This window comes from Niallia sp. M35, from assembly GCF_050971705.1.
GTDB classification, from domain to species: domain Bacteria; phylum Bacillota; class Bacilli; order Bacillales; family Cytobacillaceae; genus Niallia; species Niallia circulans_A.
This window is the reverse complement of sequence record NZ_JBPCEP010000016.1, coordinates 57,672-115,342: the sequence shown is the minus strand read 5'-3', so window position 1 is coordinate 115,342 and position 57,671 is coordinate 57,672. Positions and strand designations below refer to the sequence as shown.

Genomic DNA, 57,671 nt, shown 5'->3' with positions numbered 1-57,671 from the left:
TTAAGGAGGAAAATATGGAAAAAATATCAATAAAAGAAGAATTTGATAAAAAAGGTTATATTGTGTTAGAAAATATTTTTAATTTAGAAGAAATGCAAACCGCAAGAGAAGAGGCAAAACGACTTATAAAAGAAAAAAAAATGAAATCTAGAATCAAGGTTGATGAAGAAAAATTAAGAAATGAAGGAGTTTTTATTGGGTTATCTAAGATAAGTCCTCTCTTTGAAAAAATAACAAAAAATATAAAATTAATAAGAATATTAAAGAAATTATATGATAAAAATCTAATTTTTATTGATGATAAATTGGTTTATAAAAACTCTGACATACGGTTTGGCACACCTTGGCATCAAGATTGGGAATATCTTAAAGGAAGTCATAAAGTATCAGTTTGGATTGCACTTGATGATGCAAATAAAGAGAATGGTTGTCTTCAAGTTATTCCTGGAACACACAAAAACAAAGTGATTCACAAAGGCGATTCGACAGATGGCTTTTCAAAATCAGTGATAGTTAATATGCATCCTGAAAATATTATAAATATCGAAGTAAAAGCTGGAGATGTAATTATTCTTCACGACTTAATCCTACATGCTTCCTGCGAAAATATTAGTGGGGGTGAGCGATATTCTTTTATACCTACTTACAGTAATATCGATTGGAATCTAAATAAGTTATTGTTAAACACTACAAAGAAATAATTCACTATTTTAGTTGTACTTTCATATTAATTGCCATAGGTACTTTAGAAAACACTGATAATTATAGGTATTCAATTTTGAGTTAAAAATCAAGAATTACAATACTTGGAGAGAAGTAACCTGATGAAATCAAACATCTTATAAATCATACTTAGATTGCAGACAGCGAGGAATCTAAGCCTAGTTAAAAAGCTCATATCCAGATTAGAATAAAAGTTCAAAGCTATAAACTCCCATATTATAAATTAGTGCTCTTAAATGTTATTAAAGTTTGGGGAAAATATATACTAAACACTGATATAATAAGATTAAAAAAATGAAATTTAATATTGAATCACAAATTTCACTTAATCCAAATTAAATTTAAATGAAGTGAATAAATTCTATTTAACAAATTACATTTCAACCAAAAAATATTTCAGATAAACATAATTGTAAAAACCTCTCTAGGAGAGGTCGGCTTGTAGAAAAACCCCCTATTTTTAAAAGTATGATTTTGAAAAAGGGGGTTTTGGATATCTTAATTGATCACGACCCCAACATATGGTTTTTAAGACATTATCGAACCACTGGTGTATAGTGAAATTGTGAAAAAAGCTATCGAGACTTTCTCGACAGCTTGACCTCTCTTAGGAGAGGTTTTTTTAGACTATAAACTGAGGAATACTCCAAAGCAACATTCCTATTCAAAAGAAGACTAATAAATATACCATATATACCTCTATTATTAAATCTAGTTTTTAGAGATACAAGAAACTAGGAAGTTATTGACCAAGGGTAGCCAATCCAACGATCGATTTTCTCATATCCAAACTTCCTTTTGCTGCTCAACATTCACTTCATTCAACATGCTCTTTCAGTTCCTTTATCACCTCTGTGAGAATTTATTTAATTAAAAGCCTGAATTCACTTCTATGAAAACAGAGCCATCTTTGATTAGTAGAGAATCACATTGCGCTGTTTTAAGTTCCTCTATGATTACTGGAACCCAAGAATTGTTTGTTTTCTCGGTACTTTGATCTTTAAGAATTTTCTTCTAGTATCCAAATTGATGACTAACCCCATTGTCCTCGCACCATTTAGCTTGGGATTGACCGCTCGCTTTGTAGTCAGAAATTCGCAGTTCCAATTCTTTTCATAGTTCTAAATTATGGCTTCTGGTCATGAAAAATCCTCCTCAAAATACATTTGTAGAGATTATCTCAAAATTTATGGCGCATGTACATATGGGAAGAGTTTTACTCTTATCATCTAGCAATATGAATAGTGTTATTAGGGAACAGCATATGTTTCTATTTTCCTAACTACAAATCCTCCTCTTCAAATGAGATATTTGTATAATATTACTATTAATTATTTAAGTCCTGTAAAGTTGTTAGGAGTGTAATTATTTATATATATACTCTTGAAGAGTTTGTTGTATATTCCCTATCTTTACAACGCTATACTGATCAAACTTTTTCATTAAGTTAACTTGTAAATTTTCCTATACTTACTAAGTGCCAAATTAGTGGCAATATAGCTCGATAGTCAATTTTTCCAGAGAAACTTTTTGCTAATTCTATAACTGTTATTTCATCTAAATATGTAATTTTTTCTTCTAGTTCCCTTAACCATGACTCTGTGTTTTTCCTAGGCTTTAAAAAATTTCATAGAAAAAGAATATTGGATTTTATAATATCAGGTAGATTCTCTTTAGGTGTTACAATGGAATATTCCCAATTATTTTTTCTCACATAACTAAGGCGTGCTCTCGTGATGTACGAGAATTGTTTAAAATCTTTACTTCACTGAATTTGATAAAGAATAGGTACTGGGTTATCTTTAAAGACTAAGTAATCTGGAATATGATTCCATTCTACATTTTTTCAATTCTATATTAAAGAACTTAATTGGTATTTCAACAGGCTGATCATAATACCTAACTGTGTTCAATTCAAGTTCTAAAATATAGTAAAATAGACACTCACCCCATAATGATTCATACCAACAGCTCTTTTCATTTTTGGACTGTATAAGTATCCACTCATATGATTGATATACTTGCTTTGCACATTGTTCACCATTCTCTTTGACCATATTTGGCATACTTAATACTCCAATCTTTATTCGACCAATTCATAGTACATAATCCAATAAATGGATTTTTTAATGACAAACTAAAAATAATAACAAAATATTCTATTTTTTTAATGGTCTAGTTTACATAAGATTTAATGACAATTCTCATTAAAAACAAAAAAACCAGTATTAACAAGCAATAGTTAACACTGATCTTGTGACAAGATATTATATAACTTTATGACAAATTAAAATATGTATTTGGCAAGCAAAAAATGCATAAAACGGCAATCAAAAATGTAACCACTTGCCAACGAAATTTAATTCTGAATAATTGACTCCTTATAACGATAACTATCGCCTTTAAATACAATCAAATGCGAATGATGGATGAGTCGATCAATTACTGCCTCCGTTAATATTGGATCCCCAAAAACGTGATTCCATTGACCGAATTGAAGGTTTGTCGTGATTATGATGCTTTTGGTTTCATAACACATCGAAATAACCTGAAACAATAATTCAGCCCCTTGTTTGTGAAGAGGAATGTAACCTAACTCATCCAAAATCAAAAGATCCAATTTCTCTATTTGCTTAAAAAGCTTATTGAGATTACCTTTTTCATTTGCTTCTAATAATCGATTAACTAATGATGCCGCTGTATAGAATTTAACAGCTTTGCCATACCTTTGTATGGCATTCAATCCAATTAACGTAGCTAAATAGGTTTTACCTGCACCTACACCCCCATAGAAAATTAGATTTTCTTGCTGCTCCATGAATACTCCATTTAATAGGTCTTCACTACTTAGTCCTGCTGTTAGGACAATGTCCTTCCAATCAAAAGGTTTCCCATTGACTTTAGGTAAGCTTGCTTGTGTAAGTAAAAGATTTGTTTTTCGTTCTTCTCGTTGCTCAATTTCTTTTTCAAAAAGCTTCAGTAAATACTCTTCATTTGATGTGGCTTCTATCTCTTGATAATGTTCTCTAATCCAACTTAATTTCAATCGTTTAGCGAATTCTTGAATCTGCGTACTCAATTTATTTCAGCTCCTTTTAGAAGCTGATTATAATGCTGTAGACCTCTAGTAGCCTCCGGCATAATAGGCAATGACTTTTGGAGATGTACTTCTTCGCGTATCCCTCGACCATTAATTAGTTGGTAGAATACTTGTTTAATTGATTCAACCGAAGGATGACCATGCTCTGATGCAATCTTCAGCGCTTCAGTAATTTTACTAAAATCATAATCTTTCATCACTGTACCTAATAACTTCAGGGCTTCTGATTTTTCAGAGGAAGTACATGAATTAAAATATGTTTGCCATTCTTGTGGTAACTGCTCATAGAAACTAGTATATTTAAGTGCCATAGGACGTTTGGCCATTAGATTTAAGTATGGCTGCCAATTAATCGATTTTCTATATTGACCATAGAGTCGAGGATGGCTAACGACTAGTTGATAATCATCTGTAAGAATATCAATTGAATTATATGAAATACGAATTAGAACCTTATTTAAAGCGTATCTTGGTGAAGTAGAATATAGATTTTTTTCTACTTTAATATAACCGTACTTATCGGCTTTCACTGTTTCGTATCTGATGCATTGGTATTCCTTACTTGGTAAAACCAAAAAGGCTTTCCGATCCTCTTCAAACAGCTGGGATATGAAAGATTCCTTTTCATAATGTTTTCTCTCACGATCTTTCTCAGCTTTTTCCCACAACGTCTTATTAAGTTCGTCTAAATTCAGTACGTGGAGACCAGGCAATAAATAATTGTTTCTCACATATTTCACCATTGCTTCCACATGACCCTTTTCATTCCCACTATTAGGATTACAAAATTCACTTTCGAACCCATAGTGTAGAACGAAGTTCTGAAATTCCTCTGTTAACTGCCGTTCGCCATTTGGCAATACCTTCTTTACGGCAGCTGAAAGATTATCGAATCTAATTGTTCTTGGAACACCACCCATATGGTGAAAAATACGCTTTAATCCTTCTAAAAAACACTCTTTGTTTTGAGCGGGGAATACCTGAAAATAAAATGAATTACTATATGGATAAGAAAGAACCAGATAGGGTAGAGTTATCTGTTCCCCTTGATATTTAAACGGAGCTTCTCCAAAATCCACTTGAGCTGACCCAGGTTTGCTCTCTAGTGATAACGCTGCTTGATTCGTTTCATTTAATAGTTCTTTTTTTCGATGGGATATGTAGTTTCTTACTGTTCGATCAGAACCCTTAAAATCAAACTCCTCTTTTAATTGCTCCCAAATTCTCTTTGCAGTTCTACGGAATTTTCTCTTTTGTTTAAAATCTTCTATTAACCATTCATCTACTATATGTTTAATAGGATCCATCACTGGAGATGGTCTGTCTTGTTTGATATTTTCTACAGGACTAAAATCATCCTGTTCTGCATACTTCTTAACAGTTCTACGATCTCTTCCTATTCTTTGTGCAATCTCCGAATAGTTACTGTCTTTTATGTTTACCTCATGTCTGATATAATTAATTTCGGCCACTGCCAACATCTCCTTAATACCTCCTGCGCTTGTTTGTCCCAACAGGAAGTGTATGTGTATTTTGGAATGTTGACAAGTGGTTTTTTAATTTGTGCAGGGCCTACGGCCCTATTGCACAAATTTAATGCCATACCCTACATTTTTATGATGCCATAAACACCCATATATATATATTGTATCGTATTTGTTCTAGACACTCTCAAACTTACAAAATAGCTGTTATTTGCGCTTCTGTTAAAAGAGGAAGATTCTTTATCTAAAATGTATAATAAGTGTTCTAAAGGGATTTTCTGCCCTCTAATATAATCCTTTTAGTTTACCAGTTTATAATATCAAGTATGATTTTTTTAATACCTTCTGCGTCCACTTTAAAGCATATAATTTCTTGATTCCCTAAAATAAATCTAATGTTTCCATTTTTTTTCATTGTATAATCCCATCCACGTTTTTTTAGTATTTTAATTAAATCTTCAAATCTATTCATAAAACTTTTCCTCCGTTTTTCTTATCAATATTAAATGAAGCATCATTAAATATTTTCATTAAGAAACCACTACTATTGATAATAGTAGTGGTTTCTCCCTTTTCCTTATTGGAAGTTATTGAATAACCTAACGATGTTCACATTCTTAACATTTATATTTAAAATATGAAACATACTATAGTTGACCTTGATAATTCTCTTTGCATGGTCCTCATTAGCAGCCAAAATATCTGTAGTTATATATCTTTCTTGCTCATTAAATTTAAGTAGAACCGACACGAGAAAATGTTTCTTAATTGTTTTTTGGCCATGATAAATTTCTGATGAATTATCAACGAATAATACATCTTCTGTTTTTATTATTTTTGGTATATTGCCTTTTTGAGATATTTTAATAAAAGCGGGTTCATCTTTTATAAGATGATATACAGAAATATTGCCCTTTTCTTCTATTTTTCCGTCAATCAATAATATATTTTCACGAATTTGATAGAAATGTTTACTAGTATAAAAATCAACCATTATGCTAATTCCTCCTCAAATGAAAAAAGATCGTAAGTGGTTGGAATAATATATTCAACCAATTCTTCGATCCTTTTTAACCCGCTTATTAATTTTAAGCTTGTATTCTTTTTACTTCTCAATTGGAACACTACAGTATTATTAGTAACAATTATATTTATACTGTTTTTTTGATAGAAACCCCTTGTGTCAATAGTAATTATAGAGGGACTATTATCTAAAAGTGATAGCCAATCATTAGAGTTTTTCCCTTCCTCCCTTAACATATACTCAATACAGGTAATTGTAGTATTTAAAGTTCCTAATGAAAGGTCAAACATATAAGAAAAGCTCATAGTATTTTTACCATTAAAATACACTCTATATCCCTTTTCTCTTTGATTAGAATGTCCTTTAAATGGTTCAATACGAAAAACTATATCTTCAAAATACCATTCCAATCCATCTTTTTTACTTGAAAATCCTATACCCTTTAATAAGCTTTCTAACTTTGTAGGTTCTAGAGAACAAAAGCATGTGATTTTATACATATGCAATCCTCCTACAGACATTAGAATCAAATAATTTAGTCGTCGTCAAAACCTTTCCCTCCTAGTATTTTGTTTCATTTCTATTAATTTTCTTTTTTGTCATTTACTTTTTTCATAAAAAAAAGCCTTCAGGACAGTTAATAGCACAGCTGCTATTAAAACTGAACCCAAAGGCTCTACATTTACTAAGTAAAAGAAAAATCCAAAATAGAAAAATAATCTGATTTAAGTTTAACTTTTTATCCTATTATTTTCAATAGTTTCAGAAGTTATCAAAAAAGTGAAATATACTATCTTATACTTGAAGGTACTTCACAGTCATAAATTCCATATCTATAATCTTTTACAAAGTTCTATTGGCTTTATTCATTGCTTCAACTAAATTATCTTTAAAAAACAATGGTGCTGTAGGATGGTTTCCATAATTTCCAGATACAAAAGTCATAACTAACTTTCCAGCAGCATCTATTTTAAATTTCGACTCTAAAATCATTTTATTCGAATTAGATCTAAACTTGAACACTAATTCACTGTCGTCAATAAATGCTTTCACACCTTTATAAGTATTTGTTGCTATCTCATTGAGCGTGCTCTCTTTAAGGCCACCAAACGATTTCTCTTCATTAAGTACTGTATCAGAAGCAACTTTAGATAGGTCAACTATCTTAGATGAAATAAAAGGAATTTTCCCCTTCTTTGCACCATAGCCAATAATTATCGTTGCAGCTGCTGTAACAAGAGACCAACCTATCTTTGAAAATTTCATATTGTTCTTTCTCCAATTCTGATTTAAGTAGTTTTCCTTATCTAATTAGGATATTGGTAATTATATCAAAAATCTGAATTCTTTGTTTCACCTATTACAAATGAGAAGAAGTTTAAAAATATTTAGATTCGCTAACATCCGCTCCAAATTTCAGGGGATTACATTGATTAACACTACTACTTGTCAGAAGAAATTGAGTGGTGGTTTATTATAAAAAACATTTCTCTACTAAGAAAATTATTGATATAATTACCATTAATTACAAATGAGAGTGTTTTAAAAATTATAATATTTTATAGGAGCATTGACATTTGCTATAGAAAGTACTCGGAATGGCTTCTATAATGTTGATCTCCATAATTAGTACTTTTTATAATTGAATATACCAGCAAGGAGGTCAATTCATTGAATACACTAGTTAATGAATTTAAAAAAAATAAAACTAAATTTGGTACATTGCAAAAATGTGAAATACACTTACATACTCCTGCTTCCCATGATTATAAACTCACCAAAGGAAAAACGTATAAAGAATTAGAAGTTGAAGATATCTTAGAGATATGCGAAAGGGAATTATTATTTAATAAGGAACAAATACAAACTTTTTCAGAACAAATAACAAAAGGAAATTTTGAGGGTAATGGATACTATAAGTTACTTGAAGAAAAGAACATACCCTATGAAAACTTTAAAGAGTATCTAACCTACATGTTAATTGCACATAAATTATATAGTGAAAACATTCAATTAGTTGTGATTACAGATCACAACACAATCGGAGGATATGATAAACTCAAATTTGCCTTAAATGAGTATTTTAAAACAAGAATAAAATCAAGTGCAACATACCGGAAATCAATTTTCTTACTGTTAGGGTTAGAAATATCCTGTTCTGATAAAAACCATGTAGTAGGAATATTTGATGAAAGTAGCATTTCTGAAGTACAGAAGTTAGTAAATAACCATATTTACTCTACTGTAGATGGAACAATAGATACTAGCCTAACTATTATTAAAAAAATTCAAAAGATTGGTGGAATAGGTTATATAGCCCACATTAACTCTTCTGATTTCTTAGGTACTGGTTTATATAAAAAGGAACTCTTTGCTACTAGTCATCTTTTAGGATTTACAAGTTTAAATAATATAGATAACCTGTTTGAAAAAAAAATTTTACAATACTCAAACAAAAGAAAAGAAGACTTCTGTATAATATATGAAGGTGATTCTCACTATCTAGAAGATATAGGTATAAGAAATACATGGATTAAGATAAACGAATTATCTTTCAACAGTTTTAGAAAAGCATTAACTGATTATAAGTTTTCTATTTACACTGAGAAACCACAAGTAACTGATAAATTCATTAAAAATATCCATGTAAAACCCTCTGATAAGGGTTTTTTAGGGAATATAAGTATTGGTGATAACGGTTTCTATGTAGATTTTTCAAAAGATTTGAATTGTATTATTGGTGGCAGAGGTACTGGAAAGTCTACATTACTAAATTTAATAGATACTATTTTTTCACGTACATCTGCTAATCAGCAACAGCTTAAGTTTCTCGCAGAACATAGAGTTATAGAAATTGAGTTTACCTATAATAACGATGACTATATGCTAAAATTTATTTCACAGCTAGACCCCCACAAGGAGTATTATACTTCTGAATTTTTCTTAGAAAAGGCATTTAAGGAAGAAAGAAATGATATGCATAAATTAATTTTAGCAGATCACTGGATAGATTTATATAAGATTAGCGGTGAGCAAATTGGACCAGTAACTGGATATCTCAAGAATGATATCTTAAATAATGTTTTTCGCCAAAGCTATTCTATAAATAATATTGTACATAGAATAGAAAAAGGTGAGATTGGTGACTTTGTAAAAGAGGTTATTTTCGACGGTATAAGGTTTGATGAAATAGATTCTTTTCTTATGGAGCTTCGAAATACTAATAGGAATACAGAAAATATTTAAAAGAACAAATACCTTCTTTAAAGATTTCTATGAATGAACGAAAAAAGATAGTATCAGAAAAAATAAGCAGCTTTAATGAAAATAATAAAAAAATTTTGCAAATATACTATGGTCACGGTAATAAACCACAACATGATTTCTTAGAAGAGCTACTATTTAATATAAATAGAGAACGTCATATAAAAGGTTTGTTATTAACCTGGGGAGATGTTGAAAGATATCTATACCAAATCATAGAAAAAATTGATTTTTTAGATTTTCTTGAATTACTACTTTGGCAAAGATTCAGTAAGTTAGAAGCGATAGTTAGCTTATCTAGTGTTATGAAAAGTAATGCTAACAAGTCTTTATACGATGTAAATGAAGGTTACGAAGCAATTACAGGTCAAAATTTAAACTCAATTTATAGAGAAATAATTAAAGGATTATTTATAAATCAAAATAATATTGATGCATGTCTAAGAAAGTATTTTGCTGCTAAAGATGATTTTGATATTTATTTTAATATTAATTCTAAAGAATCCACTAAATCACAAGGAGTTTTATTACTTCCAATTGAAACTTTATCTCTTGGACAAAAAGTCGCTGCAATTCTCACATTTATTTTTAATTTTGGCCTACATACCAACGATAATACACCACTTCTTATCGATCAGCCGGAAGATAATTTGGATAGCCAATATATATATAAAAATTTAGTTGAAAGTTTAAAAAAAATAAAAAACAAAAGGCAAGTAATTATAGTTACTCATAACCCCAGCATAGTAACTAATGCAGGTGCAGAGCAAGTTATTGTCCTAGCTTCAAATAATGGAAAAGGGTGGGTTGAAGCTCAAGGATATCATGGCAATGCCAAGATAACTAAACATATATTGCAATATCTTGAAGGTGGTGAAGAATCTTTTCTCCACAAGATGGAGACATATAAAACAATATTAGGTTTAGGTAACTAATTTAAATCTTACGATAGAATTTATATTAAAGAGATGAGCGGAAGTTTCATTTATTAATTTGACTTCAAAGAAAAAAGCGTATTCATCTTTAATAGATTAATTAGCATTCGTTTGGAAAATAAACAAAATGACTTCACCTTTTTTCGTAGACCTAGGTATAATTCAGCAAAAATATATAGTGAAATAGTTAAAGCTTCGCAACTTTCTTTATTTATGTATGGCGACATATTTTTACTAATTGGTTAATTCATCAACAAATTTGCTGAATTAAGCTAGGTGAATTGTTTTTTGGAGAATTAACATCACTTGAAACTTCAAAAGCTTCCATTTGTTCAAAGTCAAAGGGAACAAGTAATTTACTTAACGAGTTAGTATCTGTATTTGTTGGATTTAGCCAGAATTGTTCATCTTCAGGTTTTAATATTACTGGCATTCTATCATGTATTTCAGTCATTAACTTATTTGGTTGAGTGGTAATTACAGAACAAGAATATATCATTTCTCCTTCTGGGGATTTCCAAGATTCCCATAAACCAGCCATACCAAATGGTTGATCATTTTTCAGTTTAATACGCATAGGAATTTTACGTTCATCTGTACGTTTCCATTCATAGAACGAATCAGCAAGGATTAAACAGCGTTTCTTTTTATAGGCATTTCGAAAACTTGGTTTTTCGGCAATTGTTTCTGAACGAGCGTTAATCATTTTATAACCGATTTTCATATCTTTAGACCAGGGAGGAATCAATCCCCAACGTAAATATCCAAGACGATTCTTTTCCCCATCATTAATCACAGAAAGTACGGATTGAGAGGGAGCTACATTATAATTTGGATTATAAAGGGATTCTTCAATTGCTGAGTCGATATTAAAGCGGTCAATAATTGTTCCAAAGTCAGTAAATAAAGTAAAGCGACCACACATGCTATCACCTGCTTTTTAGGTTAAGTGTAGCAAAGTAGAATACGGAAAACAAACGAGTAGTAACTTATCGTCAAGTACGATAACTACTACTACTTATTATTATATTATTAATAATACGAAATCAGCCTTAAAAAAAATAACGCGCTACCTTCAGGCTGCGCGTTTATAAATATAACTACTATCCCTACTATTTTTCTCTTTATATTTTTTTCTTGTTCCCTTTTAATAACTAAACGCAATTAAAAATTTCTACCCGACTTTTTTGAAATAACTTTAAATTTTTCTTTCAGTCTTCTATTTGATAACCTATGAGATATTTTTTGATAACGGCAGTTCTTTTATATTTGACCATAAAACTTCAATTGTTTTTTTTCCATTAGCAGCATTAAAGGTGATTTTATTTATATAAGTAAGTTTAACTAGATGCTTCTCAGTATAAAAGGTAGATGTTTTGTAAACAAGAGAGTGTTTATTATTTTTAGATTTTTTTATTAGCAAAATTATCATCCTTTATTTTTTTCTTAATTTTATTAAGAAAAGTGAGGTTGAAATGATAATTTTGACAATGAATTTTTCATTTTCTTTTTCTCCAATTGTATAGAGATAATAAATACGTTTTTTTGACATAAAAAACAAGAACCATCCTACGATATATTGTAGGATGGATTATTTAAAGTTGTTAATTTTGTATCACTATAATTATTCTTATCTTCGAATTTGATAATAAAGTTGTTTGATTTTTAATTAACTAACGCCCCCTATAGTTTAAGTGCATTTGTTCACAAACTTAAAAAGTATGGCAAACCTTCTTTTTATTTTTTCGATTGAGCACAAGAAAAAATAGAAATAACAATCGTGTCAACAAAACCATCCTTACTTCCTACATATTGACAATTGTTCTGTTTTTTGTTTTTTAATCCAGCAAGGTAACTAAAAACAAAATTATAGATACAACACCTACCGAGATACTAATAAGGAAAAAGCGTTCCTGTTATTTCAGAAACGCCACCGATTGCGGAATATTGGTAATTGTAAAAAAAGTAACTATTTTATTCCATTTGAAATACGTTCAGTTAATAATATCGCCCTTGTTTTTGTCTAAATTTTTGCGCCATTTACTTCGCTCCGTAGTTGTCAGTTTCGCCCACTCAGTTTCTTCACCAATAATTCTTAAAGGATCTTGAGAACGATAAGATCGTGTTAAGTTACCCGGGAACTTTTTGTCAGTAACATTTGGGTCGTTTTCAAATTCACCTGTTGGTTCTATTTTAAAAACGCGTTCTCTTCCTTCTCCTTTTGCTAATGCTGCTGCAAGTCCTGCACCATTAGCATTAGCAGTGAAATAAATGTGGTTCATTTTAAGCCCAGGTTTGTAATTTGAATTTCCACCCGCTGTCAGCAAATCACCAACCTGTAAATCTGCCTTTGTCCCATGATAAAAAGGTCCTTCATCAGTAGGTACACCGTTATATGAGTTTGACAATTCATAATTTCTTTTTGCATTATCAGAATCACATAACTCCTCATAGCATTTGGCAATGTTTAAATATAACGTTGAGTATGCACTCTTAACATTATCATCATTTATATTTAGTGCACACTGTAAAGAGGTTTCCATCCATTTCAATTTGTCTGTAATACTCTTTTGTATACGAGCCAAATGATAAGCTGCAATAAACCTTTCATAGTCGTCTTTTGCTTCCTGCCATGCTTGATGAAACATTGTCGTTGCACCTTCAACATTTCCGCCATCTTCCATGTTCATCCCACTCATACAGAGTTTAATAACGGCGTTGTTTGGGTCAAATTTTATATTCATCTAATCTTACCTCCAAATTAATGAAATCACATTTTTGAACTACATTTCTTCAAAACCCTTTATCTAAAAGACCATGCCTTCCCTGTGAAATTTTTAAAAAATAAATTTATTCCGCTAAATGTCTTAAGCATTTCTATAATAAGACATACAATAGCCTTGTTACTTTATATATTATTTTATTATTTAAAAAAGTTTGTTTAGGAATTCTATATATTCCTCTTCTTTCATTGTAATATCTATTCTGTCAACCCTATCTGAATTAGCAAATAATATCGGTGTTTGGCTGAATTTGGTCCTTGTTGGTCCAATAGCACTCAAAATGAAATTAAGTACCTTAAAGCAATTTGTATCTAATCCACTTTCCGCCTCATTCTTTATACTAATAGTTACAAATCCCTCAACTCTTGAAAATCTCTTTCTTTGTGGTGATATACCTTGCCTTCTACAGTATCCTTTTAATGCCTCTTTAAAATAATCCATCTTATTATCCATTTTTCTGTAATCACCTCATTCTGATTTAATATACTAAACCTAACTTTAGTTCGATGAGTGTTTTACCGATTCCTTCTTGCGCTATCCTGCCCCTATAGCGACAAAAGAAGCATCTTATTTATTATAGGAATGTAGCACGATCTTTCTAAAGAATTTTTCATTAGGTTTTATTGATAAATGTTAAAAACACCACTAGAGCAAAAATAATAAACTTAGGGAAACACTATTTAGGACTTGCTACTCAAGATTTATTCTAAGAATGGTTTAATTAATTCCTGAATTTCGTCGTCATCCAATCTCTCGGACATTTCTTCGAAGAACTCTCCAACCGGTAATAATTCCACTGAAAAATCCTTATATAGCTCTTTAGAAACATGCTTTAAAACTTTATAGTACTCTGCAGCTAGTTGATATAAATCATTCTCTTTGGTATCCCTTTCTGGTAGTAACCTATTAAATATATATAACCTTTCAATAGTCATCTCATAGTTATTTAGCAGGGCAGTTATTGGGTCTGGAATTGAAAGTGTTTTTATTTCAGTCATGTATATCCTCCTTCGCATATATCTACATAATTTCTAAAAAGCGAAATTTTCATTATAAATCTGATTTACTAGCCATATGGATTACATCATCTTCTGTTAAATTTAGTAAGTTCATTCAAATATTCACCAAAAAATATGTAAATCCTTCTTTAACTCTCCTGCCCCGTTAGTTCTAGAAGAACTGGCAAGATTACGATGAATACTATTCGTTTTTAAATAACTTTATTGTTTATTAAACAACTATATAGTTGTTTAAAGGGACATTATTATTCGTGAACACCAATATAAATAAAAAAACCAGTATTAACAATAGTTTGTTAATACTGGTATTATGACAAGCCATACTATAATTGACCACATTAATTAAAATTTGCGATGATATCTAGATGAGTTAAATGCGTTATCAATTATATTTATTTTAACGGTATCCTTTTTAATTACTCCATTCTTATACTTTACTTCAAATTCAAATTTAGCTTCTCCTACTTTCAACATAGTTGGATAGTACTGATGTTTTTCTTCATAAAGCGAACCATTATACAATATATTAGTTACTTTATTTAAATCAACAGGAGAGGTAGTATTTTTGTTATCCATTTGAACCGCGGATAAAGTACTCTTTACATAAATAGTTTCATAAGGTGAAGTATCTGCTTCAAGTAAAAACTTTTCACCACTAAAAAATTTATCTAGTGTATTTCCAAGTTTCTCATGCTTTTTCTTCCAATCGGCTGTATGATTTACATGTCCTTTTATGATTAGTGGTTTAGCATAAAAGGATATATCTACAGTCGTTTTATCATGGCCATCATCCACTTCGGTAGTAAAATCATAATTCCCTACGTCTGGAACAAAAACATAACAAACCTCTTCACCAGAGTTAATATTTGATTTTGTTAAAACGGTTTGTTTATTCCCATAATCCTTTTCTAAAAATAATTTAACTGTCATTGGTTGTTTATCTAAATCAATTACTTTTATACAAACATTTACGGTATCACCTTCATATACATCCTTTGGTGTATATGTAAGAGTAACTTGTGGTGGTCTATTGGTAATCTTTAGAGTTTTCTCTTTTGTACCTGTAGCTCCATCATCATCTGTAACAGTTAATTTTATTTTATAATCTCCCACCTTAGTGAAAATATTTTTAGGATTTTTTTCAGTCGAGAATTTGGTCCAAGTCGTTTTATTTGGTTCCTGATATTCCCATATATTTGTTAATGGATCACCGTCTGTATCAAATGACTTGTTAGTGAAAGAGACAGTGGTATCATTATAAATGGTTGTTGGGTTCCAAGTAAAATCCGCAACAGGAGCTCGATTTTTAACAGTAACATTTTTAGTCACGTTGTGACTAGCTTCTCCGTCTGAAACCGTTAATCGGACTTTCCAAACCCCTTTCTTATTTAAAGTGTAAGAAGGGTCCTTAGAAGTAGAAATAGTACTCCAGGTAGATTCATTTGGCTTCTGAGCTTCCCACTTATACGTTAAAGAATCTTTATCAGCATCGGTAGACTTATTAGTAAAAGAAACGGACGTATCATTATAGATGGTACTAGGATTCCAAGTGAAATCTGCTACAGGTATCCTGTTTTGAACAGTAATGTTTTTAATCACATTATGACTAGCTTCTCCGTCTGAAACTGTTAATCGGACTTTCCAAACCCCTTTCTTATTTAAAGTGTAAGAAGGGTCCTTAGAAGTAGAAATAGTACTCCAGGTAGATTCATTTGGCTTCTGAGCTTCCCATTTAAACGTTAGAGAATCTTTATCAGCATCCGTAGATTTATTAGTAAAAGAAACGGACGTATCATTATAGATAGTACTAGGACTCCAAGTGAAATCTGCTACAGGTATCCTGTTTTGAACGGTAATGTTTTTAGTCACATTATGACTAGCTTCTCCGTCTGAAACCGTTAATCGGACTTTCCAAACCCCTTTCTTATTTAAAGTGTAAGAAGGGTCCTTAGAAGAAGAGATGGTACTCCAAGTAGACTCATTTGGCTTCTGAGCTTCCCATTTAAACGTTAGAGAATCTTTATCAGCATCCGTAGATTTATTAGTAAAAGAAACGGACGTATCATTATAGATGGTACTAGGATTCCATATAAAGTCAGCAACCGGAGTTCTATTCTGCACAGTAACATTTTTAGTTACGTTGTGACTAGCTTCCCCATCTGAGACAGTTAAACGAACTTTCCAAACGCCCTTTTTATTTAGAGTATAAGAAGGTTCTTTTGAAGTGGAAATGCTACTCCAAGTAGTCTCATTAGGTTTCTGAGTTTCCCACTTATACCTTAGAGAGTCACCGTCAGCATCTGAAGATTTATTACTGAAGGAAACAGAAGTATCATTGTAAATGGTACTAGGACTCCAGGTGAAATCAGCATTCGGCGCTCTGTTTTTTACAATAATATTTTTAGTCACATTATTGCTTGCTTCCCCATCGGAAACAGTTAGACGAACTTTCCAAATCCCCTTTTTATTTAGGGTATAAGAGGGATTTTTAGAAGTCGAAATCGTACTCCAATTAGTGTCATCAGGCTTTTGAGTTTCCCACTTATACGTTAGAGAGTCACCGTCAGCATCTGAAGATTTATTACTGAAGGAAACAGAAGTATCATTGTAAATGGTACTAGGACTCCAAGAAAAATCGGCAGCTGGTGCTCTATTCTGTACAGTAATATTTTTAGTTACATTATGGCTGGCCTCTCCATCTGAGACAGTTAAACGAACTTTCCAAACGCCCTTTTTATTCAAAGTATAAGGAGGGTCTTTAGAAGTAGAAAATGTACTCCAGGTAGTCTCATTAGGCTTTTGAGTTTCCCACTTATACGTTAATGAGTCACCGTCGACATCTGAAGATTTATTACTGAAAGAAACAGAAGTATCATTGTAAATGGTACTAGGATTCCAAGTGAAATCAGCTATTGGAGGTCTATTAATAACATATAAGGCATGACCGACAACACTTTCATCTTCTCCATCAGAAACAGTGAGTTTAAAGGTGTAGTCTCCCTTTCCTATAGTGAAACTTGACGGCGTTTTTGCAGTAGACACAGTCACATAATTACTATCTGCGCTGCCATATGGTTTTCTTACCCAGCGATATGTTAAAGAATCTCCGTCAGGATCTGAAGAACTATTAACCATCTTGATTGGTGTATCATTATAAATAGTATTGGAAGGATCCCATTCCCATTTTGCAACAGGAGGCCTGTTATTTACATATAAAGCATGTCCAGCTTCTGCCTCTTCTTTTCCATCAGAAACTACTAATTTAAAGGTATACTTTCCTTTTGCAATCTTAAAGCTAGATGGCGTTTTAGCAGTTGATATTTGAACATAATTACTATCAGCTGATCCATATGGTTTCCTGTACCATTTGTAAGTTAAAGGGTCGCCATCGGGATCAGACGAATTGTTTATCATTTTGACAGTTGTATCATTATAGACGTTATTGGAAGGATCCCATTCCCATTTTGCAATAGGAGGTCTATTTGGTTGAAATGATAATTTAGCTTGATCTCCTTTAAAAGTAAAATATGCGGTATTTGCCCATTTGGTTTTATTACTATCATGTGGACTTCTAACTCCATACCAAACAGCTGTTTGTGATTCTTCAAAATCGACTTTTGTATAAGTTTTCCCTTGAGTGAAGTATCTGTTATTACCTAATTCATCAATGACAGAGGGTGCACTTTCTCTGGGCGTTTTCCTTCGTAATACACCTTCTGCATTCATTTCTAAGGTATTAGTATTGGTACCACTTGAAAGCGATAACTTTCCTCCCTCATATGCTTTATTACTAAATTCGAAAGGAAGAATAAGTGGCGTATACACAATTTGATTTTGCACTTTTTTAACGATAAATAAATCCCAATTAGCTTTTTCTTTTTTATTGAAAAGCTCTTCTAAGGGTAAATAAGCATTAAAACTTACATCTTGATATTTCATATTGCAATCATCGTTCCATCTATTTGTTGCACTAGATGGACATTGGTTCCATATGCCAGCCCCTTGATTATTATATTCTAGATCCTCAGTTGCATCTAAACTTCCTTGAACTGTTTTATAAATTTTTACTGTGCCGATACCACTATCACCAGATGATTTTCTAGCAACTATATACGTATCTTGGTTAGAAGAGGTATGTTCACGATGTCCAAATAATACTGACCAACCCGAAAATCTAATATATTTTTGACTACCTTTCCCAAAATTTTTTGTTGTAACTTGATAACCATTTGTAACAAACTTGTCTGAATATACATCGTAAACTATTTTTCTTCCACTAGTCATAGTGAAATCTTTTGATCCCATTAGGTTATTCCAATTATTCTTAACCGTTGATGAAACATTATATATATCTTCATCACCAGTACTTGCGTGAGCATGATGCTCTTGAATAAAAAGTAAAAATAAAAAAAATAAAATAGGAATCAGAAAAAAAATCTTTGCATTTCTCATTTAAATCCCGCTTTCTATTCTTTGTAAAAAAATTAACATTTCACCTCCTAATAATAAAAAACGACCCAAAACTAAAGCAGTTTATTAAACTACTTCGTCTTGGGTCGTTCCCATTTAATATAAAAGTTTATATTAAATATTTTAAAGCAAATTAAATGGGGAATCAATAAATAACAATTTTAAATTTTTAATTTTTTCTTTCTAATAATGAAGATTACTGCAGCTCCGATAATTAGTACTCCTACTACCGAAATAATTATTGGGAGTTTACTAGATTTAGACTCATCTTCATCTAGAATTGAAGAACGAGTTGCTTCTTCTTTAATATTATCATTGTTTTCATTTGTAATATTGGTATCCATGTTATCTTCCTTGTTTTCAGTAGAAGGGTCGTTTTTATCAGAACTTTCTTTTTTCTGCTCAGTTTCCATTGTGCTTTCTTTTGTTTTATTATCATTTTTATCAGTAGATGTATTACTTCCTTCCTTTATCTTTGTTACAGAGGCAACAACTTTATTTTCCTCGTTATTGCTTCTATCGGAAGAACTACTTTGACTTGATTTTGATGAACTATTGGAAGAAGAACTGCTGTTTGTTTTTTTACTTTCTGAATTATTGCTTGTTCCACTTGATTTTGATAGATTAGTTGAGTTGCTTTTACTAGAACTCGATTTTGAAGTATTAGTTGAGTTATTTTTACTAGTATTGGTATTGCTTGAATTTTTACTACCTGTAGAAGTAGAAGGTTTTGTTGCTTTATTATCAGAATTCGGTTGTGTAACCGGTTTGGACTCTGGTTTAGGCTTTGGTGCAGGTTTAGGGTCTGGTTTAGGCTCAGGCTTTGGTGTAGGTTTAGGTTCGGGCTTTGGCTCAGGCTTCGGTGTAGGTTTAGGAGTTGGCTTAGTAGCAACCCTGTTAATATAAACCGTTAATTCTGCATGAGTGTGTTTATCTGAAAAAACGGGTACTATAAACTTTTGACCACTTTTTGTTACAGATTGATGAACCCCACCAAAAATATTAAAAGTATCTGCAGCCTTTGCATAATATCCATACACTATATCTCTGCATAATCCACTTGCATTTGCTGGGTTAGCTTGTGTAGCCTTATCTGAATTAATTGTCATGCTACAGGATGCTAAAGGTAACTCATCTGCAAGCAAATGCACTGGTTTTAATACTCCTAAAATTAGTATTAATGTTAATAACGTTATTACTCTTTTCATATAAATTTCCCCTCTCAATTTTTTTACTTTATTTTTTGTCCTTTATAAACGAAAAAAAGCGATCCAATGGGACGTTTTAATGGATCAGAGTATAATCACCCTAATCAACTTCTAAAACATAGTCCCAAAGAACCGCATCTTTTTTCATTAATCGAATAGCCATTGATGGCACAAAAAATAAAAAATAGTATTGATATGCCTTAATTATACCCGGTTCTTAAGATAATTTCATTATAAAAGTAAAAAAAATTGGTTGTTTTAACCATGTTCACTGTTTATATCGGATAATTTTGGAATATTAAAAGAAAAAACCATACAATTAGCATGGTTCTTTTATCCTGTTATTTATTTTTATACTCATAAACCGCTGCTTGTCGTATCATTGCAAGATCTCCTTTGAACCAGCGGGGGCTTTCAGTAGTTACAATGGCAATTACACAAGGACCTTCTACGTTTTCGAATACCTGGTAGTTATCGTTATAATATACAAACGGATAGGTCCTGGATATACTATCATCAATAAATTCTAGATGAACTAAGTACAATTCTTTCTGAAAAAAAGAGTTTGCGGTAGGTGTATAAACATAGCCCTGAGAACTTTTAAGTTTTAAATTATTATTTAAACTATTTTTAAGATTTTCTAATGATTTTTCTTTATCAAAGATTATCTTTCCTTCAGATAATGCAGCTGGATTAATCGCAAGACCAGCATCATGAACTGCTAATTCTAAAGAGTTCTTTAATTGTCTAGAAGCGGTTTTGTCTGTATCTAAATTAAGCTGTAATTGCATAATTAATGCAAAAAGTAGTGCAAATAATAAAGTTCTTAATGTTGTACTCATTATATACTCCTAATATTCGCTTAAGATTTTGGTGCTTTTTGAAATAGTTCTAGGACCTTGGTTGAATATATTAAGAATAAATATAAAAGTTCGTGGCACTTCAATAGTAGCTTCTATATATTCGTTTCGAGGGGTTAATTTAGATGTTCCTGTGATGATAATTTTAGATTCGTCAAAGTTATAACCCTCTACTAGAGTTTTTTTCATTTCCTTAATAATTTCTGGTGTTAATCTGCCTTCAATAGATGCTTTTTTTGCTCCTTCAGTTAAAGTAACTTCAATTGCTTCACGATGCATACTATCAATTGATGCTAATATTGGTGTGAATATAAGGTTTACTGTGATAAACAATACCATCCATTCGGCTAACGTTCTTGCCATTTAGAACACCCCTTTGAAAAAATCAAAGGAGCGGTAAACTCCTTTGACTGTAAATGTTGATCTTTTAATTATTACTAGATACACCAGCACCAGTAGGAAGGTTGCTTTGTGCTCCGTTAATTTTTGCGGAATAAGTAGTAGTATTTGAACCTACTAGATTGTATCCGATGAAGAATAAGAATGCGCTAATTGTTACTACTGTAAGTCCGATTTTCAAGAATTGAGCTAAAGTTGTGTTCATTTTTAAAATTCCCCTTTTACAATTTGATTTTTATTTGATGTTCATTTTGTAGCATATCTTGATACTGATTGTTTTTTGCTTTATAAGCATTAAATGAGGTTCCTAAAATTAAATAAGTCATAATGGATACAATTGCTGCCATCATCATAAATGTTAATAGTGATTTATTCATAATAATATCCCCTCGTTATCCACCGCTTTTTGCAGTATATAGAGCCATAGAATCAGAGAAACCAGATAATTCCTGATACAAAGCTACAAAAATAAATGTACTTATCACAATGGCTGTAATGGCGACTTTCATGAAAGTACTTAGCGACGTATTTATTGTTGGTCACCTCCTTAAAAGAATAATAGATTCCACCTTTACATTTGTGATTTATCTAATATAGCTATTACCATCATTACTACTACAAGTACAAAGTTTAATATATGAATAAAATGTGTAGCTTTGATAGGAATTTTTAATAGATCTGTTGTTATTTTTCTTTTTCTTCTGTAATTTTCAACTTGTTTTTTTGCAAATGTTCCATGCATTCCATTTAACTGTTCAAGTGCGGTCTCTCTTTTCATACTGTCTAGATTTTGTAAAACTCCGATTAGCGCCTCGCTGGGTTTAGAATCTAAGTGTTTAGAAAATTGTTCTAATGCTTTACTTGGTCCATCACTAGTCCATGAACTTAGTAATTCCGTTAACGGTTTTTGTAGCAAATAGAAAAATGGCTTTATATTTTGCAAAATACTATAAGTATTAAGACGATGGACAGTCATCATTTCTATTTCGTTAATGATTAAATCATAGAGCATAAAAATCTCTGAATGTAATTTCGATGTTTGATAGTCAATGGTTCTTTTCATGATATAAACAAATAACGAAATAGGATTACTAGGAAGAGCGAAAACAAATAGAAGTAATATAACATCAGCCTTTGGTGCAAGATAATCCATATTCCCTAATAAAACCGGAAAAACTATGTAATAAAGAACTAAAAATGCTGTTACTGAATATAGAATTAAATAGTATTTAATACCATTTAGTCCTAATGGATACTTTGCTTGTTTAAACCATTCCTCGGCTTTAGAATTTTTAGCAAGTCCTAAAATAGAGTTCTTATTTTTTTGTAAATTGCTTTTGAACCGTAAACGGTGTTGCATTCGTTCAGATGTTGAGTTCATTCCCAAATACACTAAATATCCTGAAGTAAAAGACAGAACAATCACAACTAAGTATTTAAATACATCTATGTATTTAAATAATAGAACTTCTGATTCCATAAAAATTTTACTCCTTTCCTTGTTATAGGTCGTTTTTAGGATGTTTTAAATAAATTGAAATTATAAGTGAAAAAACAGTCCCTACTACGGAAAGGCAAAAGGTAAATAATGTCCATTTTTCTCCAAATTGAAGCTTAAACCAATCCTGTGCTCCACTTGTAAAATAACCTAATAATAGTGAGCCAATAAACAATGGAACCGTTAGGAATCCATCATAAATAGATTCAACAGTTAGAGATTGTTCTTCTTCTAACATTTCTTCTGTATCCTCTATTTGTTTTGTTAGAACTAAGAGGGAATGTAATACGTTTTCTTTATACTTATAGCCTTTTAAAATAATACTTCCTAATCTTTTTGACCAATTGGTTCCAGTTGTATAAGTGAAAACTTGAATGCTATCTCTCAATTCTTGTTCATTTCGAGATAACTGAAGATCAGTAATTAAGCGAACTGTTACTTTTCTTAAACTTTTATTCTGTATTTCGTTTTGCATGGCACTTAAAGCGTAATAAATATCATATTTATTAACACTATAGGCTTGGGTTAGTTTCTGAACCATACTTAGAAATTCTGTACTCATGACATATCTCAATTTGTTTAATTTTATCCTTAACATTAAATATGGTACGGTCATCAGAAGTAACCCGAATAGTAGGGCGATAACAAAATCTTTTATTAAATAATAGATAAAAGCGAAACTAGTCAAACCAAGTAATGAGGTGAATAGGAGAAATACTCCAGTATCATTGTCACTACGATGATTACTTGTAGTTCTTATTAATAAGCTTATGTGTTTAAAAAAAGGGTGCTTATAAGTATGCGATTCAGGTGAAGCATTACCACTTTTGATTCTTCTTATTCGATACTTATAATTAACTTCTTGATACTTTATTTTGACTGAATCCATCATAATCTGATAGGAAATATAAAGCCCAGAAACGATTACGATGGAATAGAGAACGTAATTGATACCAGATTGCCAAAGCCATTGAAAATTATTCATTTAAAGCACCATCTAATAAATCATTAAGAATATTATCCTTTTGTCTCTCGTATTCGCTCATTGGAAAAAGTTTTTCTTTCTTCTTTAGATGATTTAATAGAATTTTAGTATCCTCTACACTTTCTTCAGCCATTAGATATAAAAGTTCCTTACTTATGTTAGAAGAATAATAGTATTGTCTGCTTATTGGGTGGTAGCGAACGAGATCTTGTTCTTTTGGTTTTTTTTCGATTTCATCCCATATAATTTCTGTTACACCGATAACCCTTTTCTTTCTTCTATCTCTTTCCGCGCTCAGGGAAATGACCAAGTCAATATTTCTCGCTACCCTCTCTTGTTCGTTATCAAATTTCCGATTGGGAAATTCATCTAATAAATGTCGGGTAATCTGAGCAACGATATTTTTAACGGCTGTTAAATGGTAAGTAGAAAATGCACCGCGTTCTCCTCTTTCACAAGCTTGTAAGTACCCCTCAGTTTCTAGAGAACGAATTTCCCCAACAGTAATATAGTCATGTTCCATACGAAGAAGTCTTGGTACGGCATGATGTAGGTCTCCTTCTGTGGCCTGAACTTCATAAATTAAACGATCTTTTAAATCCTCGGTTAGATTTAATTCAAAATGTTTTTCTAATACTGCAATTGTGTATTCAGGTGGTCTTTCGCGTATCATAGACTTCATAAAAGTTGTTTTTGCAGATCGAACTCTTCCAGCAAAAATGGTGTTAGCCATGCTTCTTGATAAGGCTCGATAAAAAGGAACATCATCTTGTGGGATTGTTCCTAATCTTGCTTGTTCTTCTAAACTGTTATTTTTAATTACGAATCGTCTAAATACTATAATGTCTAGTTTAGTTCTAGGATTCATCATCATGGTGATTCGCGAACCATCTTCTCGTTCTATTTCCAGTTCTGGTTGCTGCTCATTAATCAGTGCTTCTTTTGTTCTTATTTGAAAAGCTTTTTTTATACGATTTACGACTGCTGTACTTTCAAATTCTTCTGGTTGTTTTTGAAAATAACCATTTTTATCGATCCATAATTCTGTCCCTCTGATAACAGCTGATTCACTATTAGGTTCCTTATCCCATTTATGTAGAATACTTACGCCCCATACTTCATGGAAAATAGCTTCTGGTAAAGAATCATAAAAAGAGGGATATTCATCGGACGTAATATTCTCTTTTTGTAAGACTTCGTTTATTTTTGTTATAAAGTAAGATATAGCTTGTTTGTCACCAATAACTGCTTGGTGCTGTCTGTTTAACCAAACATCATCACTATTTGAATCTTCGTTTATTAAAGAGGAAGATTGATCATTTTCTACAGATTCAGCTATTATGATACTTTGTAGCTCTTCTTTAACTTGGTTACAAATTAAACGAAATGTCTTTTTTCTTTCATAGGTAGTTACAAAATCTTTTTTTAACCCTTTTTCCTCAATAGTTTTAGATAACCATTGGGAAGGCTCAAACTCACTTTCTAATCCTAATGATTGTTCTGTATCATTTTTAGCTGCATTTGAAGTCATTTTTTCGCCTCCATTTTACCGGTTAAATATAGATAAAAATCCTTTTTTATCTTTGTGCGTCTTCATATCTTCTTTTTCTGTTAATTTAGCTTCAGCAATTATGACATTGGCTAAAACATCTATTGGCTTGTTATAGCTACTATCTGAAAAATCGTATAGTAATTTTTTCTCAAAAGTAGCAATGGATCCTAGCTCCTTCATATCTGGTATTGTGACAACTCGATTCATATTTAGTTCTTCCTCAAGTTTTTTTTCGCTTATTAATGCATTCGCAGGTTGGAATTTATTGATAACAAGCATAAAATCATCATTTTTCCCACCAGAAGGTTCAATTATTTGTTGGTATAGATAAGGATAATATCCTCTATAGCCTTTCTCTTCTTGATTAGTAACAAGAAATTTCATATTACTACTTAAGTAAGCTTGTGCTGCAAGTGCAGAATCAAAGTGAGTGCCCGAATCGATTAAAATTACATCAAATAACTGTTGAGCTGTTTGAATCAAATGTTCAATTTCATAAGGTTTATAAAATCTTTGCATTTTAATATCGCGGTTGCCGGCCAAATGATAAAAGGAATCATGATAATAAATAGCTTCGGATAACCTGTTTATCGTTAAATTTTTGACATTGAGATCTACTTTCAAATCATTTAAATATTGACCCTGATACAAGTAAAAATAATCGGCTGGATCCCAACTATTTAAACTCAAAACTAAAACCTTTTCTTTTACTTTGAGTGATAATGCTCTTCCTAAATTTAAAGTAGTAGAGGAAACACCAGCACCATTATGTGTGCCAAATATGCCAATGATTCTCTTTGATAAATAATCATCTTTATTCGTTAGGTTATTGATACAGTATTCAACTACTTGAAGTTCTGTAGAATATTCATGAATAAGGGTTACTTTATATGCTGCACATAGTCTTGTAATTGTCTTAGTAAATTGTTCGCTCTTGATTTGACTAGGCTTAAAATACATGGGAATAGAGGGATATTTCTCTCTAACTACTCCTATGTTATTGATGTCAAATGAATCTCCATCTAATAAAACAGCATCCATTTTTTCCTTATTTGAATAATCAATATTGCCCATATGAGCATGGAGGTTGTCCATTTTGTCAATTAGTTCTTTGTAGATAGAGTTTTGACTAAAAATTAATATTTCCATTACATGTCCTTCTCCCTATTGATAAGTTATATATAATTTTGCTCCTTTACCGAGCACTTCGTTCATTAACTTTTTAAAGTCCTCTTCATTTAAAATAATCTCCAAATCACTTATGCTTGAAGTAGCATTAAGTCGTTTATCCTCTTTGTTGTTTTCTGATGATGAGATTACCTCTTTATTACTCGAATCTTTTACATAAACAACCTTTATTGATTTTAAGAACGGTTCACTTTCCATTGAATTAGATATTTTTTCGATCTGTTCTTTTGTATCCTCAGAGCTAGTAGTAGATGGACCATTTTTATTTAAATTTGTAGTTCCATCGTTATAAATCAAATAAATATTAACGGTATCTTTTCTTCTTAAAGAACCAGGCATTGCATAAATCATTTCTTTCGTTATAGGGCGAATAGCTTCGCCTTCCTCTTCATTTGGTAAAAGTTCGTCGTAATCTATCATTGTTTTACTAAGAAGTGAATTCCCTTGGATAATTTGATTAGCATCTAATCCAATAATTTCATCCACTTCTGCAGGTAGGATGACGTCATTCATTAAAGTTTGTTTAGGTCTACGTTCTATCAGTATCTTATCTTCTGTAATAGGTTCATTTTTTAATATTTCAGAAGAGGGCTTAATCACTACAACCTCTGTTGAATCAATTCGTACTCGTAAAAATTGATCATAGAATAAGGTTAAACCGATAGCTGATACACCTACCAATAGACCGCTGATTATTTTGATGGAAGGTCTTTTAAAGAAATTCATTCGTTTTGATTACCTCCTGGATTCGTTTTTTCTATCTTAATTTTTCTATTGAAGAGTTTGTTTAATATCCCGCTTGCTTTAGTTTTCAAGAGTTTATTAGGAAGTAAAAGTTCTAATATAGGTACCAAAAGTTCATTTACTTTGCTTTTATAATCCTTATAGTCGTTAAGGAATATCCCTTGATACTGTGCTTCATATACATCTTCATCTTCAAAAGAGGGAATTATAGAGATTAATTTATCTTTAAATAAATCTTGAATTAAGGGATTTTTCTTTATTTTTTCATTGAAACGATTACCAATGATATGTGTTTTCTCAGATTCGATAAGGCTAGAGAATAGTGGATTTTCACCAAGCCCTTGAAGTTGGGTGACATCTGAGTCAAGAACAATGAATAGATGATCTGCTATCTCTAATAAATCAGTGACTACCTCATTGTCTAAGTTGCTACCAACATCAATAATCGTTACAAGTGATGAATTAGTGTAGAGTAACTTTATATAATCCTCAAAGCTAATTCCTACTGGTTCCTCACTTAAAGTGGGATTATGACATATAAGTTCAACACCATCACGAAACCACTCTGTTTGAATATCTGAAGTATTCTCTTGTTGTGCACTCCACTTATTTACGTAATTTGGAGCAAATTCATGGCCATAAAAACGGTCATATGTATAGGGATTTAGCAAGGGATCTTCCACATATAATGTGCTAACTTGGTAATTTGCTATGCTACGAGCTAATATATGTGAAATAAATGTTGTACCATTGCGTTGGTAAAAGCTACCTACAAGGATAGTTTTCTTCCTAACTGGAACACCTACTACTTTTTCACTGGGTGCATTATGTACGTGAATTGAGTATTCCCTTTTTATGACATTTTTTTGAACGATTCTTTGTACGATAGTTTTTTCTTTAGTGTTTTTTTCTTTGTGTGTTTTACCGTTCTCATTTTCGTTAACAGATTCCTCTTCCGAATCTTCTTCCAGTAGAGAGGGAATCACTTCACCATCGATACTAAGAGAGTTATTGATAAAACGTGCTACTTCTGCGAATGAGACTTTCCCTTTTAACTGGTTTATAAATTGTTCAATATCTATTCTTTGGGTATTGAATATATCAAGTACTCCCATACTAACTAGTCGAGAAAGAAGCGGATCATTGCTTGATCGTTCGCATAGGAAAACAATTCTTAATGCGTCGTCGAAATCAAGTCGGAGTTGTTTTATAATACTTAACAGCTCAATATCTTTATCTTTTTGATTTTCTTGCATGGATTCTAAATAAGTATCATGCACAATTAGTATTGAAGGAGTTTCTTCTTTAACAATTTCATAGAGATATTTTCGATGTAAAATTTCTTGTTTACTTAAAGTGAAATCTTCAGGATACTTTGAAAAGGTCTCAATTAAAATCTTGGTATAGGTTTTATCACCTACCGCTATAAGAACCTTCTTTGTCATACTAAAACTCCTTTAAAACAAAAAAACACCCGAACACAAGGCAATTACAAAGAATTGTCTTACATTCGGGTGCTTCCCGTTAGTCATTATATTAATTTGCGTATTTTCGGTATGAAAGTCTTCTAGAATCCTAGAAGACATTTACATTTAAAAGAGAAAGATTGACGACGATTCAATCTTTAAAATTATAGTATCATGTTACTACTCCACATTCAAGTTAATTATTAACAAAAAGTATTGAAAAATTTAATTATCGCTTAAATCAATTTCTGTTACATATGAAAAGTTATATTTAGCTTCTTTTAAGGAGTCTCTTACAAAGAATAAGAAAAAAGTATTAGAAGTTGATATTGAAAAAGCTAGAAAATGCTCCTTAACAATAAATAAGAGATTATTAGTTGTTTTAACATAATATATTTTGAAATATTCTAAATATACCTGTTAAATTACAAATATAAGATTAATTAATATAATAGATATGTATATAAAAATACCTGTAGTTAGCATTCTTTTTAAAATGTCCTAACTACAGGTATCTCTGTTTATTCTGTTTAATCAATTATTTTATCTTATAAAAGTTCCAAGTGTATTCTAATGTTCAGAATTATATTTATCTATCCCTTTTTGAATTTGTGCTTGATCTTTTGGATCATCGAAAAAACTCTTGTAAAATTTTATGTCAGAAGTTCCAACACCGATTTGTACTAACCCAGCTGCAGACTTTAAAGTTGTAGCACTAAAAATAGATCTTCCAACATACCCATAATGAAAATTACCAATTGCTTCACCTGTCATTAAAGATTTATTTAAATCTGAAACTGTATACTTTGTTGTTGTTCCTAATTGAACTTTATAATCCCATACTCCACCGGGTTTAACTCTTTGTGCGAAATATGAACCAGCAACTAGATGTCTAGTTCCAAATACAGCATTGTCATATACTTTTTTAAGTGATTTTGCATGACTTCTAGTTGAAGACATAATACTAATAATTTGCGCCATAGGTCTTATAACAATTTCCCTAGGTACATCTGTAACATAGTTAATTAAAAGATCTTTGTCTACGGTAATTGCTTTTTCAGTAATTAGTACATTTATTTTTTCAATAAAATTCTTTAAAGTATTAAGATCATTCTCCGATAATTTTTCAGCATCTACAAAACTATTATAATTAACATTGAGTGTTTTATCGGAATTTAATGAAACTAGATCTTTATGTTTAAGAAGTAGTGTATAAGCATCTTCATCAGAAGAAACGGCTGTAACATTTAAATCAATTGAATCATTATATATGTCTTCTATAGAATTATTAATTTCATTTAAAACACCATTTGAAGAGTCAGGTTCAGCAGCATAAATATTAGTAGGTGTAAGAATAAATAAACAAGCTATAACAATTATAAATTTAGTTAAAAAAATTCTATTACTCTTCATAACTTTATTACCTCACTATTAAATTATTTTTTAAGATTACTAACCATTGAACCAATCTGGACTAAAAAGTAACCAGACAATAAAAGTATAAGACATAATAAAAATTGAAATTAAGTACCCAATAGTCAAAAATATATCTACACTTTTAAATTTCTTTATAGTTATGGCATTTTTTAAATACATAAGAAATAAAACTAGACCAATTATTAAGCAGACAATATTTATAATTCCTAATAAATAATATCCAGGATATATTGGACTTATAATGTAAATAAAATAGATCAATAAATAAACAAAATCTACTAATAATAACTGAAATAATCTTTTTCTAATAGACATATTTCCCCCCCTTTCTATACTGTAAATTTATTGCTAACTATTCCATTATATAGAAATTTTGTTGTTTTTTCAATTTTTTTTGAAAATTATCAATATTTTAGGTTGGATAATTGATAATAGGTGGGGATAAATTTTGAGAAATTGAGGGGAAATTATTTAAGTCTTTAACTGGTAATAAAATGTAGTTCTTAGACTAACTTGTTCGTCATTATAGTCAATAGTCATTAATACACACAATAGCATAGGACGTTCATTATAGGTCCTTCAAAATATCGATTATAATAATTTTTCTATAAATAAACATGTATTACTAGGATTTCAATCTTGAAAGTTTATTTTGCCTTACTGTTGCAATCAGTGTAAGGCAAAACAAAGTAGTTAGTCCATTCTGATTTTTCTTTTTATTTATCAGCATTCAATCTTCTAATTATACCTGGTATTACGTTTCCTAAGTTACCTTTCTTATACTGTTGTATAAAATCACGATATAGTAATCTTAATATATCCTCTACTACAAATTCATTTTCTGGTTCAACATCTGTAATATCAGATAGCATTACCTCCAATCTAAGTGCTACTTTTCTTCTTAGTGAACATTTAATCTGTTTTGTTTTGGTTGTTTTATTTGGTTTAGCAAAAGTAAGAGGTTGATGCTTATCTTCCGAATAACTATATATTTTTACAAAATAATCATTTCTCTGTTTTAATTCATGATATAAGTCGTAAGGATTGTTCCTATCTTTAACTTGAAATAGAAAGTCATCGACTAAAATACTTATAAGATCTCGTTGGGTAAATTCATAATTTCCCATTGCCTCCGCGACATCTTCACAAAATAACTCCCCTCTCAAATATTCAGAAACAGGGATGAAAAAGGAATAAGGAAGTTTAACTGGGTTAGTTAATTTATTTAATGAAAAGTTTAATAATCTGTCAAAAAATCCATCTGGTCGATACGATAACTCATTAAGTTCCTCTTCATAAACAGGATATATTGGTTTATTTGATTTAGCCATATAAATGACCATCTCTTTCTTTTATTAACATGAATTTCAATAGGCGGTATGCTGCTTCTTTAAGGCTACAATCCCATTCAACTGTCTTATCAAAGAGTAGGTCATGATAGTAAACTTCTAATTTAGCAGGATAAGGCTTGCCTTTTGGGTCATAGGAGTCATCAAAAATTTGGGCATCTTTATATTCTGTTAGAGCTTTTTTTACTAAGAGTGAACAAAAAGGTGTTGGTTGTAGTCCTCTCCTATTTGCCAATCTTTTAATGAGTTTTCTTTCTTCATCTGAAAGAGGAATCTTAACATCCTTTTTTTTATCTATCCTCGTTTTGCGTCCCTCATCTTTTGTTATTGGTATTTTCCGAACATTCCTTATTAGTAATGGATCTTCTTTCTTTTTATGATTGTTGTTAAAAATAGGATTTAATGGCTTCCTTCCATCCATAGCCCTCTCTTCCCCCTCTTCTTTTTTTGTTTTGCCCTACTTTATCTCAGTGTCAGTATGCCAAATTGTTATATTGATAGAGTATGAGGAGGAGGAGAGGTTTAGAACGTATAGAAACTAGAATTTTGGACAAACTTTAAATAGACGAATAATTTTATATAAAAGGAGCTTTTTATATGGCAAAAAAAAACACTGTAATTAGTCCTGTATCTAAGGAAGTTTTAAAACAGTTTGGAGAGCTAGGGAAAAAATCAGCAGCAGTTAAGAAAGTAAAAATAAAAAAATAGCGGTTCTGGATAAGGGCCGCTATACATAATTAAAAGTTCATCTCTTTTAAGGTAATTTGTTCTTTTATGATACTTACAGCATTTTAATAATGATATATAATTACAGGGAAATTTAATTAATAATTCCCCTGCAAATGAACATTTATTCTTTGTAATTTTTGATGTTTCAGTGGTTGATAATAGGCACTCTCTAAATTTTCATTTATTAATTCTTCAACTAAGAAAAGAATATTAAATGGTAATGTATCTAATAACAGTTCTTTATGAATTGCTTCAGCAATAGATATGGTAGATGTATATATAATTACGATTTGCGGATTTTCAGGAAAATCTGAAATTGGTAAATTACCATATTTATTATAGACATATTTCCAATTCTCAAACTTATCTCTGAAATAACCAATAAAGTTTTGGTTCATTTGTGCTCTGTCAATAAGAAAGTTAATATTCCCATTAGGGGTTTTTACTTCTGCTGCACTCATTGGGAACTTATACCGAGCATTATTTGCTAGACGAGCATTCCATTTCCATTTAGAAACAACTTTCTTTTCTATGAATTGGCAGCGAAGCTCATTCATTGATACATATCGTTTTAATCCACCTACACCATAATTATCCCATCTATCAGGGGCCATAAAGAACTGATCGCTATAATAATGTTTTAGTAGCCTATAACCCGCTACCCCTAATGTAAAGGGAGCGGGAGGTCGTGTTTCTTCATCACCCCGTATTCTAACTTTCCATCTATCTACAACACCATTGGTTCTCAATCGATCTAAACGCTTAGAGGTTTCTGACCTACTCATTAGAGAAGACATATATCTCCTAATTTGGTCCTCATTTGCACAAACAGCGTCACCTAGAACTTTAATAAGGGTAAAATCCGCTTCATCAATAATTTTTCTGTTTAATAGTGTCATAGCACCTTCTATCCCTGTATATGGGTAATATTTCGAAGGTTTTACATAACTACTTTTAAGTAGTGGATGGTCCCAGAAAGGGATTTCACCATTTCTTGTGGTGAAAACAGGGAAATCGTCCATTACTAAGTTATTTTGTTCAGAAATATTCATTATTCAAAGAGGAATGAAGCGACATCTTTGATTTTCTTTTTACCCCTTGGATACCCCGTAATAGTTACTTTGGCATGTCTTTTATCTTTATCGATGGAGCGGATAGTGCAAGAAACAATATCTCCAACTACTGGCTCTGGCAAGTGACGGGGACGGATCCCTTTAACTTCTAATCCTGCATCTAATTTAACAAATATTCCATGTATGGGGTCTAGATTCGTTACTTTACCAGCGACTGTACTGTTTTGATTATAAAGTTCGATTAATTTTTTAAATGGATCATCTTGAGTATCCCTTCTGCTAACTTGAATAAGATTATTTTCTTTATCAAATCTCAAAACTTTTACTTGTATTGTTTCTCCTCGATTAATTTCATGCTGAATATTTCCATTTTCCCAGCTCCAATGTCTAGCGTTCATAAAGCAATCTGCACCATTAATACGGACAAAAACCTTCCTCGTGTTTGGATTATAACCTCTTACTACACCGTCAAAAATTGTTGACTTTAAGGAATCTTCAGCTTCTAGTGTTACTAATTGTTTCATGAATTCCGCTTTTCTGATATCATCCGCTTTCCTAACTGATACCAATACAATATTGTCTTCAATGTCTATTTGGTCTACAATCACTTCTTGAATTGATCCTGTAAAACCGTTTAATGAACGGAAATCATGATCAGAAAATTCGTTGCTTGGGCAATATGCTGTAATGTTTGTACCTTCTAAGAGAAATGTTGCTACTTCCATCTGTTTTTTTACATATTTTCCATCTTCTAATACTTTGGTTTCCCTTGTTGATACTGCAGTTACAGCTCCTTTAATTATAGTTCTATCTCGCTTAATCTTTGCTAGTTCATTTAATTGGTTGTCATTAACCCATGATGTTTTTAGTGTTTCAGCCATCATTTTCCCTCCTAATAGTGAATTTACTGTAAACATAAAAAACGACCCAAAACAAAAGCAGTTATTCAAACTACTTCGTCTTGGGTCGTTCCCATTAAATATTTAATTTTATTATTTGTTTTTTATGTTTACTAACTTATTGGAATTTTAACCTATATTTTTAATTTTTTCAATACTTACTGAAAATTACCTAGGATATATATTTAACTTTTATCAGAAAATGGAGTAATAAAGTCAAAAGGACTAGATTTTCCTTCTTCCTTTTTCTCAACCTTCCCCTCTTTTGTAGTATCATCAATTTCTTTTATTAAATCATTATAGAATGATTCTTCTTTTTCATCTAATTCTGATACTGATTGATTAGCTAATTCATTCGAAGGTGGTATATTTTTTGAAAATAGTCTTGATACATCAAGGTCAACCACCTCATCATTTATGTTAATTGCTTTTTCGCCTAAAGAAGTTCTTTTTTGTGATATAGGCTTCGTTTTATATGCTTCTTCTTTTATCTCTTTTTTAGATAAATATTTATCGGGGTATCTATCAAATTCAACTAATTCTAATTCTATATCCTCTACAGCATCTTTTTCTGGAAGAGGAATTCCTATTAATGGTTCTTCCTCTTGAAGTGGTATATCAATTATTTCGGATAGCGCTTTATCTGTTTCGTGAAACAATTCCGTATTTAAGGATTTTGACTCTAACCAAATACTAGCACTTTCCTGGATTACTTTTACTTTCGCTTCTTTAAATTCAGCCTTTGGAACAAAGTTTGCATCAATCTGCCTTACAGGTATCGGTTTATTATTAACAACTATTTTCACAGCAGCTTGGAATGGCTCCTGAAAAATTAACTTATTTGGTGTTAGAATGACATCTGTTTTTTGTTGATAGCTACTACCGGATCGCATAACAGGTTCTTCTTGAAGAGGGCTAACAGTCTGTTCGTTTTTCCCTTCTTCATAACTATCCTCTTCTCCTAATAATTTTGAGAATAATTGTGCGTCAAAATAAGAGATATCTCCATAAACCATTTTGTGTCTAAAACCAGTTAACAAAGTATGCATGTACATTTCTCCGTATTTGTCTGCCAATTGAGCTACTGTTTGTGCTGCAACAGTAATAATAGCTTTATATTTTCTAGCTTGCGATATAAATTCTTTAAATGGTAAATAAATATAGTCTGGAAATTCATCGATGATTATATGTGCAAAAGTACTAGTTAGAGGTGTTCTCCTATATACAGCATTCTGTAGGCTTAGCAAAACAAACTTCCCTAAAACGTTAGAAAGACCTCCTAAATCATCTTTTGCCGTATTGACTAATAATATACCGCCTCTATTTAAGTGCTCGTCAAAAGAAAACTCTGATTTATCAAATAGTACGCGTCTTATCAGTTTATTTGCTCCTATATCATTTAGAACGTTTCTTAGCCCCTGAACATATTCTCCTTGTGCGTCAAAATAAGCTGTTTCCCCATAGTATTCGCCTTCTTTAACTTGTTCATTAGCTCCATTTCGACTAGTTTTAGGAATATGGTTCATGTTAAACCAATTATCAATTTGTTTTACGATATCCCAATGGTTTCGTTCATCCCTATCTTTAATAAGGTGATAATCTTTAGGGATAGTTTCCTTTAACTTTAAATGCATATGCCTAACAATTTGAGGATCATTGTACATTTTTAATAAAGTATCAAATTGTGCCTCTGTAGACGGGTCGTGTAATTTTAATAGATAAATATAGTTTTTTAAGTGGTTTCTTTGACTTTGTTGAAAGAAAAAGTTTCCTGTTCCCCCTTCTTGAATTCCATCCATTACCATTGCAAATGCTTCGGCTACCTGGTCAACTGGTCCTTGCATGGGATTAATAGATGGTGTATTGGGGTTCGTAGGGTCAATATAGAATACAGCCTCTTCAGGTATATCATGAGCTTTAACTAATTGAAATGCTTTCTGACACAAATCGTTAGATGGTTCAATTATACTAATACTACTTAAATATGTTCCTCTTATTTCCTCCGTTTTATAATTGGATAATTTAGAGACTTTAGGAAATACATTGATAAACTTTGTTAGCCAGTGCAAATCCTGATTAATGATAGGTAATATTAATGCTGATGTTTTTCCTGTTCCTGGTGGTCCGAATATGCCATTATGTAATGATCTATCTTTACCAGGTTGAATAATAAGTTCTTTAGTTTGAGAATCGGGACCTAGAACAACGTCTGGCCAAACCTCTTCTTTACTATTTCTAAACCATTTTTGTAAATATACATTTTTAAATTCAAATTTTTCAAATGCTTCTTTAATTTGTTTAGAGTATTGGGAATATTGTCCACCCAACCAAATTAAAATAATACTTGTAACTATTGAGGGAGTAAAAACTAAGGTGTAAAACAAAGTGTTAATATCCCCAACAGCTACATTAAACCAAATATTATCTACATGTATGCTATTGATAAGATTTCCTAGGTAAGGAATGAGCGTATTATAAACAGGTGCTGTGATTAACCACATATAATAGGCTGTTATTCCAATGAACATATTCCAAAACCATAGGCTTCTCCACAACTTTTTTTGTGTTTTTTCATATTTTGTACTTACTAACCAAGAGATAATCAAGAAGACTGTACATGTAAGAAAACCAATTAAGCCTGGACTTAAGCTGTTACCAAATAAAACGAAGCTAGGAACACTATTGTAAAACTGCCCAATAACTAAGAAAAGATAGTTACAAATACTTCTAACTGATAAAAAAACAGAGACTAACCCAGTAACTAAAATAGTGATCCCAGGGAGCTTAGGATGAACCTTTAGTTCTTTCAAGTACTCTGCCCCCCTTTTTCTTCTCCAATGTTAGCTGCTTTTCTCCTTGGAGAAGTAATGGCCAATTTTTAGTATCTGTAAATTTTAGTGTTTCATAATTTTTCATTACAATGTCATTTTCTAGTTCTGATCTACTCTGATAAACAATAAGAAGGTGTGAAACCTCTTGTTTAAATTTATTATTTTTGTTCTCTTCTTCTAAAAAATTTATTTTGTTTAATGCAGCAACACTTGCCTCTTCCACTATATTCAAAACTAAAACTTGTTTTGAATTGGTTCTTTCTTTATGAATCAATTCATATTGTGCTATCTCTCCAATGTTATAACTATCATTATGAAATATTTCCTTTTTTGGAAGAGGCACCAATTGATAATTAGAATTGCTTATTTCCATTGATAGTTCAAAAAGTTCTTGTTCAGACTTAAAAGTAGATTTATCAAATGGATAAATTCCTTTTAATATATTGTTTGCAATAATTGGTGAGCGACTAGCTGTAGTAACATAAAAGTGAAGGTTAGAGATCTTATCAGCGCCTTTATGAATTATGGTGTCTTTTATATTTAAAACCCTAGTTCTTCTATCATCATAATACTTTACTGTATAGATATTGCTGTTATCTGCAACTGATATTAATACATAATGTTCTTCCTCAGGTTTGTGTTTACTTAATTTGATGTAATTTCTTATTTTTTCTTTGATTTTTGTCATTGTCTGTAAACCTGTGTCATATTCAATATTTAGAGTGCGACTACCTTTTCTAAATACCCAATCAGGGACAATAAATGGTTCACCAACTTCATTTTTGTAGGTATCTTTGTTGGGATGTATTGAAATTATGTTTTTCCTATTTGTTTTTAAAGCTATGAGAGTATCTATAACCACATCTTGAATTCCTAAATAATGAGAAGAGTTTCTAATGTAATTATTGATATTTATAGCTTTTTCTTCTTCCTTAATAATTCCTTCTTGTTTTAAAATGTTTATACCATTCTTTCCTAAGTAATAACATGATATAGGTGGTTTATTTAGAACGGACTGATATTCTATTTTTACAATAGCGTAATTTGACCACCTCTTTAATTTCTTTTGAATAGAATCCCCTTTATATCCAAATAATTGATTACCATATTTGGTTAATTGCTTATTAGTTAAATAACGGTTAGTCCAAATAAGTGATAATAGCTCCAAATCAGTTAAATTTATCCAGGCTCCTTTTCTTTTTTCATGTTCATTATCAAATCCATACCATACTCTGGCTGATTCCAAATTTCCTCCTCCTTAAATCAGAAAAACCCCCAAAATAGTGAAGAATCAATCTTCATCATTTTGAGGGTTTTTCCCTTTGTATTATTAAACTGTGACTAGTATATCATTTTGGGATGATCCTAACAACTAGAGTTTTATGCATAAATATTAGTATTATTCATTCATTAGGCATACTAATCACTAGTAAAAACACTCGAGAAAACTACTGTAAAAAATAAATTTTGATTAGAGTACAAAAAACATAAAATGATGTGTGTTTTCTAACTCTAAAAACATATGAAGTTGGGGTTTGAAAACATAAAAAAATATAAGTTTATCAAGGGTTAACATCATCCTCTGTTAAGGATGTCCGCTCACGGACAAATAACCTTATCCGTAATAGGATATCCGTAAGCAGTTGGAATTAATTAAAAAAGTCAGCATTTTTTATAAAATCACGAGTGTATAAAAAAGTGAATAAAATATGAACTGTTTCATCTAAATTTTATAGGTGAAGGACAATGAAAATGGGAGTCATCTATATTCGAGTTAGTAATCTAATTGCGAATAAACTGACTTATAAGTCTTCTTTTTAGAAGAAGCCATGTTAATCTCTCGTTTATGTTTGATTAATGTAAAAAGTATGTTTAGAGTAAGGAAAGTGTTTATTGAGTTGATGTAAGAGTTACGTAAAACATTGGTTTATATGAATGCTATTTGCAGTGCTTATATAATTTAGATGTAAAACCACTATGAAAAAACAAATTAAATAAGTAGTAACTAATAGTGGTAACCATATCATTTGCTACTTATTTATGGAACTGTAATATATAAAAAATATCAAGGTATATAAGGTTTTTAATATAGTAACTAAATATAGTTACTATATTAATTATTTAATATAAAAAAATACCTTCAAATGATAGCGAAATAACTAAAAATACTAATTTGTGACTTTTAGATAAATTAAATTTATTTTTCTAAGCAATAATTACTGAAAATTAAGTGAGATAACTTATAATCGATCCATAAAGTAACTTATTTTAGTAACTATGAGTAAATCGTTGATATTATTGGGTTTGTGAGATATATTTCATATGATATTTTATTTATTAAAAGTGTAGACACTTGAATTAGTAACTTTAATTGGTTATTATATATTTAAATTATAAGAATATCTTAGTAAAGGAGGATAATATTGGACTTAGAGCTTCATCAAAAATATAAAAATACAAAATTTGATCCAGAAACATTAGATTTATTCACCGATTTAATATCTAATGACACAGTATTAAAAAAAGTATTTCTCTTTATTGCAAAGAACGAAAAGGACAGTATTGTAACAGTTGGAGAAATATCTGAAAAAGTACAGGTAGAACGAAAACATAGAGTTGAAAAAAATAAACGTTATTCATTTGTTTGCAAGGATGATTACATACATAGAAAACAAGCGGAAAAAATAGTTGAGCGTTTGTTAGCAATGTCGTTGATATATTATAAAGCTGTTCCACCATATAAGCATTTGTTTTTAACTATTCGCGGCAAACAAGTAATTCAAAGACTTTATGGATGAAGAAGATTATTAGTAAATAAGGAGATGAAAATAATGGCTAAAACATTCACAAAAAATAAACCTGCTATTAACATTACTATGGTTGGGTTTGGACAAGCCGGTTCAAGAATGGCAGATCAATTTGCAGCTATAAAAAATGCTGATGGTACTTCTGTATATAATTGTCTAGCATTAAACAGTAATGATGGTGATTTAGCGGGATTAAAGCACATCACTCCCAATAATAGAGAGAGTCTAGAGCTGGGTGGTTTAGGTAAGAATCCTGAAGAGGCAATGCAAATTTTAGAAACAAATGAAAAAGTTAAAGAGCAACTAAAAAGTTTCATAAAAGATAGAGTTAGACCGACTGACGACTTAGTAATGTTTTTTGCTGGTCTAGGTGGCGGAACGGGTACCTCTACTATCGTAAAGGCAATTGAAGAATTTTATGAATATAACAATAAACCTAAAATTCAAGAAGAGTTTAATAAATTAAAAGAAAAATATGGTATAGATGAGATAAAAAAAGAGCCAAAAAAATACTTAATTGAGGCTACTAAAATTGCTCGTAAGCGATTTACAAAGATTGGTGTAGTGGCTACTATCCCTACTAGAGCGGATGGTCCTGATGTATTAAGACAAGTAAATAATTTCACTAAAAAAATTGATGATATTGCCAAAAACCCTAATAAAGGTGTAGCATTTGTAGTCTATCCTGATAACCAACTAATGTATGAAGAGTTCAATAGTTTACTAGAAAATGAGAGAAAAGGAATTGAAAATTACCGAGACTATGCAAATATTAAACTAGTTGAAGAGTTTCATGAACTAAATACTGCTACTACTGGTGGTGGAACCTCGGTTACTTTTGATAGTGCTGATTTTAGAAGAACAATTTTAGAGCATCAAGGTTGTTTATTCATAAGTAAGGTAACTAAACCTGCTTCTGAAATAAAAAATGGTCATGATATTAATAAAATGTTTTCTGAGTCTCTCGATAAAAATAGCTTTCACGATCCTATAGAATTGATTAATCCAGAGACAAATCAAATGGCCAAAATTCACCATATAGGGATTTTAGCTATTATTGATTCAAAATTAAAAGTTGGTAGTTCTTTTATTGATGATGCTAGAGATGAAATTATTAATAAATTACCCCTAAACGGTACTGTTTTTTCTGGGTATATTGAAGAACAAAATGATTTTTCTGTAACTGTTTATACATTTTTTAAAGCGGAGGCATTTCCTAAGCGATTGGCTAAGGGATTAGTGGAAGAATATAACGAATTTAAAGAAAGACAAAAACAAATAACCTATATGTCCCAAGGCATTGAGCAAATTAGTGAAACTAACGAAGAGGATGATTTTGATCTTTCTGAACTGGCTGCAGAACTAGGAGTGGAAGATCTTTTTGAAGAATCGGTTGGAGAAGTAGCATCTTCTAAGGATGATGAGGATATAGATATTGATGATATTTTACAACAAATAAATGAGAATGAATTAAAATAAGATAAAAAAAGCAAAGAATCGCCCTATTCTTTGCTTTTTTTTGACTTAGATACTTTTTTTCATGGAACAATTCCGGCATTCCCTAAGTAGTTTCCCCTTCGATATAGAACTTTTAAAATGTGCCATATTACAATTGTCGCATCTACCACTAATCCTGTCAGGATATAAATTATAATCATAGATTTTATTTATATCAATTTCTTCTTTCGTTAAATAATTATTCATCTCATTACTTCCTTAATTTATAGTCAATAATGCTATTATAATCTATTTGTTTCCCCTATTCGCTTAAATTCTTTCGGAAAGCGCATTCATTATAAGAGAAAGTTTATGTAAATGGTTGTTTTATGTGATGTTTACGTTGAATTTTATAGATAAAGTGTATATTAACATGGAATTAACGAACTCTATGAGATTTACCAATGAAAATACTACGTAATAATGATGTAATTTATATATTAATCTTATGTACTTATGTAAGTCTTACGTATTTATGATATAAAATTTATGTAACATAATATTTATTTTACGTAATGCTTACAAAAGTTTTTTATAAAGTTTATGTAGAGTTGTTGTAAGGTGATGATTAATGTAAGGATAATTTGCATTGATGGTATGTAAAAATGTCCTTTACTTCCTTTGATTTTTTGGTTCTTTCCGTGTAAAATCAATTGTAAAGTGTCATTTTTGACAATAAAAGTGGTAGGAGGTGCGGTGAATGAGTGAAATTTCTATGAGAGAATTATTAGAAGATGAATTTAAACTTGATCCTCTTTATAATGTTGCTATTATTCGTGAATTAGAAGATTACATTTGGACTGAAAAAATTTTAAGTATGAGTAATGAGCGAACTTACGATACTGTAGAAGCAAGTAAATTTATTGGACGTGCTGATGCAACTATAAGATATTACTTAAGACATGAGCTAAGTGATATTTATATAAAGCCGGAAAAACAAGGGAGATATTATAAATTAAGTTATTATACTATCTTTAAAATTCATTTAGTCTCTATATTAATAGATATAGGGGGGTTGTCTACAACTGAAATACTAACTGAGTTAGGTCATAAAACTACAACTGTTCCTTCTAGTAAAAATACACCTTTATATGACGATCTTAAAAAGTTATCTCAATTTGTTGAAGCTTCTTATAAGTTTAATAATCAGTTGTTAGTAAAAATGCAGCAGCAAACGGTTTTGTTATTATCTTATGAAAAAAAGTTGAGTAATTTAAGAATTGAGTCAGTAAACATTGATAGAAAAATTGCTGATGCTAAATCCGAGGTTACTGAACTTAAAAATGATTCTATGAGCAATTATCTCTTGGAAAGGCAAGACCAAATTTTAGTTGCCTCATTAAAGAAAAAACCAAAAGGTTTTTTTAGTAGATTTAAAAATGATTCTAAAGAAGAACTTATTAATATAGAAGTAGATAAACAACTTAAAGAAAAGCAAGAAGCTGCTGTTCAAAGTAAGACTGAGTTATTAAAAGAAAAGATTGATGGCTATTATAAAGAATTGAATAGTATACAAGAAGAAATAGCTGAAATGGAGCAAAAATATGAACTAGCTCTAAGGGAACAGGAAAGAATTCTTGAAGAGGGGAAATACTCGGTTCAAAACTTTCTAAATAATCCTTTAGAGAACAATATAATAGATTGAATATTCTGTCATATTGTTTTATAATAATGGTATATAAATGAACTGAGGTGGTTTTAATGTTTTTACTTAAAACAAAAAAATCTGAAAACATTATTTTAAATACAATTGTAATAGTATCTATTTTTACTCTAGTTGGATCAATACTAGTAAGCATATAAAGGGTACTTTTAAATAAAAAAGGCTAAGTTAATTGTACTTAGTCTTTTTTTATTGATTTGTTTATAATAATTTCTTTGTTAATCGTTATGTAATAGTAATTAAGAATTGGCTGTATGGATTATCTTCTGATAGGACTTAGCCTTTCTAAATTTTGGCGCGAGAACCGATAACCTTCTTTTTTAATTTTCATAAAATCATAGTAATATCTACTCATTTTACATTTTTTCCAAATAATTAACATTTTTCAAAAGGTATTTAATACCAAAAATAGAATAAGTACATTGTAACTAACAGTTATAAAAATATTAAAAAGGAGTGTTCCCAAAAATGAAAATTAAGAAACTAGTTCTGAGTGCTACTGTAGCAATAGCTATTGTAGGTGGTTCTGCTATTCCAACTTTTGCGGCATCAGGAAATACTGAAAGCCAACTAACTTCAGCAAGTAACGAACTATCTACTCCATATGTGAATTTAACTGCATATGCTGCAGATTCATCAAGTGTTACTATAAGTCCGCCTGAATGGAAAGCGGTGTCAGGATCTGTGGTTGGTAAAGGTCAGTATGGTAAAATAAAGCTTTATTCTACTGGGGTTGCAGGTTTATGGGTGCAAGAAAAGATCGGAAATAATTGGGTAACTATGGGTGGATCTGCTGGTTTACAATTGTTCGAAGAGGGTGGCGAAGCTACGCAAGATTATTGGATGGAAAAAGGTAAGGAGTATAGGATCGAAATAATCTCAGGTACTGCGTCAAAAACAACTGGAACTATAAGAAATTCACTATAAAAATACACTCAATTGAATCAATTTCATACCAATTTCCCTTATTTTGTATCAAAAACCAAGAAGTCGTCTTGCTAAAAGCAAAAGACGGTTTCTTGGTTTTTTTCAAGTCAAATTAAAAAGTCGATGCCGTATGGACTGACTTACTATAGGTGGTCCATTTTTACTTTGTCGGATACCCCTTAATGACATATTATCTTTTAACAATTACGTTAGAGTACATATATACTCTAAGCTTTTTAAAATAAATAACCAATACACATCATTAATGGGTATTTCCCTTTTAAAAACGTTAGATTAAAATGACATATTACTATCCATAATTTATACTAAAATATACTAAGGACTAAGTAAATAAAATTCTCGAAGTAGAGATTATAAGTTGAAATTACTATATAGTTTTTAAAAGGGGGATAGAAGATGAAGTATGATGGTTTTATTTCGTTTTTAGAAGAAAAGAATTATAGTGAAACTACTATAGCGAGTTATGAACTTGTTTTAAATCAATTCTTCTCATTCCTAAGACAACTCTATAAAAAGAAAATAGAATTATATGAAATCAAATCTAAAGATATAAGAGACTATCTTTCAACTCAGGGAGATAATCAGAAGGCAATCTCCACAATTAATAAAGAGTTGGCCATTTTAAAATCCTATTTTGATTATTTATGGGAAAGAAACAAAGTACCTATTGATCCAGCAGCAAAAATAAAAAGACTAAAGGTACAAAAACACCTGGATATTAGTTTGTTTTATGAAGATTTACTTAAGGTAAAGGAACTTGTAATAGCAAATACCAATTATACAGCAAAGCGAAAAGCATTGTTTATACTTGCTATGGAAGGATTAAAAGCCTCCGAATTTAAGTTTAAAAAGGATGATGTTTCTATAATCGATGATAGAATTAAGATTAATCTTTCCAATAGAGTCATTACATTGGATAACATTGATGCAAGTATTTTTCTTGAGTTTTATTATAATAATTTACTAAACGAGTCAGAGTATCTATTCACTTATACGGATTCAGTAAATAATAGAATAATACCTATTACTTTTATGGGAATACACTATCACTTAAAAAATATACAAAAGGATTATGATATTAATCAAGACCTGCAGTTAACAACTATTAGAAAAGCTCTGTGCTACTATTTATATATTAATAAAAAACTCGCAGTCCAACGTATAGCTTTGATTATGGGTATAGAAGAACAAACTGTTTCTATCTATTTAAGTAAGTTAACGAAGAGTATGAAAAGCATCTAAAACTTAATTAGAATCTAATATTATTAATAGGTTGAAATATAATAACTTTATAGGCTATAATACATTTAAATAAATCATTCAATGGGAAGAACCCAGAATAAACAGTTCTATAATAGAGCTGTTTATTCTGGGTTCTTTTTTTAGGGAGAGAAGTTGATTAATGGAAAGGGAAAACAGCTTTATTAACAAAGTTATTACTGCGTCCCTCTTAAGTGAAGGAGAAAAAGAAATACAATCAAGTTCGCGAAAACTTAAAGTTCCATTTAATAAGAAAAAAATTCTTTATTTATCTAACTTATTAGCAGAATACAAATTAGAAAATAGCGTGTCAGTGCAATTCAAAAAAGGAGAATTCACTATTCATAGTAATGCTTTAGGATTCTTCCTAAGCAATTGGTACATTAAAGACCATAAGATATTTAGTTATCGTGTTGATCCATCATTAATTGATAAGGAAGCTATCATAATTGCTGCTATTTTGTTTGGGGAACGAAAACAGGATTATATTAGCATACACTCCAGCATTCACAAGGATCATCTTAAAACTTTGTGCTTATGTATAAATAAAAACATCAATGTCCCAGTTTCTTTCCATGGGGATCGAATTAGAATTTTTAATGTTAAACAGTTCTTTATGAATGTTTTTAGAAATTCTTCGACTATTCATACAGCGGAACTTGTTGATTTTCTTACAGAACAAGAGAAAAAAGAAATAAAGGAAGGGAGTTTTTTATGAGATTTAAACCATTTTACTCTTCACTTTTGATCTCAGGTTTTATCATACTCTCAGGTTGTAGTAATGATCCATTTGTTAAGGAAGCGAAAAAAATAAATGAAACAAAGGATACACATGAAGAAACTGAAACTGATAGTAAATCCCAGGACTTAGAATCATTCTATAAGGATCAGGTACGGCCTTTAGATGAGGTTGTTGCTGAATTGGACGGTGAATCTGTCAAAATACTAGATAAGAAAGAAGTGGAAGTAAAATCTTCTTATGAAGATCCAGAGGAGTTTGCAAGGTATGCAGCCGATATCTTATACAAATTCCAATCTCTGCAAATTTCTCCTGAGGACTTCTACAAATTTATTTTAGACTATGGTAGTATTCAGACCGTTGAAGAATTACCACAAAAACACGATGCCATAAATATTTTCAAATCAATACAAGATTCCTATTTACAAGCTAATGTCAAAGGGGAGTCTTATGATATTACAGTAGTAAACTTAGATAGATTTAAAAGACAGGGGTACTTTTATCGCAAAGTATTAAGTACAGAAGGAATTAATTATTTTATTACTTCTATTTATAAAGAAGATGGTGCTTGGAAATATATTACTGATGAGCCATCAGATCCTTTTTATGAAGAATCCCAAGGAGGAAAAGAAAAATGAAAACTTTAGAAGAAATTCAGCAAAAAACAGAGGAAATGTTGATGTTACACTATCAAACAAATGGAGAGTTTAACAAAGATTTTTTTCTTTTGAACCAATATGTGCGTATACACCTTGAACAATTTATGGACGCAGAGAAAATTAAGGAATATGAGAATCATCTATTTAAAGTATCAAAATCTCTTTTATTTAATGGATATTTTATTGGGATGGAAATATTAAACAATCTAGAAGAGATATTTAAAGATGATGAAATATTTGAACAAAGTAATGCCAACCTTAAACAACAAACTTTTGATATGCTCCGTCAGGTCTTAGGTGAAAATGTAGAGGATACATTAATTACAGAACCACATAGAAAATTAACTGCAAAACTAGTAATAGAATATGAAAATATTCTTCCTACTTTATTGAACTATGCATTTTATACAACCGTTTTGGGTGTACAACTTGCCTTTCAAGATGAACGGGATAGAAGAGACATAAGTTTACCGAATCAAAATAAAGAGGGAGGAATATTAGCGAATATAGAAGATACACACTTCCTTTTTCCAGATGTATTTATGAATATTTCAGTTGTAAATAACAATGTAGAAGTATGGACAATTACCCAATCTTTTTGGAATGCTTTCGACAAGATAGGTGACATATTCGTGGCCGAAAATTCAGTTGGTGATCTCTATTTAAATGTGATAATGAAAAATTCATTATCTCTCGTTCAAAGAAACATGATTTTTAATCAAATTGAAGGTTTACTTAAAGAAAAATATAAGACGGGAAAATTAATTAAGACTATGGCAGTCGTTGAAGAGTTCTTTGATATTAGTGAAGAAGATTTCGGTGACATTGCATATTGAAATAAATTAAATAGAAATTTAAGACGAGTGTTGGTAAATAATAAAGTTCTTTAAAAATAAGGAGTATATTGTGATGATTCAATTAAATCATTATAAATATGAGCCAACATTGCATACTGGAAAACCTCAATGTGAAAAAGTGTTAGAATACCGATTCGCATACGAATACGAAGGTAATAGTTATCTTGTAGAAGGCCCAGTACCAGCGTTCGTGCAACCAGGGGCAAAGTAAATCTTTTTATTGATTCAGTCCTGAATCTAGGGACTTTTTTTATATTCTGAATTCCTATAAGATTTTGCTGATACGTATGATAAGGAGGAAAAACAAAGTGAAGCAAAATTGGGACTTAGAAGAACTTATTGAACATTTTACCGTTATTCCAGAAGAAATGCGTTTACTCGGAAACAGATATGGAGGAACACGACTGGGGTTTGCCGTTCTACTAAAGTTCTTTCAATATCAGGGACGTTTTCCAAAAGGGAAACAGGAAATAAGTAAAGATGTTATTCAATACATTGCCAAGCAAGTAGATGTACCTGCGGATTTATTTCAAGCGTACGATTGGGACGGAAGGTCAATTAAATATCATCGTGCTCAAATTCGCGATTACATGGGATTTAGGGACAGCACCCTTACTGATATGGAACAAGTAAAATCCTGGCTTCAGGCTAACATCTTACCGCAGGAGCTACAAATAGACAGAGTAAGAAAACATGTACTACATCACCTAAGAAAACAACAAATTGTTCCCCCAGCTCATGACCATTTAGATCGAAACATCAAGTCAGCCATTTATCAGTATGAGGACCGGATTTCTCAATCCATTTACTCTAAACTTTCTGATCACTCTCAATCTAAGTTAGATACATTTATACGTACTTGGTCCCATACAGAACAGATAGAAAAAGATCAAACCATTCTCAGTTTCCGAGAGCTTGTATCTGATCCTGGAAGAATCGGGTTAGACAGTTTATTTCAAGAGATAGAAAAACTACGAACAGTACGAGATATACAGCTTCCACCAAATTTATTCTACGGTGTTTCACCCAAGATGATCCGAACGTACAGACAGCGAGCTGTTTCTGAAGATATTAGAGAGTTGCGCAGGCATCCTGATCCGATCCGTTATACTTTATTGGCAGCTTTCTTTTGGTGTAGAGGTAGAGAAATTACGGATAACTTAGTTGAGCTCATTATCCAAATTGTTCATCGAATCGGTGCTCGGGCGGAACGAAAAGTAGAAAAAGAATTTTTACGGGATTTTCGTAAAGTAAGTGGGAAGACAAACGTATTGTTCCGCATGGCTGAAAAGGCAGTGGAACAACCAGACGGTATTGTGCGAGATGTTTTATTTCCTGTCGTAGGCGAAGATAAATTAAAAGATATTGTGAAGGAAATGAAACATACAGGTCCCTCCTATAAACAAAAAGTACATACTGTTATGAGATCCTCCTACGGTACTCATTACAGAAGAATGGTTCCAGCTTTACTTGATATTCTAGAATTTCAATCCAATAATGATGTGCATCGACCTGTGATAGATGCAATTGATTTACTTACACAATATAAGCTTACCAATCAGTATACATATAATGAAACAGATTATATCCCAATTGAAGGAATCGTTAAGCCAGGTTGGATTGATACGGTCATTGATAAAGAAACAAACCGTGTAAACCGAATGAATTATGAAATCTGTGTACTCCAAGCTCTGCGAGATCGATTACGTTGTAAAGAAGTATGGGTAGTCGGAGCTGATCGGTATAGAAACCCAGAGGAAGATTTACCAAAAGATTTTGAACAAAATAGAGAAAAACATTATGAAGCGCTTTGTAAGCCCCTTGAAGTACAAACACTTATTAACGAACTGAAACAGAGTATGAATACGGCTCTCGAGAAATTAAATAGAAGTGTTAAAAATAACTCCAAGGTACGTATATTGAGTAAGGGAAATGGCTGGATTTCTGTGTCACCTTTACAGGCACAGGCTGAACCGGTTAACCTAAATCTCGTAAAGGCAGAGGTCATGAAGCGTTGGCCCATGACCAATCTTTTGGATATTTTAAAAGAGGCAGATTTACGTGTACATCTGACAGATGTGTTCCAAACGCTAGGTAATCGTGAGATCCTTGATAAGGAAACACTGCAACGAAGACTTATTCTTTGCTTATATGGATTGGGAACAAACACAGGATTAAAGCGAATTGCGGCTGGTGAACATGGGGGAAGTTACAAGGACTTACTCTATGTACGGCGGAAATTCATCCATAAAGAGAACCTACGGCAAGCCATTTCAAAGGTAACCAATGCCATTCTAGATGCTCGTGTAACAGAAGTATGGGGTGAAGGAACAACTGCATGTGCGTCTGATAGTAAAAAGTTTGGGGCTTGGGATCAGAACTTGTTGACTGAATGGCATATTCGATATAGGGGACGTGGAGTAATGATTTATTGGCACGTGGAAAAGAACTCTACATGTATTTATTCGCAACTAAAATCCTGTTCTTCATCAGAAGTAGCTTCTATGATCGAAGGGTTACTTCGTCATTGCACAAATATGGAAGTAGAAAAAAACTACGTGGATACACACGGTCAAAGTGAAGTTGCCTTCGCTTTTTGTCATTTGCTTGGATTCCAACTAATGCCGAGATTTAAAGCCATTCATGCTCAAAAACTGTATCGTCCAGATGTAGGCATGCAAGACTCATATCCAAACTTACAGCCTGTTTTAACAAGAGCGATTAATTGGAGTTTAATTGAACAACAGTATGATCAAATGATTAAATATACAACTGCTTTACGATTGGGTACAGCTGAAACAGAGGCGATTCTCAAGCGTTTCACTCGTAATAGTGGGCATCCAACGTATCGGGCACTCAGCGAATTAGGAAAAGTGTTAAAAACGATCTTCCTTTGTGAGTATTTATCATCAGAAGAAGTCCGAAGAGAAATCCATGAAGGGTTAAATGTCGTTGAAAACTGGAACTCAGCCAATAGCTTTATTTTTTACGGAAAAGGAGGAGAAATTCAAACAAACCGAATGGAAGATCAAGAAGTCGCTGTACTTGCTCTCCATCTTCTTCAAAACTGTTTGGTGTTAATTAATACACTGATGATTCAAGAGGTACTTTTGGAACAAAATAAATCTCTTCTTCAAAAGTTAACTCCTGAGGATTTTAGAGCCTTAACACCATTAATCTATGCCCATGTAAACCCGTATGGGACATTTAAGCTAAACATGCAAGAACGTCTGCCAATTGAAAGATCTTCCTAAGAATTACGATATATCTTTTCTTTTTAAAGAGAAACTTACCGTCATGGGGTCCGGAAACGATTTAAAGAATAAGGGGTCACTATGAAAAACATCACCAAAAATCAAAAATTAGATGTTAAATGACCATAAATTGTGACAATTTGAACCCCCTTAGCGATTAAGGGGGTGATAACTAGAAATGTATAGAGTATTTATTATAACTAAATTATTAATTTAGATAGGCATGTTTAAACTTGACACCAAGTAAATATATATACTATGCGTGGTTATCTTATGGAGGTGTATGTATGCATAAATGTCATTGCTGCCAAGGCGCAGGATGTTGTCGTTATTGTGGTGGTGCTGGTATGTGCTGTTGTTGTAGTGGGAGAGGATGTCCTCATTGTCAGGGAAGTGGATGTTGTCCGTGTTGTCATGGTGGCAAAAGATGTGGTTGTTGTGGTGGATCAGGTGTTCAACCAATATAAAGCTTACTAATTCTATTAAAACGGGAGCTTGTTATCCTAAGCTCTCGTTTCTTATGTTTGTAGTGTTAGAAATCTAGTGAGTGTTAATTAGCGGTATAGTATAATACCATTGGACACATCAATCATTTTTACATAAGGGGGAAAAGGGTTGAGAAAAATAATATTTTCTTTAGCATTTTTAGTAGTGATGGCATTTAGTGGTTCTGTTTATGCAGCACAATCGGAAGAGATGGATTGTTGTCAATCAAAAAAAGAATGTATGGAAATGTGTGAGGAAATGAACTGTCAAATGGATTGTTGTGAAATGACAAAAAATGGAAAAATGAAAATGAAAGATTGTAAGAAAATGATGAAAAAATCAAATATAGATTGCTGTTAATTTAGTATAAAAGGATCTTCCAGTCGAAACAACCCATTGATTTTACTACATTTTAAACAGGGCACACTCAGAATAAACAAAAAAAATAAAAAGACCCTAATTTGGATTAGGGTCTCAGGCTGTCGACAAAGTCGGCAGCCATTTTCTTTATCTTGATAATGTTCAATATGTGGTATGTGATTCAAGTTTTTTTATGAGTAAATAGGGAAAAGTTACAAAGAATAAAAACATCACTAATGAAAATGGAGATGAATGATATGGCAGATACAAATCAAATGCCTCGGGAAGAGGGCATAGATCATAGCTTAAGCCTTATGAGAGAAGGATACATGTACATTTTGAACAGACGTAAAAGTTTTAATTCTGATATATTTGAGACCCGATTGCTAGGAAAGAAAGCGATTTGCATGGTAGGAAAGGAAGCTGCGAAAGTTTTTTATGACACTGAAAAATTCAAAAGGAAAGATGCAGCACCGAACCGGGCGGTTCAAACATTGTTTGGGAAGAATGGTGTGCAGGCATTGGATGGACAAGATCACAAACATCGGAAAGAAATGTTTATGTCCATCATGTCTCCTAAAGGACTTCAAAACTTAACAAACATTACAAAAATACAGTGGAAGACAGCACTAAATAAATGGGGACAGATGGATGAAGTTATTCTTTATGAAGAAGTAAAAGAAATCCTATGCAGAACAGCCTGCCAGTGGGCAGGTGTCCCGTTGGAAGAAGACGATGTTAAGGAATTGACAAAAGACTTGGCGGCGATGTTCGAGTCTCCGGCTGCCGTTGGTCCAAATCATTGGCTAGCGAGAAATGCAAGAAATAAAGTAGAAAATTGGATTGGTGAGTTAGTTGATAAGGTGCGTAATGAGGAAATAAATCCTCCAGAAGATACAGCTTTACATATATTTGCCTGGCATCGCGATTTAGAAGGGAATCTTTTGGATACCGAGACTGCTGCTGTGGAAGTGATCAATATCTTGAGACCTATTGTGGCGATCGCTATATTCATCAATTTCACTGCGCTGGCATTGTATCATTATCCGGAAGAAAGGGAGAAACTTGAATCCCGTGATGAAAAATATGCTCAGATGTTTGTACAGGAAGTTCGCCGTTTTTATCCGTTTTTTCCGTTTGTCGTAGCATTGGTAAAAAAAGATTTCACCTGGAACGGCTATAAATTTGAAGAAGGCACATTAACTTTACTGGATCTTTATGGCACAAATCATGACCCTGAAATTTGGGAAAACCCAGATTTGTTCAGTCCTGATCGGTTTGCTAAATGGGAAGGAAGCCCATTTGGCTTCATTCCGCAGGGTGGTGGTGATTACTTTATGGGTCATCGCTGTGCTGGAGAGTGGGTCACCATTGAAGTCATGAAAGTAAGTCTTGATTATCTGGCCAAGCGTATGGAATATGAAATTCCTAACCAGGATTTAAGTTACAGCATGGTGAGCATGCCAAGTATTCCCCATAGCAAAGTAGTGATAAAGAATGTTAAACGAAAGTTATAATTACACTAAATTTTCGTAGATAATTAGCTTATTAAGTACGCCTTTTGCCGAACAAGATAAATGACAAAAGTTGATTTCTTAATCACAGAAGTCTGTTTTATAAGGAAGACACCTTAATTAATGGAGAGTCAGCCGCAAAGCCTATTTTTCTCTAATAAAGAGATAAATTGGGCTTTTTATATTGAAAAACTCTTCAAGTTTTAAAACTGGCACCCTGACAATATTTCTAGTGTATCCAACATAAAAAGGAAATTAAATTTAGTTATAAGAATAATTAATTACTGCAAACTAAAGAAAACCTGCTTTTTATGCAAATTATATTCAAACGTATATTTGACTATTTGTTTTTGTTCACATATAATAATATTCAAATGAATATTTGATTGATATGAGGTGAAAAATTTGCAATATGATGCATGTGAAGTTACGTGTATAGATGAAGAAAAAGTCAAAAGAGGTAAAAATGAACTACTCCAACAAAATCCTATGGATGTAGCCAAAGTTTTTAAAGCTTTATCGGATGATACTAGGATTAAGATTGCGTATACTCTTTCTTTGGAAGATGAATTGTGTGTATGTGATGTAGCAAATATTGTTGGTGCTACAACTGCCACAACATCTCATCATTTGAGGTTACTTAAAAATCTTGGATTAGCTAAATATCGAAAAGAAGGTAAGTTAGTTTACTATTCATTAGATGATGATCATGTAAAGCAACTAATACAGGTTGCATTTGCACATCAGAAGGAGGTTGTAAAAATTGTCTGAAGCAAAAGCATTAGAGGCTGAAAAAAATGTTTATCGCGTTCAGGGGTTTACATGCGCAAATTGTGCAGGGAAGTTTGAAAAAAATGTTAAAAAACTTCCAGGAGTTCAAGATGCAAAAGTGAATTTTGGTGCATCTAAGATATCCGTTTACGGTGATACAACGATTGAAGAACTAGAAAAAGCTGGTGCATTTGAGAACCTTAAAGTGGCTCCTGAAAAACCAAGGCGGGAAGCTAAACAAGAGGTTAAAGAGGATAAAAATGTTTACCGTGTTGAAGGATTTACATGTGCAAACTGTGCTGGGAAATTTGAGAATAACGTAAAACAGCTTCCAGGAGTTCAGGATGCAAAAGTAAATTTTGGTGCATCTAAGATATCTGTTTACGGTGATGCAACAATTGAAGAACTAGAAAAAGCCGGTGCATTCGAAAATCTTAAAGTGACTCCTGAAAAATCGGCTCGCCAAGTTTCACAAGAGGTAAAAGAAGATACGAAAGAAGAAAAAGTGCCGTTTTATAAAAAGCATAGTACTCTACTTTATGCTTCCTTATTGATTGCTTTTGGTTACCTTTCCTCGTCTGTGAACGGAGAAGAGAACATTGTTACTACCTTATTGTTTTTAGCATCCATGATTATTGGAGGGTTGTCACTTTTTAAAGTCGGTTTGAAAAATTTACTACGCTTTGAATTTGACATGAAAACCCTTATGACAGTAGCTGTTATAGGTGGTGCTATTATTGGAGAATGGGCAGAAGTTGCCATTGTTGTTATTCTCTTTGCAATCAGTGAAGCACTTGAGCGATTCTCTATGGACAGAGCAAGACAATCGATTCGTTCATTAATGGATATCGCTCCTAAAGAGGCACTCGTTAGACGTAATGGGCAAGAAATAATGATTCATGTCGATGATATTGCTGTTGGGGATATTATGATTGTCAAACCTGGTCAAAAGATTGCGATGGATGGTGTAGTCGTAAGTGGCTACTCTGCAGTCAACCAAGCAGCTATTACCGGTGAATCAGTCCCTGTTGAGAAAACAGTTGATGATGAAGTATTTGCAGGTACATTAAATGAAGAAGGATTACTTGAAGTAAAAATAACGAAACTTGTAGAAGATACAACGATTTCTAAAATTATTCATCTTGTAGAGGAAGCACAAGGAGAACGGGCTCCTTCGCAAGCATTTGTCGATAAATTTGCAAAATATTACACACCGATCATTATGATCATTGCAGCATTAGTTGCTATCGTCCCTCCTATATTCTTTGATGGTAGTTGGGAAACATGGGTTTATCAAGGATTAGCTGTTCTTGTTGTTGGTTGTCCTTGTGCGTTGGTCATATCGACTCCGATTTCTATCGTTTCAGCGATTGGGAATGCCGCAAAAAAAGGTGTCCTTGTAAAAGGCGGAGTGTATTTAGAAGAAATGGGTGCCTTAAAGGCTATTGCATTTGATAAAACAGGTACATTAACAAAAGGTGTCCCAGCTGTAACTGATTTTAATGTGTTGAACAAACAGATAAATGAAAAAGAATTACTATCCATCATTACTGCATTAGAGTATCGTTCTCAGCATCCACTTGCATCTGCGATTATGAAAAAAGCAGAAGAGGAGAACATTTCTTATTCTGACGTACAGGTAGAGGACTTCTCTTCTATTACAGGTAAGGGTATCAAAGGTATTGTAAACGGGACTACTTATTACATTGGAAGTCCGAAACTCTTTAAAGAATTAGCAATTTCTAATTTCGATAAAGACTTAGAACAAAATGTTACTACACTTCAAAATCAAGGTAAGACAGCCATGATTATTGGAACCGAAAAAGAAATACTTGCAGTTATTGCAGTTGCTGATGAAGTTCGTGAATCAAGTAAGGAAATTATTCAAAAGTTACATCAACTTGGAATCAAAAAAACAATTATGCTTACAGGTGATAACAAAGGTACTGCTAATGCTATCGGAGGGCAGGTTGGAGTATCTGATATTGAGGCAGAACTAATGCCACAGGACAAATTAGACTTTATTAAACAGTTGAGATCTGAGTATGGCAACGTAGCTATGGTAGGAGATGGTGTCAATGATGCACCTGCATTGGCGGCCTCAACAGTTGGAATTGCAATGGGTGGAGCTGGTACAGATACAGCCCTGGAAACGGCAGACGTCGCTCTAATGGGTGACGATCTAAGAAAACTTCCATTCACTGTAAAACTTAGCCGAAAAACTCTAAATATAATCAAAGCTAACATTACTTTTGCAATTGCTATTAAATTTATTGCCTTACTATTGGTTATCCCAGGTTGGTTAACGCTCTGGATTGCTATCCTTTCTGATATGGGTGCAACCCTTCTGGTAGCACTAAATGGTTTGCGACTAATGAGAGTGAAAGAATAAAGGGAAAAGGGCTAAAAAGGGCTTTCCAGACAGATTGGAAAGCCCTTTTCTAAAAATGATCTCATTAATAGTATAACTTCTAAATATCCAGCCTAATTAAAAATGGAAAGATTGGGTATAAGTAAAACAGCAGCTTTTATATTACATATTGGTATCCACATGGGACAAAAACGCTTTCATCCTTAATTTAAAATAATTCTTTTCATTCTTTATAAAATCGAAGGAGGAAACTGAAATGACTGTTGAAGGAAAAAATGATGTAGATCTGTTAGTTATAGGCGCAGGATCAGGAGGTTATGTAGCTGCCATACGTGCTGCTCAGTTAGGGAAAAAAGTGGTTTTGGTGGATAAAGCAGAACTAGGAGGGGTTTGCCTTAACCGTGGTTGTATACCTTCAAAGGCTCTTATTAGTGCTTCTGAACGAGTAAAACACATAAAACATGCCAACTCAATGGGAATAAAGGTTTCTGGTGAAGTTGAAGTAGAGATGCCAGAAGTAGTGAAGTGGAAGGACGGTATAGTAAATAAACTAACGAATGGAGTTCGGACTTTACTGAAAGGCAATGGAGTGGAAGTCATTAGTGGGGAAGCTTATCTTACTGAACCCTATGTTGCCAAAATCAAAATTGGTAACGAAGAAAAATTCTTTTCATACAAAGACTTAATCCTTGCGATAGGATCATTACCTACTGAGTTAAAAAGTATGCCATTTGATAGAAAAAGAATTATCTCTTCAACTGAGGCATTGATGCTTCAAGAAGTACCAAAACATTTAGTTGTAGTAGGTGGTGGTTATATCGGTTTGGAATTGGGTACTGCTTATGCTAAATTCGGAGCTAAAGTGACCATCCTTGAAGGATCAGATACAATTCTTCCAGGTACGGACCCTATGCTTACAAATGTAGTAAAACGTCATTTAAAGGAACTTGGAATCACAGTTATAACGAATGCTTTAGTCCAAGGTGGAGAAAATACAGGCGATGAAGTAAATGTTCAAGTTCAGGTTAATGGGAAGGAAGAGATAATTAAAGGGGATTATTGCTTAGTTTCCATTGGAAGAAAACCGAACACAGGAAAAGTTGGATTGGAAAATATCGGGGTTGAATTAGATCAACGCGGTTTTATTAAGATAAATAATACATGTCAAACAAATGTTGAACATGTATATGCGATCGGGGACTGTGCTGGTGGTTACCTCCTTGCTCATAAAGCTAGTTATGAAGGTAAGATAGCTGCAGAGGTAATAAGTGGGCTAAAAAGTGTAATTGATTTTCAGGCAATGCCTTTTGTTATTTTTAGCGATCCTGAAGTAGCCTATACAGGTTTAACGGAGAAGGAAGCAAAGGAAGAAGGATATGAAACGGTCTCTAGCCGTTTTCCATTCCAAGCTAACGGCAGAGCTTTATCTGTTTCGGATGCCGATGGTTTTGTACAAGTTGTGGCG

General features: G+C 31.9%; 50 protein-coding genes (1 of these 50 only partly in view). 19 read left to right on the top strand and 31 right to left on the bottom strand.

Annotation, left to right across the window (positions count from 1 at the left end):
* The first annotated feature begins 14 nt into the window (after positions 1-14).
* Positions 15-701 carry a phytanoyl-CoA dioxygenase family protein gene (locus NiCM35_RS21225; RefSeq protein ID WP_152116557.1) on the top strand — a complete coding sequence of 229 codons (687 nt, stop codon included), beginning with the start codon at positions 15-17 and terminating at the stop codon, positions 699-701.
* Between the two features lie 1,036 nt (positions 702-1,737).
* Here NiCM35_RS21225 and tnpA read toward each other — a convergent pair.
* The 7 genes from tnpA to NiCM35_RS21190 all read right to left on the bottom strand — a co-directional run bounded on the left by tnpA (position 1,738) and on the right by NiCM35_RS21190 (position 7,597).
* A complete protein-coding gene (tnpA, locus tag NiCM35_RS21220) occupies positions 1,738-1,830 on the bottom strand; it encodes an IS66 family insertion sequence element accessory protein TnpA (RefSeq protein ID WP_412988929.1) in 93 nt (30 codons plus the stop codon).
* Between the two features lie 1,252 nt (positions 1,831-3,082).
* Positions 3,083-3,802 carry an IS21-like element helper ATPase IstB gene (istB, locus tag NiCM35_RS21215; RefSeq protein WP_036179323.1) on the bottom strand — a complete coding sequence of 240 codons (720 nt, stop codon included), beginning with the start codon at positions 3,800-3,802 and terminating at the stop codon, positions 3,083-3,085.
* Complete coding sequence (gene istA / locus NiCM35_RS21210) at positions 3,799-5,304, bottom strand: IS21 family transposase (protein WP_144547298.1); 1,506 nt, start codon at positions 5,302-5,304, stop codon at positions 3,799-3,801. The genes istB and istA overlap by 4 nt, the downstream gene beginning before the upstream one ends.
* A gap of 307 nt (positions 5,305-5,611) precedes the next feature.
* A complete protein-coding gene (locus tag NiCM35_RS21205; protein WP_193224520.1) occupies positions 5,612-5,779 on the bottom strand; it encodes a hypothetical protein in 168 nt (55 codons plus the stop codon).
* Between the two features lie 105 nt (positions 5,780-5,884).
* Positions 5,885-6,301 (bottom strand): hypothetical protein, encoded by a 417-nt coding sequence (locus NiCM35_RS21200; protein ID WP_047943160.1) that lies wholly within the window; start codon positions 6,299-6,301, stop codon positions 5,885-5,887.
* Entirely contained in the window at positions 6,301-6,831 is a 531-nt protein-coding gene (locus NiCM35_RS21195) for a hypothetical protein (RefSeq protein ID WP_152112372.1), read from the bottom strand. The genes NiCM35_RS21200 and NiCM35_RS21195 overlap by 1 nt, the downstream gene beginning before the upstream one ends.
* Before the next feature lie 343 nt (positions 6,832-7,174).
* Positions 7,175-7,597, bottom strand: coding sequence for a hypothetical protein (locus tag NiCM35_RS21190; protein ID WP_016205248.1), 423 nt, complete (start codon positions 7,595-7,597; stop codon positions 7,175-7,177).
* A gap of 405 nt (positions 7,598-8,002) precedes the next feature.
* On the opposite strand from NiCM35_RS21190, the gene NiCM35_RS21185 reads away from it, so the two are divergent.
* Positions 8,003-9,577 (top strand): Spaf_1101 family AAA-like ATPase, encoded by a 1,575-nt coding sequence (locus NiCM35_RS21185; protein ID WP_152112371.1) that lies wholly within the window; start codon positions 8,003-8,005, stop codon positions 9,575-9,577.
* 29 nt (positions 9,578-9,606) lie between these two features.
* Positions 9,607-10,530, top strand: coding sequence for an AAA family ATPase (locus tag NiCM35_RS21180; protein WP_152112370.1), 924 nt, complete (start codon positions 9,607-9,609; stop codon positions 10,528-10,530).
* A gap of 250 nt (positions 10,531-10,780) precedes the next feature.
* On the opposite strand, the gene NiCM35_RS21175 is transcribed toward NiCM35_RS21180, so the two are convergent.
* The 23 genes from NiCM35_RS21175 to NiCM35_RS21065 form a co-directional block, all read right to left on the bottom strand.
* On the bottom strand, positions 10,781-11,455 hold the full coding sequence (locus NiCM35_RS21175; RefSeq protein WP_016205108.1) for an SOS response-associated peptidase: 675 nt from the start codon (positions 11,453-11,455) through the stop codon (positions 10,781-10,783).
* Positions 11,456-12,524: 1,069 nt separating this feature from the next.
* Positions 12,525-13,274 carry an NAD(+)--rifampin ADP-ribosyltransferase gene (arr, locus tag NiCM35_RS21170; protein ID WP_341192244.1) on the bottom strand — a complete coding sequence of 250 codons (750 nt, stop codon included), beginning with the start codon at positions 13,272-13,274 and terminating at the stop codon, positions 12,525-12,527.
* Between the two features lie 183 nt (positions 13,275-13,457).
* Positions 13,458-13,766, bottom strand: a complete 309-nt coding sequence (locus NiCM35_RS21165; protein WP_341192243.1) for a hypothetical protein — start codon at positions 13,764-13,766, stop codon at positions 13,458-13,460.
* 248 nt (positions 13,767-14,014) lie between these two features.
* On the bottom strand, positions 14,015-14,311 hold the full coding sequence (locus NiCM35_RS21160; protein ID WP_016205128.1) for a hypothetical protein: 297 nt from the start codon (positions 14,309-14,311) through the stop codon (positions 14,015-14,017).
* 363 nt (positions 14,312-14,674) lie between these two features.
* Complete coding sequence (locus NiCM35_RS21155) at positions 14,675-18,784, bottom strand: PKD domain-containing protein (RefSeq protein ID WP_152112366.1); 4,110 nt, start codon at positions 18,782-18,784, stop codon at positions 14,675-14,677.
* 179 nt (positions 18,785-18,963) lie between these two features.
* Positions 18,964-20,010, bottom strand: a complete 1,047-nt coding sequence (locus NiCM35_RS21150) for a hypothetical protein (protein ID WP_016205130.1) — start codon at positions 20,008-20,010, stop codon at positions 18,964-18,966.
* 341 nt (positions 20,011-20,351) lie between these two features.
* Positions 20,352-20,852: a hypothetical protein gene (locus NiCM35_RS21145; protein WP_016205131.1), complete on the bottom strand. Its 501-nt coding sequence runs from the start codon at positions 20,850-20,852 to the stop codon at positions 20,352-20,354.
* Positions 20,853-20,861: 9 nt separating this feature from the next.
* Complete coding sequence (locus tag NiCM35_RS21140) at positions 20,862-21,233, bottom strand: hypothetical protein (protein WP_016205132.1); 372 nt, start codon at positions 21,231-21,233, stop codon at positions 20,862-20,864.
* Between the two features lie 64 nt (positions 21,234-21,297).
* Positions 21,298-21,474 (bottom strand): hypothetical protein, encoded by a 177-nt coding sequence (locus NiCM35_RS21135; RefSeq protein ID WP_162837589.1) that lies wholly within the window; start codon positions 21,472-21,474, stop codon positions 21,298-21,300.
* Between the two features lie 16 nt (positions 21,475-21,490).
* The gene (locus NiCM35_RS21130) at positions 21,491-21,646 is read right to left on the bottom strand and encodes a hypothetical protein (protein ID WP_193224519.1); all 156 of its coding nucleotides are present in this window, start codon (positions 21,644-21,646) and stop codon (positions 21,491-21,493) included.
* A 194-nt stretch (positions 21,647-21,840) separates the two neighbouring features.
* Positions 21,841-22,749: a hypothetical protein gene (locus tag NiCM35_RS21125; RefSeq protein WP_433780728.1), complete on the bottom strand. Its 909-nt coding sequence runs from the start codon at positions 22,747-22,749 to the stop codon at positions 21,841-21,843.
* 22 nt (positions 22,750-22,771) lie between these two features.
* A complete protein-coding gene (locus tag NiCM35_RS21120) occupies positions 22,772-23,752 on the bottom strand; it encodes a hypothetical protein (protein ID WP_152112365.1) in 981 nt (326 codons plus the stop codon).
* Positions 23,745-25,283, bottom strand: a complete 1,539-nt coding sequence (locus NiCM35_RS21115) for an ATPase, T2SS/T4P/T4SS family (protein WP_016205135.1) — start codon at positions 25,281-25,283, stop codon at positions 23,745-23,747. The genes NiCM35_RS21120 and NiCM35_RS21115 overlap by 8 nt, the downstream gene beginning before the upstream one ends.
* A gap of 15 nt (positions 25,284-25,298) precedes the next feature.
* Entirely contained in the window at positions 25,299-26,453 is a 1,155-nt protein-coding gene (locus NiCM35_RS21110) for a P-loop NTPase family protein (RefSeq protein ID WP_016205136.1), read from the bottom strand.
* Positions 26,454-26,468: 15 nt separating this feature from the next.
* A complete protein-coding gene (locus tag NiCM35_RS21105; protein ID WP_016205137.1) occupies positions 26,469-27,218 on the bottom strand; it encodes a hypothetical protein in 750 nt (249 codons plus the stop codon).
* A complete protein-coding gene (locus NiCM35_RS21100) occupies positions 27,215-28,681 on the bottom strand; it encodes a P-loop NTPase family protein (protein ID WP_016205138.1) in 1,467 nt (488 codons plus the stop codon). Before NiCM35_RS21100 ends, NiCM35_RS21105 begins: the two co-directional genes overlap by 4 nt.
* Positions 28,682-29,272: 591 nt before the next feature.
* Entirely contained in the window at positions 29,273-30,115 is an 843-nt protein-coding gene (locus NiCM35_RS21095) for a polymorphic toxin type 44 domain-containing protein (protein WP_053215730.1), read from the bottom strand.
* 740 nt (positions 30,116-30,855) lie between these two features.
* Positions 30,856-31,470: a hypothetical protein gene (locus tag NiCM35_RS21090; RefSeq protein ID WP_016205276.1), complete on the bottom strand. Its 615-nt coding sequence runs from the start codon at positions 31,468-31,470 to the stop codon at positions 30,856-30,858.
* Complete coding sequence (locus NiCM35_RS21085) at positions 31,463-31,909, bottom strand: hypothetical protein (RefSeq protein ID WP_016205275.1); 447 nt, start codon at positions 31,907-31,909, stop codon at positions 31,463-31,465. The genes NiCM35_RS21090 and NiCM35_RS21085 overlap by 8 nt, the downstream gene beginning before the upstream one ends.
* A 403-nt stretch (positions 31,910-32,312) precedes the next feature.
* On the bottom strand, positions 32,313-33,116 hold the full coding sequence (locus NiCM35_RS21080; protein WP_226752558.1) for a replication-relaxation family protein: 804 nt from the start codon (positions 33,114-33,116) through the stop codon (positions 32,313-32,315).
* A gap of 152 nt (positions 33,117-33,268) precedes the next feature.
* Entirely contained in the window at positions 33,269-34,171 is a 903-nt protein-coding gene (locus NiCM35_RS21075; RefSeq protein ID WP_047943191.1) for a S1 RNA-binding domain-containing protein, read from the bottom strand.
* Between the two features lie 203 nt (positions 34,172-34,374).
* On the bottom strand, positions 34,375-36,999 hold the full coding sequence (locus tag NiCM35_RS21070; protein ID WP_047943192.1) for a type IV secretory system conjugative DNA transfer family protein: 2,625 nt from the start codon (positions 36,997-36,999) through the stop codon (positions 34,375-34,377).
* The gene (locus NiCM35_RS21065; RefSeq protein ID WP_047943193.1) at positions 36,974-38,266 is read right to left on the bottom strand and encodes a replication-relaxation family protein; all 1,293 of its coding nucleotides are present in this window, start codon (positions 38,264-38,266) and stop codon (positions 36,974-36,976) included. The genes NiCM35_RS21070 and NiCM35_RS21065 overlap by 26 nt, the downstream gene beginning before the upstream one ends.
* Positions 38,267-39,443: 1,177 nt before the next feature.
* Between NiCM35_RS21065 and NiCM35_RS21060 the strand changes: the two genes are divergently transcribed.
* A complete protein-coding gene (locus NiCM35_RS21060) occupies positions 39,444-39,818 on the top strand; it encodes a hypothetical protein (protein WP_047943194.1) in 375 nt (124 codons plus the stop codon).
* Between the two features lie 33 nt (positions 39,819-39,851).
* Positions 39,852-41,306 (top strand): FtsZ/tubulin family protein, encoded by a 1,455-nt coding sequence (locus tag NiCM35_RS21055; protein WP_047943195.1) that lies wholly within the window; start codon positions 39,852-39,854, stop codon positions 41,304-41,306.
* Between the two features lie 45 nt (positions 41,307-41,351).
* Here the strand turns inward: NiCM35_RS21055 and NiCM35_RS26775 are convergent, their stop codons facing one another.
* Positions 41,352-41,531 (bottom strand): DUF8096 family protein, encoded by a 180-nt coding sequence (locus NiCM35_RS26775; RefSeq protein ID WP_082138367.1) that lies wholly within the window; start codon positions 41,529-41,531, stop codon positions 41,352-41,354.
* A gap of 493 nt (positions 41,532-42,024) precedes the next feature.
* Between NiCM35_RS26775 and NiCM35_RS21050 the strand changes: the two genes are divergently transcribed.
* The 14 genes from NiCM35_RS21050 to lpdA form a co-directional block, all read left to right on the top strand.
* A complete protein-coding gene (locus NiCM35_RS21050) occupies positions 42,025-42,969 on the top strand; it encodes a hypothetical protein (RefSeq protein ID WP_047943196.1) in 945 nt (314 codons plus the stop codon).
* A gap of 486 nt (positions 42,970-43,455) precedes the next feature.
* Positions 43,456-43,914, top strand: a complete 459-nt coding sequence (locus NiCM35_RS21045; RefSeq protein ID WP_047943197.1) for a hypothetical protein — start codon at positions 43,456-43,458, stop codon at positions 43,912-43,914.
* A gap of 417 nt (positions 43,915-44,331) precedes the next feature.
* Positions 44,332-45,177 carry a tyrosine-type recombinase/integrase gene (locus NiCM35_RS21040; protein ID WP_047943198.1) on the top strand — a complete coding sequence of 282 codons (846 nt, stop codon included), beginning with the start codon at positions 44,332-44,334 and terminating at the stop codon, positions 45,175-45,177.
* Positions 45,178-45,337: 160 nt separating this feature from the next.
* Positions 45,338-45,913, top strand: a complete 576-nt coding sequence (locus NiCM35_RS21035; RefSeq protein ID WP_047943199.1) for a hypothetical protein — start codon at positions 45,338-45,340, stop codon at positions 45,911-45,913.
* Positions 45,910-46,572, top strand: coding sequence for a hypothetical protein (locus NiCM35_RS21030; RefSeq protein WP_047943200.1), 663 nt, complete (start codon positions 45,910-45,912; stop codon positions 46,570-46,572). The genes NiCM35_RS21035 and NiCM35_RS21030 overlap by 4 nt, the downstream gene beginning before the upstream one ends.
* Positions 46,569-47,429, top strand: coding sequence for a hypothetical protein (locus NiCM35_RS21025; RefSeq protein WP_047943201.1), 861 nt, complete (start codon positions 46,569-46,571; stop codon positions 47,427-47,429). The genes NiCM35_RS21030 and NiCM35_RS21025 overlap by 4 nt, the downstream gene beginning before the upstream one ends.
* A gap of 73 nt (positions 47,430-47,502) precedes the next feature.
* On the top strand, positions 47,503-47,661 hold the full coding sequence (locus NiCM35_RS21020; protein WP_161798403.1) for a hypothetical protein: 159 nt from the start codon (positions 47,503-47,505) through the stop codon (positions 47,659-47,661).
* A 97-nt stretch (positions 47,662-47,758) separates the two neighbouring features.
* Positions 47,759-50,704, top strand: a complete 2,946-nt coding sequence (locus tag NiCM35_RS21015; protein ID WP_047943202.1) for a Tn3 family transposase — start codon at positions 47,759-47,761, stop codon at positions 50,702-50,704.
* Positions 50,705-50,977: 273 nt separating this feature from the next.
* Entirely contained in the window at positions 50,978-51,181 is a 204-nt protein-coding gene (locus tag NiCM35_RS21010) for a hypothetical protein (RefSeq protein ID WP_047943203.1), read from the top strand.
* 138 nt (positions 51,182-51,319) lie between these two features.
* Entirely contained in the window at positions 51,320-51,550 is a 231-nt protein-coding gene (locus NiCM35_RS21005; protein WP_047943204.1) for a hypothetical protein, read from the top strand.
* 257 nt (positions 51,551-51,807) lie between these two features.
* The gene (cypC, locus tag NiCM35_RS21000) at positions 51,808-53,067 is read left to right on the top strand and encodes a CYP152 family fatty-acid peroxygenase CypC (RefSeq protein ID WP_047943205.1); all 1,260 of its coding nucleotides are present in this window, start codon (positions 51,808-51,810) and stop codon (positions 53,065-53,067) included.
* Between the two features lie 402 nt (positions 53,068-53,469).
* The gene (locus NiCM35_RS20995) at positions 53,470-53,835 is read left to right on the top strand and encodes an ArsR/SmtB family transcription factor (protein WP_047943206.1); all 366 of its coding nucleotides are present in this window, start codon (positions 53,470-53,472) and stop codon (positions 53,833-53,835) included.
* A complete protein-coding gene (locus tag NiCM35_RS20990) occupies positions 53,828-56,227 on the top strand; it encodes a heavy metal translocating P-type ATPase (RefSeq protein WP_047943207.1) in 2,400 nt (799 codons plus the stop codon). Before NiCM35_RS20995 ends, NiCM35_RS20990 begins: the two co-directional genes overlap by 8 nt.
* Positions 56,228-56,462: 235 nt before the next feature.
* Positions 56,463-57,671 carry the 5' portion of a dihydrolipoyl dehydrogenase gene (lpdA, locus tag NiCM35_RS20985; RefSeq protein ID WP_047943208.1) on the top strand. 210 nt of this gene lie beyond the right edge of the window, so 1,209 of the gene's 1,419 nt are visible here — the first part of the coding sequence; it begins with the start codon at positions 56,463-56,465; its stop codon lies off the right edge, out of view.

Coding starts and splice junctions, on each gene's coding strand:
- NiCM35_RS21035 (WP_047943199.1), top strand. CDS start 45,338: ATGGAAAGGGAAAACAGCTTTATTAACAAAGTTATTACTGCGTCCCTC.
- NiCM35_RS21135 (WP_162837589.1), bottom strand. CDS start 21,474: ATGAACACAACTTTAGCTCAATTCTTGAAAATCGGACTTACAGTAGTA.
- NiCM35_RS21115 (WP_016205135.1), bottom strand. CDS start 25,283: ATGACTTCAAATGCAGCTAAAAATGATACAGAACAATCATTAGGATTA.
- NiCM35_RS21130 (WP_193224519.1), bottom strand. CDS start 21,646: ATGAATAAATCACTATTAACATTTATGATGATGGCAGCAATTGTATCC.
- NiCM35_RS21030 (WP_047943200.1), top strand. CDS start 45,910: ATGAGATTTAAACCATTTTACTCTTCACTTTTGATCTCAGGTTTTATC.
- NiCM35_RS21010 (WP_047943203.1), top strand. CDS start 50,978: ATGGAGGTGTATGTATGCATAAATGTCATTGCTGCCAAGGCGCAGGAT.
- NiCM35_RS21155 (WP_152112366.1), bottom strand. CDS start 18,784: ATGAGAAATGCAAAGATTTTTTTTCTGATTCCTATTTTATTTTTTTTA.
- NiCM35_RS26775 (WP_082138367.1), bottom strand. CDS start 41,531: ATGAATAATTATTTAACGAAAGAAGAAATTGATATAAATAAAATCTAT.
- NiCM35_RS21160 (WP_016205128.1), bottom strand. CDS start 14,311: ATGACTGAAATAAAAACACTTTCAATTCCAGACCCAATAACTGCCCTG.
- cypC (WP_047943205.1), top strand. CDS start 51,808: ATGGCAGATACAAATCAAATGCCTCGGGAAGAGGGCATAGATCATAGC.
- NiCM35_RS21125 (WP_433780728.1), bottom strand. CDS start 22,749: ATGGAATCAGAAGTTCTATTATTTAAATACATAGATGTATTTAAATAC.
- NiCM35_RS21085 (WP_016205275.1), bottom strand. CDS start 31,909: ATGGATGGAAGGAAGCCATTAAATCCTATTTTTAACAACAATCATAAA.
- NiCM35_RS21150 (WP_016205130.1), bottom strand. CDS start 20,010: ATGAAAAGAGTAATAACGTTATTAACATTAATACTAATTTTAGGAGTA.
- NiCM35_RS21175 (WP_016205108.1), bottom strand. CDS start 11,455: ATGTGTGGTCGCTTTACTTTATTTACTGACTTTGGAACAATTATTGAC.
- NiCM35_RS21200 (WP_047943160.1), bottom strand. CDS start 6,301: ATGGTTGATTTTTATACTAGTAAACATTTCTATCAAATTCGTGAAAAT.
- NiCM35_RS21055 (WP_047943195.1), top strand. CDS start 39,852: ATGGCTAAAACATTCACAAAAAATAAACCTGCTATTAACATTACTATG.
- NiCM35_RS21205 (WP_193224520.1), bottom strand. CDS start 5,779: ATGAATAGATTTGAAGATTTAATTAAAATACTAAAAAAACGTGGATGG.
- NiCM35_RS21120 (WP_152112365.1), bottom strand. CDS start 23,752: ATGAATAATTTTCAATGGCTTTGGCAATCTGGTATCAATTACGTTCTC.
- arr (WP_341192244.1), bottom strand. CDS start 13,274: ATGAATATAAAATTTGACCCAAACAACGCCGTTATTAAACTCTGTATG.
- NiCM35_RS21180 (WP_152112370.1), top strand. CDS start 9,607: ATGAATGAACGAAAAAAGATAGTATCAGAAAAAATAAGCAGCTTTAAT.
- NiCM35_RS21020 (WP_161798403.1), top strand. CDS start 47,503: ATGATTCAATTAAATCATTATAAATATGAGCCAACATTGCATACTGGA.
- NiCM35_RS21145 (WP_016205131.1), bottom strand. CDS start 20,852: ATGAGTACAACATTAAGAACTTTATTATTTGCACTACTTTTTGCATTA.
- istA (WP_144547298.1), bottom strand. CDS start 5,304: ATGTTGGCAGTGGCCGAAATTAATTATATCAGACATGAGGTAAACATA.
- NiCM35_RS21110 (WP_016205136.1), bottom strand. CDS start 26,453: ATGGAAATATTAATTTTTAGTCAAAACTCTATCTACAAAGAACTAATT.
- NiCM35_RS21165 (WP_341192243.1), bottom strand. CDS start 13,766: ATGGATAATAAGATGGATTATTTTAAAGAGGCATTAAAAGGATACTGT.
- NiCM35_RS21025 (WP_047943201.1), top strand. CDS start 46,569: ATGAAAACTTTAGAAGAAATTCAGCAAAAAACAGAGGAAATGTTGATG.
- NiCM35_RS21100 (WP_016205138.1), bottom strand. CDS start 28,681: ATGACAAAGAAGGTTCTTATAGCGGTAGGTGATAAAACCTATACCAAG.
- NiCM35_RS21045 (WP_047943197.1), top strand. CDS start 43,456: ATGAAAATTAAGAAACTAGTTCTGAGTGCTACTGTAGCAATAGCTATT.
- NiCM35_RS21140 (WP_016205132.1), bottom strand. CDS start 21,233: ATGGCAAGAACGTTAGCCGAATGGATGGTATTGTTTATCACAGTAAAC.
- NiCM35_RS21040 (WP_047943198.1), top strand. CDS start 44,332: ATGAAGTATGATGGTTTTATTTCGTTTTTAGAAGAAAAGAATTATAGT.
- NiCM35_RS21075 (WP_047943191.1), bottom strand. CDS start 34,171: ATGGCTGAAACACTAAAAACATCATGGGTTAATGACAACCAATTAAAT.
- NiCM35_RS21080 (WP_226752558.1), bottom strand. CDS start 33,116: ATGACACTATTAAACAGAAAAATTATTGATGAAGCGGATTTTACCCTT.
- NiCM35_RS21225 (WP_152116557.1), top strand. CDS start 15: ATGGAAAAAATATCAATAAAAGAAGAATTTGATAAAAAAGGTTATATT.
- NiCM35_RS21095 (WP_053215730.1), bottom strand. CDS start 30,115: ATGAAGAGTAATAGAATTTTTTTAACTAAATTTATAATTGTTATAGCT.
- NiCM35_RS21050 (WP_047943196.1), top strand. CDS start 42,025: ATGAGTGAAATTTCTATGAGAGAATTATTAGAAGATGAATTTAAACTT.
- NiCM35_RS21090 (WP_016205276.1), bottom strand. CDS start 31,470: ATGGCTAAATCAAATAAACCAATATATCCTGTTTATGAAGAGGAACTT.
- NiCM35_RS21190 (WP_016205248.1), bottom strand. CDS start 7,597: ATGAAATTTTCAAAGATAGGTTGGTCTCTTGTTACAGCAGCTGCAACG.
- NiCM35_RS21195 (WP_152112372.1), bottom strand. CDS start 6,831: ATGTATAAAATCACATGCTTTTGTTCTCTAGAACCTACAAAGTTAGAA.
- NiCM35_RS21105 (WP_016205137.1), bottom strand. CDS start 27,218: ATGAATTTCTTTAAAAGACCTTCCATCAAAATAATCAGCGGTCTATTG.